Origin of the sequence: Paractinoplanes hotanensis, assembly GCF_023717965.1 — a bacterium.
Classification (GTDB): Bacteria; Actinomycetota; Actinomycetes; order Mycobacteriales; family Micromonosporaceae; genus Actinoplanes; species Actinoplanes polyasparticus.
On sequence record NZ_JAMQOL010000062.1, the window covers coordinates 1 to 57,671 of the forward strand.

Below are 57,671 nucleotides of genomic sequence, written 5' to 3' on the forward strand. Positions count from 1 at the left end.
GCACCCGGCGTACTGACACCCGGAACACCGCCCGGCAGACCCGGAAGGTTGGCACCCGGCGTACTGACACCCGGAACACCGCCCGGCAGACCCGGAAGGTTGGCACCCGGCGTACTGACACCCGGAACGCCTCCGGGCAGACCCGGGACGTTGACGCCGGTACCGATGGAACCCGCACCCGGCCCGGTCGGCAGCGCCGGCGGCCGCGGAGCGGGGAGCGGCCCGCCCGCCACCGGACGATCAAGTCCGGCCGGCGGGGTAAGGCCGGTTCCCGGCCGGTTCGGGAGGTCAACCGGGGGTGGCGCCGGAGGGCGGACGGGTGAAGGCACGGCCGAATTGCCACCGGTGCCGGTTCGGGGCGGACCGCCTGCGGGCGCGGGAACGAGCGGCACGCCACCCGGGACACCACCGGGGAATCCGCCCGGCGGCGGCGGCGCAGGCAGATCAGCCGGGGACAGCCCGTTGCCGTCCGGGATGTCGAGGTTCGGCACGCCACCGGGCGGAGGCACACGGCCCAGGTTGAGCGGGCCGTTGCCACCCGGACCGCCGAGATTCGGCACTCCACCCGGCGGCGGAAGGTTGCCTCCCCCGCCGGTGCCACCTCCGCCCAGGCCGGGCACGCCACCGGGTGGCGGTGGAGCCGCCCCGGACGGGGGCGGCACAGGTGACGGAGGAGGCACCTCGGACGGAGGCGGCACAGATGACGGAGGAGGCACCTCGGACGGAGGCGGCACAGATGACGGAGGAGGCACCTCGGACGGAGGCGGCGGGGGCGGCACAGATGGCGGAGGGGGCGAGGGGACGTTGCTCGGATCCGCTCCGGGAGGCTGCTGGAACTCGGCGACCTTGATCTCGTCGTAGACCTTGACCAACTGGTCGATCTCGTAGGCCATCATCCGGGCCATCGGCTTCTCGTAGGCGCCACCGGTGATCGCTACCAAGCCGTCTTTACCGACCGGGGCGCCGGACATGCGGGCCAATGTCGCGTAGGCGCTGTCCCAGTACTTGACGTTGCGCTGTGCGTAGGCCAGAGCGTTGCCCGCCCGGTACATCTGCTCCGGGACGTTGTAGGAGATGCCCGTGGCCGGACTACCCTTGATGGCCTCGGCATGACTGCGCACGTTGTCGGCGATATCTGTCATCTTCTGGAGGAAAGCCTCGGCCGCCGGACCTTGCCAGGGTTTGCCCTCTCCCGCGACGGCTTGGGAGTGCTCCCGGAGGACTCGCTCGATCCAGGTCAGAGCCTGCTGCGCACGGTCGAAGGCCGCGCCGGTGTCGGCCAGAGACTGCGGGCTGACAAGACTGGCGGCGTAAGCCTTGCCGGCGTCCGTCGCCAGAGCTGCCCCGCCCACCACAGCGGACCGGAGGAGCCGCCATCCGCCCGGTTGATCTACGTAGGCCTGATAGTCCAGCCGATTGTCGATGGGCACTTTCCGAGGAGCGAAAGTGGCGTTCGGATCTTTGTCGCCGTTGGGAGCGTCAGCCGCGTCCGACATTGCCTGACCTTGGTGAGAGTATGAACGGGAAGCAGAGAAGGCGGGCCGGGCTCAGTTGCCGGCGACAGCCTCACTGTTGGTGCCGCTGTCGCCGAGGACGCCCAGCCGGGCATCGCTGCGCCCGGTCAGCTCCTTGAATGTCTGAACGCTCAGGCTGTTCAGTTCCTCGGCGGTGTCGTAGTCCTTGGCGATCTTGCTGACCTCCTCGGCCACCTCGTACAGCAGCTCCTGGAGTCGGTCCAGCACCACCTTCACGTCCTCTTTCAAGCCGCCACCGGCATCGTCGACGATGAGGTTGCGAGTGACCTGAGCGACGGCGAAACCGCCCGGGCGCGGATCGACCGCGTCCACGGCGGTCTTCGACTCCATCAGGATCCCGCCGCCAGCCGGCACGATGGCCTTCAATGTGTTGGCGAAATGCTGAAGAGCCTCCGTGCTGACCGTGACCCCGCCCTTGCCGCCGGACTTGGCGTCGTACGGCTTCACCGGCAGCTCATTGAAGCCGGAAGATGGCCGATCGATGTAGGACTCGTTCGGGTCGAACGGTGGCGGCGGGTCCGTCATCCCCTCCCGCTTGTCTTCGACGTACCCTTTCCAGGTTTCCGGCTTCGTCTGATCCTGGAACCACATCCAGGCCTCCCACTGGTCCGGTGGGTAATTGCTGGCCAGGAGCCGGTTGGTCTGGGCACTTCCGCCCTGATCCATGTTGTCTTTCCACATCTTGGCCAGGACGGACATCGACCAGCTCTCCCCGGATTCAGGAAGGTGGTGGTCCTTGTCGTACTTGTCGAACAGGCCGAGATAGGCGGCGCCCTCGATGCTCGGACTGGTCAGATCCGCTGCCATGGTCGGCGATCCCCTCGTGAATCAGTGCGGTCACGGAGTCGATGAGCCGGCCGCCCGATTGTTCGGGCGGCCGCGACGGCGTGCGTTATTCGAAGCGGGCCCGGTTGGTGGTCTCGGCGTGGCTGTAGGTCTCGACCACGCCGGTCAGGGTGTGGCGAGCGTTGTCCAGGAAACCGCTCATCTCGATCGCGGACTGGTCCCAGCGGGCCTTCGCCACCTGATAGGCGGTGCGGACCTGCTCGCTCTTCCAGGAGTCGAGGCTGCTCTCGACGTTGCGCTCGAGTTCGTCCAGGGCCAGCTTGATCTGCTGGTTGATGCGCTCGACGTCGTCGAGAAACGCCTCGGCCTGCCCGAAATTGATGCTGAAGTCGCTCAAGGTGATGCCCTTTCCGTGGGGTGAGGAGAATCAGGAGAAGCCAGGAAGATCTGATTGCAGCCTGCTCGTGGACGAGGTCGTCTCGTCCTCGGCGGCGAGGTAGGTCGCGCTGGCCCCCTGCAGCTGTCCCCGCAGCTCATCCAAGGCTGAGATGACCTGGTTGAAGGACTGTCCCCACTGCTCCATCGCCGTGCGGAAACCCTGCGAGGCCTGCCCCTTCCAGAAGATGGTCAGGTCCTCGACCCGGCCGGCGACGCTCTCATTGGAAGTGCGGAACTCGCCGGACTTCGCCTCGAACTCCTGGGCTGCTGCACGCATGCCCGCTTCAGTAGTGGAGACAGTACTCACGGTGGTCGAACTCCTTTGTGCGGAAGTCATTGGCGTCACCGATTCATCGGCGACCGCTGCGCAAGCTTGGGATGTCCTACCTTGGTCGCCAACGGCATGGGCGATACCTGCACGGGCGTTCCGGAAGATTGCACGCGGAAGCGGCAGGAGCGCGCTCGAGACCGCACCAATGTGCTGACATGCTGCACCACGGTGACGACCGGTGAACCTTCTCTTCCGGCCGACCCGTGCGCTCTGGTGAACTTTTCGACTCGACCTACGTCGTACCAGGCATGATGTTTCCCGTCTGCGCCCCTTCGTCATGAGATTGTTCAGCAAGAAGGCGCCGCCCCAGAATGAGACCATCGCCGAGTTCTGGCAGTGGTGGAACACCGCGCGGGACGACGTGGCGAAAGCCGTCAACGACGGCACACTCGTCGGGCTCGGCAAGGAGATCGAGCGCCGGGTGCACGCTGTCGATCCCGGCCTGAGCTGGGAGGTCAGGCGGAGCAGCACCTCCGCGCACGTGCTGGCCGTCACTCCCCGCTACCCGGCGAACGTCCGGGCGGCGGCCGAGCGGTGGCTGGCCGCCGCTCCGCCGGCCGACGAGACCTGGTCCTATCGATCCGTACTGGTCGTGGCCGATCCCGAAGCGCTCGAGTCCACCAGGGAACACGGCGGGCATGTGGTCGATCTGGCCGAGACCCGGTACTGCATCACGGTGCGGGAACAGGACCGGCAGATCGATGTCGTCTGCTGGCACCCCGCCTTCGAAGGCCTCCCGGAGGACGCCCGAGAGCATTTCGCTTACCACGCCATCGACTGGGCTCTCGGCGAGGACGACGCGGTGGTCTGGACCGATGAGATCACCTGGACCGCGGCCGAGCCCGCGAAATCCTGCTCCCCGGCCGAGTTCCGGGAGGCTGTCAGCGCGTTGGCCGGCCGCGCCGACCACTGGAAGTTGTGGTCCGGCAACTGGAACGGGTCAACGTTCCGCACCGTGGTCGCGGCTCCGTTGCATCCCGAGCGCTGGCCCCGGTTCGACCAGCACGTGTTGATCCGGCTGCCGTATCGGCGGTTCGACGACGAGCAACTCCCGGTCGACGAGTCACTCACGGCGCTGCGCCGGTTCGAGGAGAAGCTGAGCGAGGCAGCCGGCGCCGACGGTGCGCTGGTCGCCCACGAGACGGTCGATGGCCGGCGGACGCTCCACTTCTACGTCGATTCGCAGACCGGCGCATTGGCCGAACTCGAGTCGCGCCTCCCCCAGTGGCGCGAGGGCCAAGCCTCGGTCGACACGCTGCTCGATCCGATGTTCCAGCGTGTCGAGTATCTCCAGTAGAGCCGCGACCACCGGCGTCACCGCGCCCTCCGGATGCGCGCGAATGAACGCCCGCGGCGGCGGTCGATGCTGCACTGACGAACGATCGTGACGACCTGCTGCACGGACGTTCCGTAGTCGGACGCGCTGCACGCGAACCGGGACGGGGCGACATTCACTTGTGAGTTCGAGGAGAGGGGCCGGAGATGGATCTGCAGGGGCGTATGGAAGGCGTGCTCGCCGAATTCGAGCGTCAGCGCAGCAACTTGGCGGAGGTGCAGCGCAAGATGCGGGACCTTTCGGAGACGGCGACATCACCGCGGCGCGAGGTCTCGGTCACGGTCGGACAGAATGGCGTGCTGACTGCCATCCAGTTCCCGTCCACCGCCTTCCGGCGGATGACGCCCGGCGAGCTCAGTTCCGTGCTGATGGCCACCTACGCCGACGCCAAGGAGAAGGTGCTGGCGCGATCGGCCGAGATGCTGCAGCCGCACCTGTCGGAAGGGGCGGACGCGGGCGCGCTCGTGCGAGGCACCGCCAAGTCTGACGTCTACATGCCGGATCCCTCGTCGTTGCCGGCCGAGATCCGCGAAATGTTCGGGTTCGGATCGTCGCCGCGATAAGCGGGACGCCTCACGTCACAAGTATCGGTCGGACTATGAATTGCTGGTGTCTCTGTGGTTGACATGCACATCGAGGACCCGAACTACCAGTGGGTCTACGACTTGCTTTTCTATACCACCGGCGAGCGGCCCCCCGAGGCTGACATCGCTGCTCTACGCGCGATGAGGGACGACCTGCTTCGTACCTCGGCCGCCGTAACGGGTCAGGTCGGCGTCACCGCGGCCCTGATCCACCGGGTGCCCGATCACTTGGAGGGCCCGGCGGCCGACGCGTTCATGCTGTACGCGTCCGACATCCCCAAGAACCTCCCGGCCGTGAGCGCGATCTCCAACACACTGGCGGTCTCGGCTGACGACTTCGCGCGCGAGGCGGAGGCCGCCCAGTACGTAGTCGCCATGATCGCATTCTGGACGGTCTGGGAGATTTACAAGGCCCTCATGACCGGCTTCGGCGCCGCTGCGACGGGCGCCATCATCGCGGTGGGTCGGCAGTTGGTCAAAGAGACACTTCAGGGACTTCGGAACTCGCTGACCGCCACCCTGCGGAACACCGTCGACGACATCGCCCGCGCGACCTCGAACCTGAGCATCACCAAGACCCCGGGCGGCACGAAATTCTCCGACATGACCAAGCTTCAGAAGACCGAATTCTTGACCAAGGGCGCAGTGCTCGAGATGGCCGACGAAGCCGGTGAAGAAGCCTCACTGACCGCGGCTGCACAGGGGATGCAGGGCATCCAGGGAAACCGTGACGGTTTCGATGTCAGGGACATCGCGACATCCGCCGGCATGGGTGCCGCCGCCGCAGGCGTGATCGACGCCTACGCGAAAGCCGGCAAGGTCGCGCTCCGCGGAGTCACGAACAAGAAGGTCGCCGACTACCTCGTCGATCAGAAACACACCTCGAGCATCAGGCAGATGGGGCTGAGAAGCCTCTATCACGGTGCCAATGAAGCCGCAGGCGAAGCCACAGTCGTGACGGCCATGGGTGGCAGCTTCGGGGGCCTGCAGGGCGTGGCCACCATTTCGTCCTCGATGTTCCACAGTCTGGCCACCGGCCTTCCCGTGATCGGTGTCGTGCCCACGCACGTGCCCAAACCCGACAAGGGCACGGACACGCCGTCGATGCCCGACCTCGACAACAACGGCACACCGAGCACCGGGACCCCACCCGCCGGCGGCGGCCCGCAGGGCAACGTGGCTGCCCCGGCCGGCACGCCCGCACCCGTCAACTCCGGCACCGGGCCATCACCGACCGGCTCCGGCGCGGAGAACCGGCCGGCTCCGGGCGGCGCGGCTGACCCGGACGACCGGGGAACGACGCCGGGCGGGTCCGCCGACGACGGCCGCCCCGACGCGGCCGGCCACAGCAATGCCGCGAACCCGTCCACCACAGTCGACGGCCCAGCGACCGGCAACCAACCGGCAACCAACAGCACCCCCAGCGCGAACGGCACCCCGGCGGCAAGCGGCACCCCGGTGCCGAGCGGCATGTCCGACGCGACCGGCGCGCCCCTGGCGAGCAGCACCCCGGTTCCGAGTGGCGCGCCCAGTTCCAGCGGCACCCCGATGACAGGCGATACCCCCGTGTCCGTCGGCGCTCCCCCCGCTGGCGGTAATGCGGCCGTGGGCGGAACCCCCGCTGCGGGCGGCTCCAGCTTGACGGGCGGCAGCACCACTCCGAGCGCCTCGCCCACCGGCGGGGCCCTCTCCTCCCCCAGCGCCTCACCCACAGGCGGCAGCACCACCCCCAGCGCCTCACCCACGGGCGGCACCTCCTCTCCGAGCGGTACCGGCGCTGCGGCGAGCCCGTCGGCCGACGGCGGGAAGGCCGTGGACAGCCCAAGCTCCGCGACGCCTGCGCCTGCGCCTGCGCCTGCCAGTGTCAGCGCGGCCGGCAACGCCTCGCTGGCGACAGACGTGTCCGCACCGCCGGCTCAGCCTCAAGGCCTGGCCGGCCTGGACGGTCCGATCAGCAGTGCGCCCGACGCCCTTGCCGCAGAACCCATCGGGGTCTCAGCACCGTCCACCACTGGCACGCCGACAGCCGGCCCGGCCCCGACCGGCACATCCAGCCCGAGCCCGACCAGCACGCCCGCACCTAGCCCGGCCACAACCGGCACGGCCTCATCAAGCCCGACCCCGACAAGCACGACCTCATCAAGCCCGGCCACCTCCAGCACCACCAAAAGCGAGGGCACCACCAAAAGCGAGGGCACCGGCACCAGCGAGGTGAACCGCCCAGCGCCCGAGCGCCCCGTACAGCCCGCCGATGTCACCGTCGCGACGGGATCGCTGACGGCGACCGGTCTGCCCGGGCTGGAGTCCACCCTCGTCTCCACGGTCGTACCCGCGCCGACATCCGGCGTCTCCGACGCGGTCGTCGGCTCGGAAGACGGAGCCCCGGCCGACACGCCCGCCGAGCAGGGTCAGCAGGCCACCTCCGGGATGCAGCCGGATTCCGGCTCGAGGACCGTGATGGTCAATCGGCACCGGGTGCAGGTTCGCACCGTACGCAATGGCACCCGGCACCAGTTCGTCCTGGTCCCGGACGACCAGTGGGCACAGCTGGCCGATGCCACCCTCATGCCCGACGGAACCAACCCGGCCCTGATCGTGCATGGCGGCACATCCGGCACGGTCACGGTTCCGGTACGACGAGCCAACGGCAACCACGGGCAGGCCGTGCTCACCCCGGACGAGGTCGGCATCCTCATGCGAAAGCTGGCGCCGGAGGCCCCGTCCTGGTCGCTGGTCGCCTGCGGGACCGGCGCCGTCGACGGCGGCTTCGCCCAGCAGACCGCCGACGCCATCGGTGTCGACGTGCTGGCTCCGGTCGGCGCGGTCGCGGTCGGAGCCGATGTGGCAGGCGGCTTGTCAACCCGTGACAGCACGAGCTGGCAGCTGTTCGTGCCCGACGACTCTGTCGGGTCAGGCTGGGACGTCCTCAACGACGAGCGAGAGTTCGAGGGCGTTCTGGCCATGGACGACCCGGCCCGCACCGGGCTCGAGATGTCCGTGGACGCCCCGTGGGAGGAAGACGTCCACGACGTGGACGCCGCCGCGACGCTGGCGGCGAGACTTGCGCCGTTGAGGCAGTTCTCTGAGACGGACCCGGCCGGCAACGCGAAAGCCGACCTGATCCTGATGGCCTCACCGACTCTGGACCGCGTGTGGCTGGCGGTCCGTCTCCCCAACCGGGACGAGCTGGTGAACCTGGGCTCCTCCCAACTGGAAGATCCTGTTCTCGACGAGTCGCTGACCGTGCTGGCCGCCACCACCATGGGCGCGGAAGGACTGGCCGAGGCTGTCCGGTTCAGCGAGGAGAGTCCCCAGCTCTGGGCCCAATCACTGCGCGTGGGGAACGCGGAGTTCACCCGCCGGTTCTGGTCGAGGGCTGCCGGTAAGCGCATCACCGACGCCCCGCAGACGGCCGGCGTGCCAGAGTTCATCCAAGCGATGCGGCCGTGGTCGAACCGAACGTGGTCAGACGCGGACACGCCCGTGGCCCCCCTGGAGGGAGAACATCTCCTGGCCTTGGAGCGTGCTCACCAGATGCTGGACAGCCAGGACGAGCAGGCTCGGCTTTCGGCCATCAGGTGGGCACGTCACCAGGTCGCCCTGGACCATCAGCGTCCCGCGGTCATCGGCCCGCCCACGGCCGCTCAGAGGCATCAGCTAGGGCTTTTGGAGGACTTCGCCACGCTGGTCGCGGCGGAGAGCGTCGAGAATTCGCGGGAGGACGCCATCGAATTCTCGCAAAGCCTGGGCCGTTCCTACGGCACACTGCGAGACTTCACGCCTTTCATGCCGCCCACCACACTGCAGGCAATCGGCTCCAACGGCTGGCAGAGAAAATACGACGAGCTCACCGAGCCGCTTCGCCGGTTCGTCATTCAGTCGCGGGACGGCCGGTTGCAGGATATCGAACTCATCCTTGTCGCCGCGCCGCCACGAGTCCGGTCCGGTGACATCAGCCCGGGTCACGCGGTTGTTGCTTTTCGCCTGCCCAACGGCGAACAGGTCGCCCTCGGGTTCTACCCGGACCGCGGCCTGTTCGGCGCGCAAGGCGCCATCAAGGACGACAACACTTACATCACGGCCCCCAAGACACGGGTGCTCGCACGATTCGCCATCAGCGGGGGCCACCTGACCGAGGCGTTGGAGTTCATCGATGAACACAAGGGCGACGACTACCATCTCTTGACACAGAACTGTGTGGTCTTCGCCATTGGGCTGGTGTCGGCGACGATCGGCAAGGATGTCGTCGGCAAGCCGGTCACCAGCCCCCGCCAGCTCATCGACGCTCTTTATCAGAACGGAGCCTGGGCCGACGAGGGTGCCGGCCGCCTCGACCTGACCGACCGGGCCAAGCAGAGGCTTGTCTCAGCCAATCATTACCTCGAGCTGGTCGGCACCCGGACACGGGGACACGCCGCGGCGATTTCGTGGGCGAAGTTCCAGATCGCGATCGACCACCAAAGGCCGTTGGTCGTCGCCACCCCGGACGGGCGGCAACAGCAGCAGCTCGACATGCTGGACGCGTTCGCCACGCTGGTAGCGGCCGAATACCACGCCAAGGGCAAGAGGGCCGCCGTCGCGCTGTCCCAGGATCTCGGCCAAGACCATGGAACACTCCGCACCCCCGGGAACGTCGAGCCGCAGTACCTCGAATCCGAGCCCGCCACCATCTCCCTGCCCACCGAAGGCCCCTCGTCAGTCGGACAGACCTACGAAGTGTTGTCCGAATCGGAGATCAGCCGGGCCACCTCCGTGGAGACGGTATTCGACGCCGGCGACGCGTTCGACTCGCCTCCGGCCTCAGCCGGCGTGCGTGCTGTTGACGACCGCTCACCCGGGGATCGCGCCCGCCAGGCGCTGGGCCTATCGGCCACCCTCCGGGAGCCGGGCCGGTTGGACGATGCGGCACTGCGCGAAGTCGTAGCACAGGTGATGACCTCCGTCCGGGGCGAGTCCACCGTGAAGCAGCAACTGCCGGACGAGTTGTCCATGACTGACTGTGTCGAGCTGGCGAACACCTACGTCGCCCTCGTACACCCACGCGTCAGAACCCTCGAGTCGATCGACGACCTCGCCCTCGACCGCGGCGGCGTGACCGGCGTGCGCGCCGGACTCGTCGCGGGCCCCGGTTGGGCAACCGTCGACGACGCGAACGCCTTGCACCGCCTCGTCGACGACCTCGGCCCCGGCGCCACCGCCATCCTGGTGGAAAGCCGCGGGAACGGCCGCATGGGGCACGTCCGCGCCTGGCAGAACACCCGGGACGGCCTCCGCGGAGTCGACCCGCAGAACACTCAGAAACAGGTCTACCCCCTCGACCGGCCCGACCCGATCGGTAGCAGGACGGAGGGGCCGGACAGCCGCGCGGGCATCAGACAAACCTGGGCCGTGGTCATCGACAGCAATGGCCGAGTTGTCGACCCCACCACCCGACGCGAAGAACACACTTGGGCCGACCCGTGGTCGACCTCGGCCCTACCCGCACTCATCGACGCCCCGACCAGCCACGAATTCGGCGCCCACGCCGAAGAGGTCGAACTGCACAACGTCTGGTTGTCACAAGGCGGCAAGAAGTTGCCGGGAAAGACTGTGCTGGCGACGTCGAGAGACGGCTCCGTCACCATCGTCGCCGACAACAAGACTGTCTGGGTCGGCGAGAACACCCAGCTGTTCGAGAGCGAGCAGGCCAGGAGTTCGGCGGGAGTGCGACGCCACCCCGACCTTGACCGACTGACAATCTCGGTACCGGAGATCGTCAGTGTGCCGGGCCAAGTGCTCATGAACGAGACAGGGGCGGAGCTCAACAACGTTCAGAGGTGGCGCAACGACGCCGTGACACGGCTGTGGCGAGCCAAACCACCCACGGAAGTCACGGATCACCACACTCTGGGCTCTCTTCTTTCCTCAGAGTGGTACGACGTCACGCCGGAACACCGTGACGCTACGGTCTACCTTCTGCCCGGCATGCACGCGGATGCGCCGCTGTATGTCCAGTTCACCGAAGACGTGCCCATGGCCGGCGTCTACCACTTCCTCGAGCGTGTCGCGGCCGACGCCCGGCCGATCGAGCCGAACAAGGGTCTGCTGGAGGCCTCACTTAGGTTCGGGCGCGACGTCGGGGCGCTCTTCGTAGCGCAAAAGTACGGTGTCCGGCCGCGGAACGAGGACATCGCGTTGCTGGCCCCGATGTGGCCCGTCGCCTCGTTGAGCGGGACCATGGCTCTCACCTTCGTCGTGACCGCCGGCGTGACGGAATGGCAGGTCGAGCGCCTGGCATCGCTGAAGGGCCGGATGGCGGTGGCGTCGCGACACTCCCTCCGAACGCTCCGGGACGCCCTCGGACCGGAGATCCAGCAGTTCCTGTCGGACCATGTCGCCGATATTCACTCGCTTTTCGCGTCTCACTTCCTCCGCCAGTTGCCCGGATTCCCTGCGGCTTACAACGACCGGCTCGGCCTGCCGCGGAGGACCCCGGTAGATATCTCTTCGATTACGCTGACCGATGAGGACAATGCCCTCATCGGCACCGTCGAGCAGGTCCTGAGCGAGGTCCTTGCTCCCTCACCCCAGGATCCACCCATCCGTCCCGGCCATTTCTATATCGCGGAATCCAGATCCGGCGGCACCCTGAACCAGCGTGGCCACGGAATGCAGGCTCTGCCGCCCACCGTCGCCATCGAGGTTCGCTACTACGGCCGGCCGAAGGCCACCCACTCCGACCTCGCCAAGAATTTCAGCGACTTCGAGATGCTCGACCGGGACTCGCACGCCTTGAGGAACGCCGCTCAGACCGCGGACTACAGCGCCATTGCCTCGGGCTGGCTCGCGAGTCCTCCAGGACAGACAATCATCGGTGAACTGTTGCGGGCGGTCGGCGCCGAAGGAAGACCAAGCCAATCGGGTATCGCGCGGCTACGTCGCTCGATCTCCGAATACGTGCAGGCACAACCAGGAACATACTGGTACGTGAAGGCTGCGTTCGGCCCCGCCGAGTCCCGGTTCGGCCAAGAACTGGTCACACCCCCCGTTGCTCCGCCCGTCCAGGGTCAGTGGGTGGGGCGCCATGGCCTCGGTGCCCCACCCCGACCAGCCCACGACGACATCTCCGGCCTACGGTGGTGGGCGCCGGACATCCCACCGGAATCCGACCTCGAAGGCGAATTCCATCGTCGTTACGACTGGCTATCAGAGATCAACAGTCCGAACCGCGACCCCGGCGACGAGTTCACCAACTGCCTCTACACCGCGATCTCCCTGCACCAGTCCTGGAACAACGACCAGGTCTGGCAGACCCCGGAACTCAACGAAACAGCACCCTGGACCTACGCGGTCAACTACGCCCGAACCTCCACCGACCAAGACGACGACGCCACCCGCTCCCTTATTCAAGTAGCCGACTACCAAACCATCACCGACGCCTACAACCACCGCACCGACCGCACCGACCAGGCCCACGCATTCCTGATCGTCCAGGAACAAGACCGGCCGGCCCACGTCCACAACATCGTCGACTCGGCCGATGGCCTGCTCATCATCGATAGCCAAACCGGCAAGCCCGCTTCATTGCCGAACGACCCCCAGGCCCTATATCACATCTCTGTCGGGCCCGTCGCCGTGACTGTTCCCGGCGCCGCGGTGGACGCCGCCACCCTGAACAGCCTCGACCGGGCCGTCGACGGCGAGATGACCCACGACAGCTCACCGGCCGCACCGCCCGAGACCGAACCAACCGCAGGAAACCTCACTCGAGACGACTCGGACGCGCAACAGCCCACACACCAGAACCTCCGCGAGGGGGCCCCCTCGGTGGCGGACCGGGCCCGCGCCCGGTTGGGACTCGACACGCAGGCCGGGCCGGCGCCCGAACCCAGAACGAGGACCCGGGCCGAACTGAACGACATCAGCCGCACCGTGCGCCTCGCCGTCACCGACCCCACAGACCCGGACAACTGCCTGGAACTGCTCCAAGCTCTGCGAGACGAGTTGTACCCCGCCGGCGTCCGGCCCGCAGAGACGCTGGACGACACGGTGATCGGGCCTCGCCGCGCCGGCGAACAATTCGCATCACGCCACGGATGGCCGCGCAGGTCCTCCTGGGCCGAGATCGAATCAGCGGTCAAGGACGCAGGCCCCGGAAGCACGGGATTCGTCCTCATGGGACGCCCGTTGAACGGCGCCACGGTTGCGCCGAACCCCGCGAAGGACCGCACCGGTTCGTACCTGGGTCATGCCTTCGCCGTCTACCACGCCCAAGACAACAAGCTGTACTGGGTCGATTTGCAGCCGGACCGCGTCGTCGCGGCCACCGACCGGCCGCTCACCGAGCAGGAGTGGAGCGAGCGGGGCGGCGACCTGCTGGAGTCGGCCATCGACGTGCGGTCGCTGATCGTTGGCCCGGCCGGCCAGGTCGTATCAGAACCGGCATCCGACATGGAATCCGCTTCGACCGCACGCGCACTCGTCGACTCGCCAATGCCCTGGTACGGACGGGGCGGCACTGAAGCGGAAGTCAATAACGGCTACCTCGTGGTGCCGGGCAGAGAGCTCGGCGATATCCCGGACACCATCGGAACGATTGCATCCAACAGCAACGCCGGACTGGCTGTCGCCATCGACACCGGATTCTTTTATGAGGATGAGGGTCTCATCAAGGCCGGCACGATGCCGACCACTACTAGTCCGGTCCGGCGGCACTTGCCGATTATCGAGGTCGTCATGACGGAGCCTGATCCCGTCATGGCTCAAGAAGGCAGCCAAGAGCGGGTTGAGATCGCAAAACGTTCGAAACAGGAGCGCAGCCGCGTCTTTGACAGAATCAAAGCGGCACCGCAAGCGATAAGAACCTACCACAATCTGCGTAACGGAATTCCGCTTCCCTTACTCTTACCGCCACAAGATGGATGGGTATTCAAATCCTTTCCGCTGGACCAGTTGGAGGCCAGCGAAATCCTGTACATCCCAGCCGTCGCGCCGACCGCGCACCTCCTCCTCCACGCGCAATACACTTTGGCGGTGCCGATCGGCGGGATTCACGGATTCCTTAACCAGGTGCTGCCGAAGACACGAGATGTCGGCACCTCGGCAGTGAGGAATAACTGGGCCAAGGAAATTCTTGCCGACGGCCTGCAGGTATCCATGATGGTCGCCAATAAAATCGCCACGGACAATCCGGGTCTCAGCACGCGGAATTTCAACGAAATCCGTGACGTTATCCTTCTTATCTATACCCACAGCATCGGTCATGCCGCCGGCCTGATCAACCCAGGCCTGATCAAGGGCCAGCTGGCTGCCATGATGCGGATCAATTTCGCCGAGCTCCGAAAAAACATCACGGCGAGAGCAGGAAACCTGCTCCGCCAGAATCGGGAACACGTTCGGAATACGATTCATCTGAACGTAATGAGAATGTTCCCGAACTATGCCTCCAGATATTCCTCGACGCGGGGCCGACCGCTTATCGGCGGGGTCCTCAATGCATCCGATTCAGTGACCGATCCTACGGTCGGCTCTTACCTCGACGAGGTCTTGACATACGGGAGACAGACCCCCATCACGCAGCCCGAAATGTTCGGCGCAATGACGGTGCTGCCCGCGCTGGACCAGTCTCGCCCAGCAGGCCTTCTTCCGCTCGTGCCGCTGGAGCTTCGCGGTATCGGCGAATACCTGACCATCGAACCGGACGAGCTGGAGGAAACCTTCGACCAACTCAGCCAACTTGCCCGGGTGGCCACCGCGCAGGCGGATTACAGCGCGTTCTCGGCGGCCGGCTACCTCCGCGTGGTCCGCTCCTGGATGCCTAACTCGCCATGGACGGCCATACATCAGCGCGCGGAACAGTCCTGGATCGACGATCGCTCCAGCGCCCATATCTATCCGGATCACCCGTCTCATCTCAGCCAGCTGGCCAGCCACGCCCAGCTATTCGAGACGATAACCAGCCCACTCGGCCCCCCGAGATGGTTTCTCCGGCCGGATGTAGCCGTTCAACTGATGCTCGCATATTACGAGCAGCACGACATCGTGCAGGCTTTGAACAGTTTGCGCGGAATCCGCGCCTCCTTCGCGCGATACATCTCCCACCAGATGGGCGGAGCGACACCTCAGCAAGACCCGTTGAGCAACTTCGCACAAACCGCCGTCGACGTAACCGATCGAATCATCGCCAACTTGAATGGACGGGCGACCAACTGGGGACAGATACCGGCCCCGCACCCTTGGCAAACAGTCGGGATGGCATTCACGGAAGACTCCAAGCAAGACGGCTTGGAGGAAAGCTATGCCCAGGCCCTGGAAGCCCAGGACACGAAGCTGATCGGTCTACTCGAATCAGCCCTGAACTCTCGCGCTGCCGCCCCGAACAACCGGCCCGCAAAGGCAGCCGAGTCGTCGACCGAGGAGAACACAACAGCTCGCCTCGACGTGTCGCCCGCGGGTGACTCTGGTAAAGCGGGACGTCCGTCGGGTCCTCGGCCCATGCACGGCACCACGGCAGCCCAGGCGTCTCCGCCTGTACCAGGGTTGCCGACGGCCGCAGAGAGACCGGCCAAGATCGACGCCTCGCGGACGAGCGGCATCAGGCACCGCCCGGCTGGACCTCGCCGCCCGGCGCCCACATCGGCGACTGCCGCCCCCAGTGGCCGGCAACCCTCCACCGATGCCAGGTCCACGGAGCTGAACCCTGCGCCGCCCGCGTGGGGTGACGACTTGATCAGGGAGGTCCTCGAGGATCCCGTGATCGGAGCCTTCGTCGAGGACTTGGGGATCGCTTCAGCTGACCCGGACCGACCAGGGCAGGCCCAGAACGACGTCACGGCCGGTCTCCACCCGGGCTACTCCGACCTGTTCAGGCTCGGGCTCGGGCTCACGCCGAAGTCGCCGACTGCGCCTGAACGTACTCCCGAGGATCGCTTCGTGGGGTTTCATGGCCTCTTGGTCAGCGCCGGGCAGGAGGCCGGCGACGGGCATCCTCTGGCTGACCGGTTGGCCTCCGTGACGAATGCGGTTGCGGCACACAACCCGCTCCTCATCGACACCAGCCGGCTGGACCCGGTGGTTCATGATCCCGCCATCGACGAGCTCGCCCAGGTGCTCGGCGACACCATCGACCGCCGTTCCGCAACGCCGCCCGAAAGCTTTGACAGTCCGTCACCCGTCACCGACGAGAGCAACGACTCCAACCGCGCCCTGGAGAACGTCATGACCGCGGTGGCCGAGTTGCACATTCCCTCCCACTCCGATGCAACCCGAGCTGCGCAACGCGACGAGCTGGATCGGGCCTTGACCCGGACGGCAGATCTGCTCGGAGTTGACGCCGCGCCTGACCTTCGTCCACTACGCCGACCCGTCAGCCGGGCCCGGTCACTCCTGTCACAGCGACCGCATGTGTCAGGCACCAGAGGGCCGGAGGTCACACCCTGGGACTACCAGGACCCACCGGTTACCCCGTCCAACAGCGGACGTGATTCAACGACAACGCGGAGCGATGCTGGATCCTCGTGGCGCTTCTCCGGTGGAGCGGCCCGCGTCGCCAAGGCGCTCGCCCGGCTCCGCGACGTGTTCCGCCGACCGGTCACACCACCGGCCGCGGTGCCGACGGCCGGGGTCCACATCAATACAACGAACGGTGTAATCGTCACACAGCCGCCCCGCCTTTCCGTCACCATCCCGCTCAGCGACATCCTCGCCGACGGACCCGGGTATCACGAGCGGCTGCAGAGTTTCGCCGCCAACGTCGCCCAGCGCACTGAATCCGGACAGGCGGTGGAAATTCACGTAGAGACCGCGGACGCCTCAACGCCCAGCCCGCTGATCGGCGACAACCATTCTCAGACCGTCGTCAATGCACTACTCGGGCAGCTCCAGGAGCTTTCCTCGTCCGGCAGGATCAGCACCGTCCTCAGCGAGGCACCGAGCGCCGGGACACCCGGCGAGCCCACTGTCACGTTGTGGGCTCGTGTCACAACCGAGTTGTCCGCCGCCGATCGCGAGATGCTCGATTCCTTCCGGACGTGGGCCGCAGAACACCTGGAGGACATCTCCGGGCTCGACACGGAGACTTCTCCCCGCTCCCTGCTGGGCAAGACCGCCACCATCGTCCGCGAGCACGGAGTCAGCACGCCGGCGACGGCCGACGACCTCAGCAGCGACCTGCACGGATGGCGTATGGCCGCAGTCATCGCCGAGCACCTGCGCCGCCACCCCGACGACACGGACGGCGCCCACGCCGTCGCTGCCCGGCTTGCCGAAGGCCACCGTCGTACCGGCCACCTCGGCCGCCCTCAGCCAGAAAGCGTCTCGGAAGCCCCCAGCCCAGATGGCGGCAAGCGCGGGGCGCATTCAGGTGTCGTCCACGACAGGCTCCGCGAGTCCCCTCGAGGACCTCGGTCGATGTCGGCCGACAAGCGGGCCGGATCCGAAGCCGCCGATACTCGCGCGACGGTCACTGACGACTCCCAGCGCCTTGCGACTCAGGACAAGAGCAGCCGAGGTGACGGTGGCATCACGCCGGCGCCGGCCGGACTCACCGGCCCGGACCGGACGGACGTGTTCGTAGACCGAGGACCGATATCGACGTCTCGGGCCGCGCCGGCGCCGGCGCCGGCGAACAAGGTCTCGTGGCTGCAGGACGGGGGCCCCATACTGCCCGGCCTTGAGGAGATGGCCACCGCTCTTCGAGCCGACCGGGAACGCGACTTCGAGGAGTCACTCGCCAACGCTCGGCGCTTCTACAGCGATGCGACCTTCATCGCCGAAGACGACCTCATTGCCACCGCATACGTCGCCCGCCACCACGGAACGGGCGAAGCCCGGAAGGTAGCGGATTGGCAGACCGACCCGGACACACCCACGGGTGCGCTGCGGTGGACCGGGAGCTGGGGCCCGATCCTGCCGTCCCGGACCGTGATGAACCGAGAATTGAGCGAGCTCTACGCGGCTGACCGCGAGGGCTACGACCAATTGATCGCCGACGCGATCGGCCACTTGCCCGACGGGGCCGCGGACGGCAGTTCACACCGGACGCTGACGACAGAGGTAGCCGTCACGGCGTACGTCCTGCACCGCTATCAGGAGCCCGCCGGCACCGACGTGGCGAACTGGCTGTCCGAACGCGCTCTGCCGCCCTTGAATGGGCCTGTCCGAGTACCGGCCGACGGATACTGTCAGCTCTACAGCGTGGTCGGCGCGGCCCCGGGACACGTGCTCAGGTTGCTCCAGGACAACGACCTGGGAAGCCCGGAGCTACACGACTGGCTGGGTGACCCGGCCCGGGTGCGCTCCGATCTCGACTACTACGCCACCACATGGCGTCGCGACGAGCAGCGCCTGCTGCCACGGGACGCATTCCCCCGGCAAACCGCCGAGGCCCTCCGCGTACTGGCGGTCGCCTACCTCGACTCACACCACGACGATCCCGCCGGGATACCCCATTGGGTGGTCCTCGGATACCGAACGCACCAGGCCCTGACCATGACCCCGCCGACGATGAGGCACGAGCTCCGATCGCGCGGGATGACACACGTCTCGGACGATGCCGGAAGTATCTATGAGCTCGACCAAGCACCCGACGATGCCATCGAGAACACCTTCTCCGAACATATTCGCACCACACCGGTGGATGCGAGTGAACTCGAAACGATCCGGAACGCGGCAGCGGCCTGGACCGACAACTGGCTAGGAGACGTGGGTGAGGCGTTCCCTCCCCTGCTCGCCGCTGCCCTCGGCCTGCGCATCGGGATCAAGCTGAAGCTCGATACGCCGGCAGGGGCCGCGCAAAGATACTCGGAGCCCGGCTTCTATGGCGTCGAGGGCAACCCCAGTATCGAAGTGGCGCGGAGCGACGATCATTACGAAATCCCCGCCACCGTCCCGGCACAAATTCCACCGGTAGCTGACGAGGCTCCGCCGAAGATCGACGATAGCCGACTCACCGCCGACCACGGAAAGGCCGCCGACCACAATGCGGTGGAAAAGGTCGAGGAACTGCTGAAGTCCATCAGCTCCCCCGGCCACGCCGGCATGACAGTGGCCACGGCCCAGGCCATACCGACCGCGGCAGCTCCTTCCACCCTCGACGTCGCAACTGTCCACGCCATCTTCCCCTGGTTGGACCAGGTCAACTCCGGACACGACGGCGACTTCACCACCAACTGCGTCACGGCCGTCCAAGCCGCGGACATGGCCCTTCGGGACCAGGACCAGGACCAAGCCACATTTCTCGCCCCACCCGACAAACCCCAGCCCGGGTCGCACCTGATCCGCATGCAACAACAACAGCTCGGCCTCGACGACGGCGACAGCCGTATCTGGGCTGCCGGCTCCATTTACGACATCCAAGAGGCCCTGCTCAACGCCCCGTCCGGAGCTCGGGGCATTGTCCTGGTACGTCACGAGAGCACCGGCACCGCTCACGCCTTCAACGCCGTCCGGCACGTCTACGGCGGCAAGCGTGTCGTCAGTTTCCTGGACGCCCAGACCGGCACCGTCGCCCGCCTGCCCGAGAACGCCACCCTCTACTTCCTCCCGCTGACCGATACCATCGCCGCCACTCCCGGCCTCACCGTCGTCCCCTTCGCCACGATCCCTCAAGAGTTCGCAGGCTCGGGCATCGAGGCCGAATTCACCGAACCTCTGACGCTGCTGAGGCCAACAGAGGATTCCCAAGCATCCTCAGGGTCCGCTGAGATCACCGACGTCAAACGTCTTCGGGGCGAGGACCTGGTCATTTGGAGGACCGCGGACAGCAAGGTCGGCTTCCGCCTCACCGTCGAGACCAAAGGTTTCTACCTCGGTCCCGAAGACCAGCTGTACCGCAGTCAGGAGGACGCGATCGCCGATGGTGGCAGCGGCCAGAAAGTTGTCAAAGCCATTCCGGAGTTCATCACCGAGGTGCTGGCCGACCTTCCGGTCGAAAGCGGGAACCGGATCGACCCCGACCCGGTCTGGGACGCGCTGCAGGAAGTGGAGCAGGCTTTCGCTGACCTGCCCGGCATGGAGGGCGAAGCGCCCGCGGTCGATCTCGGAAGGGTCTTCCAGGGCGACGCTTTCGAAATCACTGAGCTCGGTCAACGGGCGAAGATCGGCCGACGGCCTCTCGGTGACTGGCTGGGCGCGCACTTCCACACTACGATCGGCGTGGTCCAGAGCGGGCTCTACCATTTCCTCGATCACGTCGCGGAACACACCTGGCGAACCACCGACCGCGGATACAACACCCAAAGCCATCTGCTCGACGGCCTAGCGCTCGGCCGAGAAGTCGCCGCCCGATACCACTACGCCAAACAGCACGGGCCCACCAGCCTGTCGGCCCTCTCGGACGAGCACAGTGCGTCCTTGCCCGTCCCGCTCGAAGATCGAGACGTATCCATCATCGCCGGTCACGTCGCCCTACTGGCCTCGAACGCGGCTGCTTACGCCGAAATGGCGGTGCACAAAGGGCTGTCAAAAGAACTTGTCGCGGTCGGCTCGCGGGTCTCGTTCAAGGCAGCGCTAAACAACCTCGAGCCCGACCTGCAGAGTTTCCTGGCGGCTGATCGCGAGTTCATCTGGCGCCGCTTCGAGCAGCACTTCCGCGGCCGGGTTCCCGACTTCGCCGATCGATGGAAAGAGGAGAACCCTCGCCCGGACGACTGGGTGTTCAATCTGGGAGACGTCGTCGGAACCTCGACGGAACGGCTCGACGTCTACTTCGAGGGTGGCCTCGATCCGGAAGGCGAGGACATCGACCAAAGCATCTTGGACATCGAGACGACCTTGCCCGATCTCGACCGAAGCCCCGACCCCCTGGTGGTCGTGGAAGTCCGCTCCTACGGCCAACGACACGCCTCAGTGAGTACCGCTCGAGAGGACCACAGGCGCCTTGTCGAGATCGTCGCCGAAGCCCACGAGCGGGATCGGAACTGGCCCACAGAAGCCGGCGAATCGTCGCCCCAGGAGGACACGACAACTCGGCTCGGCGTGCTTGCGCCTACGTCGGCGCCGACGGCCATGGAAGGGCCGATCGAGACGCGTACGGATGAACCGGTCTCTCAGCCGCCCGTGACGACCGGCTTCAGCCTGCTTGCAGCACCATCCCGTCCTCGCGGCCCCAGGCCGAACCCGGCCGGCAGGGGGGCGAGTGCCGACGCCGCTCCACCGCACCTCGACCAACTGGTCACCGCGGTGAACGACCACCTGAACGACTCGGAGACCGTGGCCATGGTGTCACCGGCGCTCGTTCTGGAGACGTACCGGGCGCTCGCTCCAAGAATTGCCTCCATCCCGCTCAGCTATCAAGCGCGGAGAGTCGCGCAGAAACTACGGCCCAGCGATCCGCCGGTTCCGGCCGACCTGACGAGCGCCGACCGGGAGATGCTCAACCGTTTCCGCAGGTGGACCGGAAGGCAGACCGACGGCGCTCCCTGGCTCGGCACGGGTGAGTCCCCCGCCGACCTGCTGGAAATGGGCATCGACATCGTCCGGAGCCACGGAATCAGCGTGCCGTTCCCGATCGACGGTGCCGACGTCGCACTCGACAGCGACTCTCACGGCTGGCAGATGGCAGGAGTCATCGCCGAACACCTACGCCACCATCCCGGCGACTTCGACACCGCCCTCGCCATCGCCGCCATCCTCGCCGACGGCCACGAGCGCACCGGCCACCTCCCCGGCGGCAACAGGCCTAGGCCCGACCGCGTCATGGCAGAAACTGACGAGGCCGGCTCGGCCGGAGCCGACATCGGCGTTCTGAATGCCGGCCAGATGTCTGACAGCAGGCGCCAAGATTCCTCCAGCGGCGTCGCCGTTCCTGATGATCCCGGCGACACGATCTCCGCCACCACATCCTCACCAGCGGTCGCCGCAGCCATAGACACCCTCCAGCCCTGGGACGGCACCACTCCCGACTGCATCACCCGCGTCGAAACCGTGCTCACCCACCTCGGCGACAGCCCACAAACCCACCACGAACCCACCACCACCGACACCACCCTCATCACCACCGCCCTCGGCGCGGAACGATTCCAGAACGCCGGACTCGATGCGCTGGCGAATCTGCGACCCGGCGCTATCACCGCCATCCGCATCCACCGGCCTAACCGACCCATGCACATCGTCCTCGCCGAACGCCTCACCAACGGCACCCTCGTCCTCATCGAAACCCAGACCACCGGGGACAGCCCCTACACCCCCATCAACCCATCACATCCCCTTCCCGGCACCCTGACCGGCATCACCCTCATGCCGATCACCGCCGACGGCCAACTTGCTCAGCTCACCCCCTACCACGGACCCACCCCCCACGGCACCGTCACCACCGACCGCACCCTCGATGCCCTCCTCGACCCCTCCACCACCCACCACCCCGGCATGCGCCGGTCGGACGCGGCGAGAGCACGATGGAGACAAGCGCAGACTCACTCGAACCGGCGGTTCGCCGGACACGACGAGGCCGGGCAGCCCGCCGAGTTCTCCCTGGGATCCGTCGAGCTCGAGCCGCTCCATGACCGGTCGGGACGGTGCTACGGCGTCTCTTTCACTCCCGGCATGTCGACCGAGTACCTCGCGCCGTGGTTCCGGCGAGATTCTCCCCGCGATATGACGATGTGGGAGGACACCGCTCAGAACGACAATTCGGCGGCACGGTCGATGACGGTGACGCCACCCTGGGCCGGGGACAGCGAGACAATCGTGATCGCCGTCCATGGCAATCCGACGAACGCCGAAATGCAGCGGACGGACGGCGACACAGTCGAGATCGACGGTCGGACGCTCGCTGATGTGGTGATCGAAGAAGGCTTCTTTGCCGGCCGTTACGCCGCTGGGATCCGATCGATCACCCTGATCTCCTGCGAGATCGGCGCGTTGACCCGGGATGGTGGTGTCGCCCACGACTTCTGGTCCCGTCTGCGCGAACTGAACTACGACGTCCGCGTCTATGCCACCTCGACAGCGTCGTATGTGACCTTCGACCAGGTCGACAACGGTCTGCCGGCGGCGATCGACCCGCCCAGCCTAGGCGTACACCACGGCGGTCACTGGAACGTCTTCGGCGATACGCGCCCCGCGCATGAGGACGCGATCGTCGCCGAGCTGATCGCGGCGTATTGGAAGGGCTGGGGATACGCCACCACGGCACAGATCTCGCAGTCGATCCCGTTGTCCGACCGCCGCCGGACTCTCGCCCTGATCGCCGGGGTGGCCGACACGCTCGGCCAGGAGGTTGCTCGCACCGGTGTCCTCGATCTGACGGCCGTCAAGCCGATGGTCGATGGACACGCCCGTCCCGACCTGGTGTGGCGGGCGGCACTGGAAGTGCTCAGCGATCAGCAGGTGTGGAGCGAGATCCGATCCATCCGTGATCTCTACGCCGTATCGAACCAATGGCACGCCGTCCACTTGCCGGCGCAGGCTCGGAGTCTGTTCACGATCGTCGGGCCCGCCGATCCCCACGGTCACAGACCCACCCGGCTGGTCAGCGACACCGCCCTCGACGAAACCCCGCAGCTGCGTGACGGCTTGGCTCGCCGGGAACCAGCCCCCGTGGTCGTGCCGTTCGAGCGGAAGCGCTCCGATGTCGACGATGTGTCGCGGTCGCGGGAACTTGTGGCGCTGGGACAGTGGATGGCCGAGGCGGGCGCCGAAGCGCGGGCCTCGAACGAGCTTCCGCCGGTCGCTGCGATCACTGGGTACGGCAACGGCCAGTTCGGACTCCGGCGGGAGGAGACCGCAGTGAACCGCGCGGAGCTTCGCGCCGCGGCGGTCCACACCTTCCTTACCAGGGAACTGCTGGAGGCGGGCCTCGATCGCGTGACCGTGTCGAGGTTGCTGCCGGCTGCGTTCATCTCGGGCGAGCGGTCAGTCCGCAGTGGGCAGGCCGGCCGCTATGCCGAGGTAATCGTCTTGCCGGCCTCAAGCATGGCCGGCCAGCAGGGACTCGGTGCCCGCCGCACAGCCGCCGAAGATGACATCTCCGGCCTGCACTGGTGGCAGCCGGACACCGCAGGACACGCCGGCCCCGAGGACCTCTTCCGGGAACACTTCACCTGGCTGGCCGACCTGAACGAGCACAATCCCGGCTCGGACGACGAATTCCTCAACTGCCTCTACACCGCCATCGCCCTGCACCAGTCATGGTCGAGCGACCACGTCTGGCAAGCCCCCCAACTCAACCACACCGCACCCTGGACCTACGCGCTCAACTACGCCAACACCACCACCAACGACAACACCCGCACCCTGACACAGGTCACCGACTACCAAACCGTGGCCGACACCTACCACCAACGCAACAACGACGCCCCGGACGCTCACGCATTCCTGATCGTCCAAGAAGAAAACCACCCAGCACACATCCACAACATCGTGCACACCACCGACGGCCTACTCATCATCGACAGCCAAACCGGCACGCCCTCCTCACTCCCCGCCAACCCCCAAGCCATCTACCACCTCCCCATCGGAACAGCCGCAGTCAACGTCCCCGGCACTCCCGTAGATGCCGACACCCTCGACCACCCCAACCCCGACTACACCTACAAGGGGACGTTAGAAGACGCCGACCCCGATCGCGAAGACACGACCGTCACCGAAGACTTCATGCGAAGTGGCCTGGAGCGGGCACTGTCCGATGCCCGGGCGGCGAAGCCAAGGGACCCGGAGTTGATCGCCCGGCTGGAGACAGCGTTGGCGTCGTGGTCGCCGGCCACCGACGCTACAACGGACGCCGCCGACAGGACGGACCCACCTCGAACGTCGCGGGGGCCCTCCAGAACGATCCAGCGACGCAATGCTTCGGCCCGCCGCCAAGCGCCGTTCACGCAGACTGTCGACTCATCGAGAAACGGCGGAACGCGGGACGGCCAAAAATCGCCGTCACGTCACCGGAGGAATCAGCTCAGCGCTTCGGAAGCGCGGGCGCACCGCGCAGTTCGCTCCGGATGGCAACGAGACGACACCCGGCAACTGCACGGACCGGTGCCCCGCTGGCAGCGAGACACCACCGTTCTGATGTTCCACCCGTCGACAGGCATGCCCTCGGTCCCGGAGCGAGCGGCCGCCATCGTCAACCGACTGGAGGCGGCGCGGAGGGGAGCGGATCAAGCACGCGCCCAGAACCCGGCCCTGAAACTGACACACCCCATGTTCGGTTGGGATGTCTTCCTTACTCGTCGCGTTCCCCCACTGCCTCCAGGGATACCGCCGATCAATATCAACCGTGTGCACACCTGGCAGATGCGAGCCTTCTTCGAGCACTTCGATCTGCGCAGGCCGCATCGCCCGCCCACCGGCCTGAGGATCGACCAGCTTGAGAGCCGTGCCGACAGTGTCTGGAGTGTCGCGGCACAACCTGGCCGCCGGTACCCCTCGTTGCCGCCCCGATTAGCGCAATGGCGACAGGGCCTGGATCATGCGAATCAGCCGATGGAGTTGTCGCGAACCATTTTCGCGGTCTGGCTGGGAAGCTCTTTCGGAGGCCCGAACAATGCTTCTCGCCGGCAGAACCTCGCCGCTGCGGCTCAACTGGTCCGGGCGGCAGGCTGGCGAGTCGTGCTGGTCACGGACACACCCCGGTCGAGTTTCGAGCAGGCTCGCTGGGCGCCTCAGGAAAGGCCGGACGAAGCGCTTCTGCTGAATTGGGCTTCAGATCAGGCGGCCGGCATTGGCATTGTCAACGTTTACGAAATCCTTGGCGGTGAGCCGTCCGCCTGGGAGTCAGAAGCATTTATGCTGGAGATGAATAAGCAGACAATTCGGGGCTACGTGGCGGCCAGCGACATCCTGCGCATTCAGCTACTGTCGGCCGCCGGCGGCATTTACATGGATGCGGACGACCGTCTGAATTATTTCCAGCCGTTCGAGGTCGAATTCGGGAGTGCCGGCTTCGCTACACGGACAGGCAACGATTTCATCATGGCTGCCCGAGATCACCCTTTCGTCAGGGAATACCAAAAAAGCGTCGCGGAACGATACTACATGCGACAACCGGACCTTTACCGTTTGGAGGCCGAGAACTACAACGGCGACCTCTGGAATCGGGTTTCCGAACAACAGAGCCGCGACCTGGTAGCTGGAAGCGTGGCGCGTCGCCGGTACTCGGTGCACAGTCGGACCGGACCGCAGAATCTGCTGCCCGCGTTGCTAGCGCTCGGTTACGGCGATGCCAACCAAGACCGCGGCGGTGCCGAACAAGTCCGGGTGAAGGTAATTCCGGCCGCCGTGGTCACGGCGGGTACCGATAACTCCTGGCTGACTCCCGGCACCTCACCGTTGAGCCCGCACAGGAGGTACCGGCAGGACGAGGTCGATGTCGTCGTCCAGCGGGCCATCGCCACACTCCTGCGGGAGTTGATCAATCGCCCCGGCGACCTGCATCTGACCTTGGTAGCCCCGGCTCTCGGAGGTCTGCCGGATCCCGCTGCGGCTTGGGACGCCGTACTCACCTTCATCACCACCCGGATCCCACCCACGCCGCCTCCGACAACGGTCACCCACCGCAGCATGTATTACTCCGGCCCTGGTCAGACGAGTGTGGCCAGAGTGCCGGACGCGGTCCTGAGGAAGCTCGGCGTCAACCCGAACACGGAAGACGGAGAATGGCGGCTGGGCGAGTTCACCACGCCGCTGCCGCCGCGTCCGCCCATAGCCGGACCCTCGCACGGCCGCGGGGCCACGGGTCGCTACTACGTCCTCCGGGGCGGACCACACCTGGTCGGTATGGCATCGGTTGACGACTCCCTGGACCGGGGCCTGCGGGCGGTCTTCGGCGGCCGCGCGCGAACCTCTGACGCAGAGGGTGCGAGGCCGGCTGCGGCGGGGGGCGGGCCGGCGACACACGGCGACAGCCGGCATCCCCGTGCTGCTCGCCTCACAGCCGAGGAACTGATCGCGGTGCTGGACACCATGACGGTGCCCACCCCGCAACGACACCCGGTTCTGGGTGGCGACTTGTTCAGACTGCGACAGCCTCTCGACGGCCCCGAGTTCCTCGAGCCCATCGACATCGCGCAATTGTCGCCCGATCAGGTGCACAGCTTTCTCAGCCAGATCGACCTCACTCGCGACGATGCCGCAGTCCCATCGCTCGTCTCCCCCCATGTGCTCACCTCGAATGCCGAATCGCTGTGGGTATTCGCCCCAGAAGCGACATACAAGCCGGATGCCACTGGGTTCCCGCAGCCCTACACCCCGCCTGTGGTCCGGGTTCCGCGACTGGTGCACACCATCTGGCTCGGATCACGGCTGACCCCCGACACCTCGGCGAAGAGCAGCTTCCGGGACAACATCGAGAAGCTCGCCAAACGGGTCGCCGCCGACCAGGTGCGCGTCGTGTTGTGGACCGATATCCCGCGGTCGGAGCTGAACAGCCCCACCGAGGACACCGCTTCCGTACTCGATTGGGCGCGGACGTCGAACATCATCGTAGTGAGCGCCGACGAAGTGTTCCACGCAGGCCAGCCGATGACACTGGACTCCTACTACCGCGCGGAACTCAACCGGCTCACCGGGGCCGGCTATGCGGCCGCCAGCGACATCCTGCGCCTGGAGATCCTCGACAGATTCGGCGGCGTCTACACCGACGGCGACAACACTCTGCCGGACAACGCGGATCTCCCGGCCAACGTACTCAACGTTGCTAAACAGGGCGGGTTCGCCATCGATTCCGCCGACGGACGGCGGAACAACGCGGCGATGATCTCAATGGCCGGACACCAGGTCTTCGACGCTTTCCGCGCCGTCATCGTCGAACGCTATGCCCGCCCGGTTGACGAGCTCATTCCGGACGATTCGAGGAACCGTCAAGAGAGCCGCCGATGGATATCCAACCGGAACATGGCCGTTCACCGCAATCCGATCATGCACCGCACCGGCCCGGACATTCTTTCCGCGGTCGATCAGCGGTTTGGTTCCACCATCAACGCGATGGGTTTCTTCGCCCTCGGTTCCGCCCAGACGTGGAATCCCAGGCCGACCTTCACACCGGCCCGTCACTACACCGAAGACGAGACGCCCCGGGTGGTGGCGATGGTCGTCGACACCCTGGGATACCAGCTGATCGACCGCCAGGGCGACCTCTATCTGACCGGCGTGGCCCCGGTCATCAACGGCCTGCCCCATCCCGCCGACGGATGGCACGCGGCGATCTCCTACATCCTCACCCACCCTGGCATCTTCCCGGAGATCACCTCCATCACCGACCGCATCATCGACGACACCAACCAGGACCTCCTGGTCGGACTGCCCGCCGAACTCTACGAATGGTTCGGCCTGACCGAGACACCCGAGCCGGACACCGACCGATGGGTCCGCGGGGAACTGGTCCGCCCCATCAAACGACGCTCCACCACCGCGTCCCGGCAGGCCCTGAGGACAGAACAACACGATCCCGGTCAGCAGAGCGGGCCCGATTCCTTGCTGTACGAGCTCGTCGCGAGCGGCCCAGGACGGGTGCACAGAGTGCTCTGGCCGGACGGCCGGCCACCGGCTGCCGACGTCGATCTGGCTGAATGGCTGTCCCATGAGGAGGCGGTCCACGACGAACTCGAGACTTTGCAGCAGGCAAGCACGACCACCTCGCCGCCCGGGACCTACCTGGCCCGCGCAGCGCACGCCCTGCGTGCCAAGGCTGTTGCCAACCTGGGCGGCCTCCCCGACGACGAGGTTTTGCGCCTGGCTGAAGTGGCCGAGCCACTGCCTGCCAACAGCGTCGATCACTTGTCGTTCCACTACATCTTGATGCGCGTCGACCAGCTCAAAGTTCAGAACCCGGCGCTAACCACCGAAGACGCCGTCCGCCAGATGACGGCCGAGGACCAGCCCGGCCCCGACGACACCGCGATGCGCGAAGCGCTCGTCGCGCATTACCGCACCGAGTACGCGGGACACCTCACGCAGCCCAGCGACGACGACATCCTGCGCCTTGCCGGGATAGCCGAGCCTCACACCCTGTCCGCCGAAACCATCAACTATTTGTCCTTCATGCGGATACGCACGGACGAGCTCATGGCCCGGACGCCGGGACTCACCACCGTGGACGCGGCTCGCCAGGTGACCGGGCGCTACCAGCAGCTGCTCGACGACCCGGCTGCCCTCCGCACCGCCCTCGCCGCACACCACCGCGCCAAGTACACCGAACTGCTGGAGACTCCGCCCGCCGACAACACGACCCTGACCGTGCTCACCGAAGTCCTGGGCATGCCGATCAGTGAACCGGGCGGCACGACCGGGCGCACCCACGGCCAATCACCGTCGGTGCCCTCCGCGATGATCCGCGAGACCACAAACCAGTTCGCGGGCGCGCCGCCGGTCGTTCCGGCCGCACCGACCGCCCAGGCATCGCGCACGGAGCGCCCGCGGATGGACGACGTCGTTGACGTCAAGGCACCTGAGAACGAAGGATTGGAGTTCGAGGGTCGCCAGTACTGGCGGGTGGCGGTCCCGCCGGGGCCGGACGAGGCACTGAACGCGCTCGTCGCAGCCGACCCGCCGCTGATGGCGAAGCTACTGCGGCCCGAACCTGACCTCGTTCAGTGGCTGGACGACGAAGAGAAGGTTCGCAAGGCCGTCGGCAAGAACGAAGCCGCCGAACAGTTGGCCCGGCTGAGCAAATCGATCCGGCAGAAGCTACCGGCCGACGAGGGCGAGCGGCCCCTTCTGGAGCAGGCGGCAGACGCGCTCGACATGCGGATCGTGGTCCTCGACGACGCCTCCGGCCGAGTGTTGGAGGTAGTCGGCTCCGGCCGGGCCACACCAGTGATACTGCTGCGCGGCGCCGACGGCCGATACAGCGGCGCGCCGGCCCGTGCGGTCACTGCGCCCCACTCCGGACAGACCGAGTTGGACCGGCAGTTCGGCGAGGTGGCCGGACCCAAGCGGGTCAAGAGTGGCGAACGTGACGACCTCGGCGACGTGCGCCTCAATCCGCTGTGGCATCGGCTCTCTGACTTCCCCGCGTCGCTGTTCGACCGCCACCAGGCGCGGTTCCACTACACCGTGGATGAGCTCGGCGAGATCTACATCGGAAGTGAGGAGATCAGCACCGCTGTCAAGGACGTCGAGTGGCAGCAACTGGCCGAGTGGACCGCAACGTCCGTCGAGGATCTCAAGGAACGCCTGAACGCCCAGGGCCACCCCACCGTCGCCCCCCGGTTCGAAACCGACGGCCGGACCACCCGTCAGCCCAACCGGGTCAGCGGAGAACTGTCCTACAACAAGACGACCGGCAACTGGGAGGTGAATGACAAATCCGGCCGTTACATGAGCAAGAAGATCCGCCCCGAGGTCACGCCCGGCCAGATGAAGGTCTGGGTCGAATCGGTAACCCACCAACTACGTGAACGGTTCGACGGTGTCAACTTCGAAGCGGTCCTCACCAAGCATGCTGCGCCCCCGACCGGTCTCGCGGCGGGATCAGACCAGGTCGTCACCCTGCCGATCGACCCGGCCACCCTCGGCCTGGGCTGGCTGACCGAAGTCAACCCGCACCGTGACAACGGCGACGAGTTCCTCACCAACTGCGTCCTGGCCGCCATAGGCACCGACATGACCCTGGAATCCCAGGGCGAGATCCGCCACCAGGTACCACCAGCACAACCATTGAGCTTCCTCGACCTCGTCAACTACGCCAACGACACGGAACGCCGGGTCACCATCCCGGACGGCGGCTTCCAGCCTGTACACACCACCGTCGACGCCGTACGCGAAGCCCTCGCCGACGCCGAACAAGGCGAACGCGGCGTCGTGATGATCCCCGGCAGCCCAGGCCACGTCATCAACGCCGTCCAACTACAAGACAGCCCCGCCTTCCTCGACGGGCAACTCGGCCATCTCGTCGACCTGCCCGACAACACCCCGATCTACTTCCTGCCGTTCACCACCGGCATCACCCTCACCGGACCACCCGTCGACGCATCACTGCTCACCGACCACCAAGCCGGCGCCGCCGGATCCGAAATCGAGACCTCGACAGAGCCGGCCGAACGAGACCCGCTGTCACATCCCGAACCCGCGCCGCAGCATCGCCAAGACTCCTCCGGCAATGCCGCAACAGCCGTTCGCGACCCGGAGCAACCCCTTGAGTCCGGAATCCAGACCGTTGACGATGTCTCCCGCTTGGCCGACGAGATCGCGGGCGAGACGCGGATCGTTCCGGCTGACGATCCGGTCACCGATCCGGCGTCTTGTGTGGTCCTGCTCGGCAAGGCGTTTCACCGACTCCACCCCGAGCGGATCGCCCCGATCCCGGCGGCCACCGGAACGGTCGACGATGCGGTCCTGGACGGCCGGCAGACCAGCCGGCTCATCGGCGGCACCGAGCCGGTGGCCTTCGGCGACTGGGACGATCTGGAGGTCCGGCTGACCGAAGCGTCCGCCATCAGCGGACGGGCCACCGCGCTTGTTCTTGTTGAGCGTGGTGAGGGGGTCGGCCATGCGATCATGGCTCACCTGCTGCCGACCCGCGAGATCGTGTACGTCGACCTGCACCGTGACCCGGGCGACCGGGTCCTCCACGACGGGCGTCAACCGGACCTGATCCCGGCCCGCGCGTCGGCGGTCGTGCTGGACGGCAACGGCCTCGAGGTAGCCCAGGCCGAGCGCTCCGGGAACCGTACCGTCGATGCTCTGATCGACCCGGCGGCGGACCACCGATACGGCCGGGGCGGCACCGAGGCCGAATATCACGGCGCCTACCTGGTGTTCCCAGAAAGCTGGAGCGAAAACGGCTATGCCGATCGGATGGAGTACCTGGCCATCAATGACCGGATCGGCATCCGGGCCGTAACTGATTTCGGGACGTTTCTGACGTTGCCCGACGACACCATCAGCATGCTCGCGGCTGATGCGCCGCCGACCGTACCTCGCACCGTCGAGCCGATCATCGAACTCGTCACTGACCGCCCACTGCACGAACTCCCGGGCGACCCGTCGACCAACGACACCCGGGCGATCCAGGCCAAGGTCGAGATGGCCGACCTCTTCGATCACCTAGGCCGGAAAGCATTGAGGCCGACCTATAGCGGGATGTCCTACACCCTCGACCAGATTTTTGACGAGAATGCTGGCTGGAGGTTGGATCCGCAGGCTCATCTGGTGCGTTTCGTGCCGGTGATCACTCACGGCGCGCCGGCGTTGTCCATGCATCACACCAAGGGAGTGCCGATCAGGGCGGTCAAGGAGGTGCTCAACCAGCTCACGTCACGGATCTGGGATCCGGCACTGCGGCGCAGCCATCGTTCGGGGCACGCCTTCGCGGTGGCGGTCGGAGAGATGTACCGCAACTGGTACAGCCCACGGTTCAACAACGGTCTTCCACGCCCGATCGGTCGGCCGGCTGAGCACGAGGTGACGGAGCTGGAAGGAGCCATGTGGGTCACCTACGACCACGTGGCCGGCCTGGCAATGGCGGCCCTGACCGAAAGCATCGGCGGCAAACAGTTCAGCCCGATCGCGATGCGGCAGAGCCTGCGTGCGATGCGCGACGAGTTGACCCCTGAGACCCGGCGCTTCCTGGCGGAGCACGAGCGGCTGATCCGGGTGACCTTCGAAGCGACGATCATGACCGATGTCCTCAACTACAGTGACCGCTACGTAGCCGGCCGCAACGTCGCGGCGCACAAGCACAGCCAGTCGCCGCGCTACCACCAAGCGCCAACCCACCTGCCTCCTGGGACGGTGGTCCGGCCGTTGGACGCCGTACGGTACGCACGGCTACCCGAGACGCATGGGCGACCCACGCTGACCGCTGGCGAGTATCTGAGTACGGTCCTACGCGACGACGTGCCACCGCTGAACCAGTACGAGGCGTTCGGAGTCCGTACTTTCCACGACGACCTGGACCGGGCGCGGTCGTCCGGCGGTGGGCTGCTCTTGTTCGAGATCCGCAATGACACGGCTCCGTTGATCCGCTCCGATCAGATGCTCGAGCAGTATCGCGAGCTACGGGCGATCGTGCAGAACGCCGTCGCCCGTGTCGAGCCATGGAACAGACATTTCACGGCCAGCATCAGCCGGATGTCCACGGCCGGCTGGGCTTTCGCCACCAGCGGGTTTCGCGGCGTGTCATCGGACGCGGAACTGGTGCCGATGCCCTCGGTGTACCCGCCGAAGCAGGCCCGCGATCGATTCCCCTTCCTCGAAGGGATCAACCCCAGCCTCGGCAGCAGCGCCGGGACCGGCGAGAACTGCGTCATCGCGGCGATCTCGTACGTGCTGTCCGAGGACGAGGGCGCAGTCGTCGAGGCCTCCGGAGCATCGGAACTGCCCGGCGCCGACCTGATCAACTTTCAACGGCAGCGCCTCGGCCTACGCGACGACGAGCACCAGGTATGGCTCACGCCGAGCGTCGAGGCACTCACCGATGCACTGAGCGCGGGCGGCGAAGGCACCATGGCACTGATCGCCGACCAAGGCATCGACGGTCACGTCAACCATGTATTCGTGGCGGTAGTCGACCACCTCGGCGTCACCTACCTGAACCCTCAGGCCGGCGAACTGGCTGCTCTACCAGTCACCACGACCACCCTGGCCGTGCTGCCGCTCACCCCTGGCATCCCGATGCCGGCGGGCGGGCGGATGCTCACCCCTGAGGAGGCCGGCATCCACGAAACCGGCGACGACATGCCGGCCGTCCGCGCCGTTCCCGACAATCCGGCCTTAAATGCCACGCCCTCCCCCGCGGTCACCACCACCATCGACACCCTTCCGCCCTGGGACGGCAGGCAGCACGGTCCCGATTCGCTGGAGGTGGCGCCGGAACAGATGAAGGTCTGGGTCGAATCGGTGACCCACCAACTGCATGAACGATTCGACGGTGTCAGCTTCGAAGCGGTCCTCAGCAAGCACGCTACGCCGCCTACCGGCCTCGCGGCGGGAGCCGACCAGGTCGTCGCCCTGCCGATCGACCCGGCCACGCTCGGCCTGGGCTGGCTGACTGAAGTCAACCCGCACCGCGATAACGGCGACCAATTCGTCACCAACTGCGTCCTGGCCGCGATGGGCACCGACATGACCCTGGAGTCCCAGGGCCAGATCCGCCACCAAGTACCACCGACTGAACCATTGAGCTTGATCGACCTCGTCAACTACGCCAACGACCCCAAACGCCAGGTGACCAAGCCCGACGGCGGCTTTCGCCCGGTACACACCAGCGTCGGCGTCGTACGCGAAACCCTCGCCGGATCCGCTCCCGGCGAACGCGGCGTTGTCATGATCCCCGGCCGTCCGGGCCACGTCGTCAACGCAGTTCAGTTCCAGGACAGCCCTGCCTTCCTCGACGGACAACTCGGCCAGCTCGTCGAACTACCTGACGACACCCCGATCTACTTCCTGCCGTTCACCACCGGCATCACCGTCACCGGACCATTCGTCCACGCATCACTACTCGCCGACCACCAGGCCGGCGCCGCCGGATTCGAGATCGAGACCCCGGTACAACTCGGCCCGTCGAACATGGCGTGGGACGAGATGCTGAGCCTCGGACCTCTGGCGACCAGCCCGCACGCCGACATCGTGGTCGACGGCGGTCCGAACAACCGGATCTTCGAGATCGTCACCAAGCCCGCCCGCGTCTCACCGCTGGAAACCGACCGGGCGAACGTCGACGAGATCGTCGGAGGCGCCCGGCAAGCGCTGGAGGCCCTCAACGACGGCGCCGGCAAGACGCTGGCCGAGGCCCTGGCCGACACCGAGTTCACCGTCACCGCGGCCGGCGCCGACATCACCGTCGGAGGTCGCACAACGGCAATGCCCGCTGGAACGGTGTACCCGCACTACACCGTCGGCATTCCGATGACCGAGGTCTACAGCCACTTCGTGGACTTCAACGACAGAATGAAGCAACCTGGAATCGACAGCATCGATGCAATCATGAAATACCACAACGATGGAATCGAGTTCGCGGCGTACGCCGCTAAAGGCTTCCTGAGACTGCCGCCCGAGTCCGCTACTGATGCTCGTTTCCTGGCCATCAGTTCCGACCTGCCCGGCAAGGCGCTGCTGGGTTTCCTGGCCGTGGCCTACACACAGGCCGCCGCCGTGATCGACGGCGAGCAACTGGGTGGGATCCTTCCGAAGAACCGCGCCGTCTTCGCCAGCCGCATCTCCCTGCATGACTACCGCGAGAATCTGCCCTACGAGGCCGGTGATTGGGTCGAGGAACATTGGTCAGTTCTGACGGACCTGCTTATCGGTTACAAGCTGGTCGCCGAGAAGCGGGACCGTCGCGACCGCCTCTCGGCTGATGAGCTGCGTAACTTGAGCATTGAACTGAAAGACGGCAGCGACGACGAATTCACTGTTCAGGAACTCCTGGAGAGCATGTTCCGGCCGGACGCCGCCCGGCTCTTCGACCCGTACAAAACCCTGGAGATCCGTACAACTCTGCCGGACGTGGACGACGCCGACGGCAACCTGTGGACCACACCACTGATCGTCCTGGAACGGCGGTTCAACCCGGAGCGCAGACCTACCTTCGAGGCCGTGGAAACCGAATTCCGCGCCATCGTAGACGACATGAGTGCCCGGATCGAGCATGCCAGGGACCAGGTCGACCCCCCTCCCCCGGCCCCGGCAGTGCCGGCCGCTCTCACCCACAACGCGGAGCCGGCCACGCCACGCAAGACCACCGACGGGCGCTGGGTCTCCCGCATCGGAAGCACCTCTGCCCCAGCCCCAGCCGTGCTCGATACCAACGCCAATCCCGTGGGCCATGAGGTGGCCGGGCCGTCGCCCGCCGGGGATGTGGCTTCCAGCGACGACGCCTCGGTCAATCCGGCGGGCGCTCAGGCCGACAAGACGATATCGGCAACCTCCTATACCGCGGGGCTCGAAAACGGCACCGACACCGCTCCACCGCACCTCGACCAACTGGTCACCGCGGTGCACGACCACCTGACCGGCTCCGGGATCGCGGGACTCGCCTCACCGGCACTCATCGATGCGACATACCGCAGGCTAGCCACGCGAATCGCCACTGTCCCGCTCAGCTACCAAGCACGCAGAGTCGCACAAGAACTCCGACTCGCTACCACGCCGACTCCAGCCGGCCTGACCGACGCCGACCGGGAGATGCTCAACAACTTCCGCAGATGGGCCGGGAAACAAACTGACGACGATCGCACGACCGGCACGGGGGAGTCCCTCGCCGACCTTCTCGATACGAGCACCGACATCGTCCGCAGCCACGGAATCAAAGTGTCCATCCCGAGCAACGGCGCCCTTGCCGCACTTAGCAGCGATTCCCATGGCTGGCAGATGACCGCGGTCATCGCCGAACACCTACGCCACAACCCCGACGACTTCGACACTGCCCGGGCGATCGCCGCCGTCCTCGCCGACGGCCACGAACGCACCGGCCACCTCCCCGGCGGCGCACCGCCCACAGCCGGCGGCTTCTCGAGCGGTGTGGGTTTCGTCGATGCAGCCGCGTCGCCCTCCTCAAGAGGTGCAGGTTTTAGCAGCGCGCAAGCCGCACTCGCGACAGATGGACCCACTCCTCCTACCGGAGTGGCGCACCAGCCCGGCCACCGAATCTCGACCAACCCGCTCGGAACCGCCGAAGGCCAGGGATCCCGCGTCTATTTCTATAGACGCGGCACCACGACCTATGCAGGCTTCATGGAGAGAGAAACCGAACTCCCTCAGGGCGCCTTTTTTCCGATGCCAATCGAGCAATACAGAGAACTCGGGCCCGAAATAGCACTCATGGCAGCAAGAGTTGCAAACATACTCAAGTCAAACGGAGACGGAACACTCACGCTTTCGAATTTGAAGAACCGATCTGCAACTAGAACTACAAGAAAAAGCCCAGAATATGTCTATCATTTGCTGCGAATAATCGCTGAAAATCCCAGCACCTTCGGCGAATTCAGAGCCATCCCGCCCCAATCCCCGACGACACCCCGAGGCCGAATAACTCAGTGGCACTTCGGGCGTGCGCCAACCGCAACGGAAAAACGGCGCGACGGAGAGATGTCACTCGCACAACATTTTGCTCTGGCGGATTCCCTCGAGCTACCACCGCCCGTGCCTCCTGACTCGCTGATGGAGCAGGAAAATACTGCTGTAGGCGGCCCAGTAGATTCCGTCGATACGCCCTCAATACCGCCGAACAGCATGGTCTACGGTCCGCAGCTCGGCCCGTACGCCGCCGACTTCGACCCCGCCACTATCGGCACCAACCCCCTCACCGGCGACGCAATGCCCGCAGCCGGCGCCTTCTCGAACGATACCGATTCCAACGATGCAGCAGGCCACCGAATCTCGACCGACCCGTCCAGAACCGCCGAAGGCTGGGGAACCGGCGTATACTTTCTCCAAGGGCGAGGACGGAATGTATTGAAGGCGTTCTTCCATGCAGACACCGAACCTCCTGAAGGCGCTTATTTCCCGATGTCAATCGAGCAATACAGAGCAATCGGGTCCGACAAAGCCGCTCTAGCCGCAAAAGTTGCGAACACGATTACGACAGCCAAGGCTGGAACATTCACTCTGGCGGAACTTACGAACCGATTCAGAAAGTCAGGAGTCAGATCAGAAGATGTAAATTCTTCGCTGCGAATAATTGCTGAAAATCCCAGCATCTTCGGCGAATTCATAGCCATTCCGCCACATTCCCCGACGACGCCCCGGGGCCAAACAACTCAGTGGAACTTTGGGCATGCGTCAACTGCAACTGACAAACGGCGCAAGGGAGAGATGCCACTCGCACAATATTTTACTCTGAAGAATCCCTTCGGACCGCTACCACCCGCCGCCTCAGCCACCGGACGAGCGTCAACTGCAAGGAGAAATCGGCGCATGGGAATGGTGTCACTCGCAGAACGTTCTGGTCTGGAGAACCGCCTCGGTCCACCACCAACCATCGCCTCGGCCAGTAGTGGCGATGCTGCGCCCGGCGCGCCCGGCGTCGCCGGCCCGCGAGGATCGCGTGTTGAGGTGCCTCCGGACGGCTGGTGCCTCCTCACGGCTGCTGTGCTGACAGCGCCTGACCGGCTGGCGGAACTCATCGCCGAGCGCAGCCCGCAATCCGCGGAGTGGCTGCGCGGCAGCGTCGGCCCGGAAGTGCGCAGGAGAGACGGACTACAGAATCTTGCGAACCGCCTGTTCCCAAGGAGCCCGAGGAACAGGGATCAAGTCATGCTGCGTGAAACCGTCAGCGCAATCGCTGCCGAAATTGCCGACCTCATCGAAACGGATCCAGGGATCGGCCTGGAGGGACTCAACCAGAATCGCGTGCATATGGGATACGAAACCGCTGCCGTCAACGATGACGCCAGAGAGGTGTTCACCCAGGACGAGCGTCACACGCTGCAGGAACAGATCAGAAATTGGAGCCAGAACTGGTCTGAGAACATCGGTGACGTCTTTTCACAAATGCTCGCCAACGCACTTGGCGTGCGATTGCACGTAATTCAGCCGGAGGGCGACGGGTTACTGCTGAACCGCATCGAATCCGCGAGAACCCTTGCCGACGCCCCGGTTCTGCAATTGTATTACAACGGGTATGATCATTACGACGTCTGGCTCCCATCACCGGAGGACAACCAACTGACCGCTCAACTCGAACGACGAAATGTCCGGATCGGGCCCGGTGCGTCAGCGCAAGTAGCCCCCGTGGACTCACCGCCCGGCTCACCGATGAATGTGGATGCAGTTTTCGTCCCGGAAGGACCTCAGCGTCCCGCCGGCACAGGACGCAGGACTGGTCGTGTTTCACGCAATAGACCTGAGGTGGCTTTCCTGGGTGAAAAGTTGTCAGCAGTTCTCCGAGCCCTTCGGGAGTCTCCGGGCACAGTTGTTTCATGGCGTGAAATACGACGGCGCGCCGTCCCTCACCTTGGTTTCGCAGCATCCGAGGCCGAGGTGGTGGCAGCGGTGGCCGACCTTTCCACCCAGTTGGCGGACCACCCGTCCGGCGTGCTCATGGGCTGGATTGAGAACGAGGAGGGCGGCTGGCGTTTTCGACCTTCCGCCCCGTCGCCGGAACCGACAGGAACGACGGCCCCGGTTGTCGCTCTTCCTTTCGAGACACATACCGAACTGGACCTAGTCCTGCAGCGAGAGAACTTCGACGCCAGCTCAGATCGGTCCATGTCTGATCACGATATGGAGTCACTTTTTGGTGACGGGCAATTGGAGCGGGACGGTTTTGCTGTAGACGCAAGTACAGATTCCGTCGATACGCCATCGGCACCGCAAGGCGACATGGTCCACGATCAGAATCGTACTCCGAACCTCGGCCTGGCCGATCACACCATCAACTCTGCTCTGAACGTCGGCCCCTACACCGCCGACTTCGAGCCCGCGACTCTCGGCACCGGCCCCGCAGGAGAATCCGGGCCGCATATCTTCGACTTCGACATCGGGTCCTCAGGAGCGCTGTCCCGGGCTGAGATCGACGCATACTTCGGCCCCAACGCCGGTGCCGACCCCGCACAAGAAGCCGAGCCGTATTCCTTCGACTTCGACATCGGGTCCTCACAACTGCTGTCCCAGAATGATCTAGACGAATATATGGAATTTCTCGCCAATTCAGAAGGAACCATGGCGTGGAATATTCCTAGTGTTGCGCCGGACGCCGACCGTGACCCGTTGATTGCTGACGGCGGAACCCATGACCAGCCTGCGCCGGATCTGTGGTCCAGTTCGTGGGAATCTTTCGTTGAACCAGCGGACCGGACATACGACGCTGACGGCATGTTCGAGTTCTCGACAGATGCGTCGGCACGCGATTCGGCCATCACAGCAGAACCACCTACCGGCTGGACGGAAGGCTGGACGGAAGATTCGCACCCCGACTCCTAGTAGGGCTTTGTTAGGTCTTTGTGGTGTGTCGCTTGTGGCAGGCGCCCAGATCGACCGGCCGGGCCTGGTCGGCGGGCAGTGAGCTGGTCAGATACGCCGTCTCGCGGCTGGTCTTTCCCTTGATCGTGCGGGTCCGGGTGATCCGGACAGCCTGCTGCGCGTGGGCGAAACCCAGCCCGCCCGGGGTCGCGACAGTGAGTGCCTTGGCTGTACGGGTCTCCTTACGGCCGTGACCGGTCTCGCGGGTTTGCGCCCGACCGGGACCTGCGCCCAGGGCAAGGCCTTGAGCTGGGTGAACAGCGTCGGCTGGTTGGCCTTCGCGGTGACCATCAGATGCGCGCCGTGCTCGGCGAGCAGGTCGGCGTGCCCGACCTGGGCGTGCAGTGCGTCCGCGACGATCAGGACGCCGTCCAGCGAGCCCAGCACGGTTTTGACCAGGCGCAGCAGCGGCGTGAACGCCGGGATTTCGTTCGACTTCACCGCGATCTGGACCTGAGCGAGCACGATGCCGGTGCTGGTGTCGTACGCGCTGAGCAGGTGGACCTGGCGGCCGTCAGCGAGCCGGGCGCCGCGGGCGACCTTGCCGTCGACGGCGATGACCCGGCGCCACCAGTGGCCGGCGGCCGCGACCGGTGCCGCCCGGCTGCGCAGCCAGCGGGCCAGGACCTGCGAGAGTTCCTCGGCGTCGATCCGGATCAGCAGCCGCCACACCGTCGTCGCGGCGGGTACCCGGCCATCGGAACGATCACCAGCAGGCCGCACCCGTCCTACATGGACCCCCAGATTCCACCAGTTTCCGGCCAAAAACCCCAGCTCAAGCACCCCTCAACTGACTACGCAACCGCCCTGGGTGGCCATGACGGCGGTCCGGTGCCGGGCCGGGCTTGATGCAGATCTTCACGGAACATGCACTGCCAGTGCCCTCTGGCATAGGCGTCGAGGTGCTGCGGGCCTGCTTGCTCGGTGTCGAGGCTGACGATGCCGTAGATGATCTGTTTGCTGGTGCGTACGCCGTCGAGTCCGCCGGTGTCGCGGCGGAGCCGAAACACTTGCCGGGCCCGGGGAACCAATCGTCGTCGCAGGCAGCGATGCGGATCGTGCGGCGTTCGGTGCGCCCATGTCCACGATCGGAGTCGATGTCGGTCTGGTCGGCGAAGTCGATGTCGCTGCCGGACAACAACGCCTGGGCGGCCTGCAGGGCGAGCGGCTGATTGCGTTTGAGGATCAGCAGGTGGTGGGCGTTCAGGGGACCGGTGATCAGCCGGGCGGTCTTCTTCGTGGTGTGGAGGGCATCCAGGGGTGAGCAGGATCCCGGCCGCGTCCAACGGTGCGAGCAGATCTTCGGTGACGGTGGTCTCGCCGCGCTTGTCGGCGACCTGCCGCTGGCCCAGGATCACTGCCTTATTGTGGGTGACCGCGGCGACTAGGAGCACCTGCTCGATGGAAGTGCGGGTGCCGTGCAGCAGTTTCCCGTCGGCCGCGGCGGCGGGCAGAAGCCCGGCCGGCGCGGGGTGGGTGACCGCCCTGGTCACGGCGCGGCGTTGTTCTCGTTCGGCGGGCTTCGAGGCCAGTCACCCAGAGATCATCAGGAGTCGCGCTCATCCTGCAACTCGCCCTCGTCCGGTTCTCAACACGGACAGAACCTCTCAAGCCGGAGCAACGTCGGGACCGTGGGTGCCGACCGGCTGTGCAAAAGCCCTGATCACACTACGGCTGCGGTGAGATCACTTCGCAGAGCCCGACTGGTCGGCGCTCCGGTCTACGTCGTCCTGACGATCTGCCGGCCAACAAGACTCCGAGGATCCGGGCTGGGCGGCCCGCAACAAGGTCGCGCAACGCCGCGAACGTGGCCGTGTCCGCCGAACGAGGAGATGGATCGGCCCGGAATGACGCTCGTGCCGACATGCTGCACGAACGTTCCGTCGTGCGGCTCAATCGTTCCTGCTCGGCCGCGCGCGGCATTCACTTGGGCGCGCGCGGCCGAAGGGAGCCACATCATGAGTCCGATCGAGGGCAAGGTCTACGTCGACCCGGAAGGGCTGAAGAGGACGGGTGAAGCCTACGACGAGCACGCCGTACGCTATTCCGGCCTCCTCGCCGAGGTTCAGGGCTTGCGTGTTTCGTACCATGGCGCCTGGGGCGACGACGACATGGGGCGGGAGTTCGGGCAGACCTTCCTCGCCGGCCTGGACAACGTCGAGGCCGTCCTCAAGGGCAGCCATGCTCAGGTGCGGTATGCGTCTGAGAGCCTCGTGGAAAGCAGCGACGGCTACGCCAAGGCGGACGACGATGCGTACGACGCGGGAGTCCGGCTGTCGCTCAGCGCCCAGTCCGAGCTGCCGGCACAGGCCACGATGCGTACGGGGTCGGCGCCCGACTCGGTGACCTCGGCCGCGACCCCTTCCCTCCACTTCGTGGAGCCCTCTACACCGGCACGGCCGCTCATCGGCGATGCGCCCAAGTCCGGCGACAGCACTGATACCGTCGCACCCAGCAGCCACTACGAGGATCCGAGGCCAGCCGCGATGCCCCTCGCCAGCGGTGCGATCAGCCCGGATCTCAGCACCGAGGCCACACCGGCCGGGACCTTCACCGCCGCCGGACCGAGCAGCCACTCCGGGGTACCGGAGGTCGCGGGAGCCCGGGTCAACGGCAGGCCGGTGGCCGAGGGACATCGAGTAGTGGCGTTCGCCGCGGATCCTGACGGCTCTGTCACCTACGACGCCAACCGGTACGACTCCGTTCTGCCGGTCCCGTGCTCCGCGGTGACCTCGCACGGCGAGCCGGTGCCCGGGGAGGGTCTGCGGTTCTTCGTGGTGCGGGACAACCCCCACGCGGACCCCTCAGCCGCCGGCTACCACAGCCTCCCTGTCGCGGTTCCGGCCGCCCGGAAGTAGTGGGCACTGGAACCGCGCCAGGCGATTCGGTTGTCGGCGGGCGCCGACAAGGGTGGGGCGGGCCGCGAACCGCGACCCGCCCCTGGTGCCGGTCAGGTGAGGATGGTCAGGTCTTCCACGGTGTACGACAGCGAGCCGCGGAAGCCGACGCCGAGGCGCTGGATGGCCAGATCGGCGATCTCTTCCCGGGGTGACGGCAGGAACCGTAGGTCGCCGGAGCCGATCCAGGCGTTGTCGACCTTGAGACTGGTCAGCACCGACTGGGTCAGCTCGTGGACCGCGGGGTGATCGTGCTGCCCGGCGGTGAGCCGGGGGAAATGCCGTAGGTTCACCAGCGGCCGGGTCAGCGCCGGCAGCCCGGTAGTCCGCTCCTTGAGCGTGACGTCCATCTCCGCGATCCGCCGGCCACCGGCCGACAGGCTGCCTCCGAACCGGCCGCCGGGCCCGAGCGTCGGCGCGGCCTGACTGGCCACCGCGTACGCCCGGGTCTGGCGGATCTGGCCGAGCTTCTTCGGAAAACCCTGAGCCCAGCCGCGGGCCAGCGAATTGTCGTTGTCCACGTAGATGAAGGGACACCAGGTGACCGGCCTGCCCCGGTAGCTGGCGTCCAGGAAGATCAGGAACTCCGAGTACTGGCTGTAGGTCGGGTCGAGCCAGTCCGCCGGCGTCGCGGCGAACTGCCACTCGACGCACATAGCGAAACCGTGACCGGGCTGAGCCGGATCCGGGTCGAGGCCGGTCGGCAGGGCGGCCGCCGCAGCGGCCGGCGTGGTCCAGAACTCGACCCCGAGAGCGTCAGCGACGTAATGCCACGGGGGCTTCGGGGCCAGGTTCGCCACTCCCCGGGCGCTGAGCGGAACGGTGTAACCCTTCAGCCTCTCCGGCGTGGTTCTCGCGGAGGGCACGGCCTGCGCCGGTTGCGCAGCGCCGACCGCTCCGGCCGCGGCCACGGTGGTCGCCGCGAGCCCGCCCAGGACGGTGCGTCGATCGACGTCCCTGTTCTTCATATGTCTCCTCGATGTGACGTGGCAGCGACCGAACGGTCGCGCCCGCACCCCTGGAGACGAACGCGATCGGCTCGTGTTCATCGGACGGAGTCATCGATGTCCCCGAACGGCGTCACGGATATTGAGGGCCCGAATTCATCTGCTGGGGCCCCGGGCTCCGACCTGGGGTGACGGCCGAGATCGAATGAACTCCGACTGCCCGGCCGCGTAGTACAGAGCGTGATGTCATCCGGTGAATGCTTCCCCGTCGTGCCGGCTCACCACACCCCGCACGCGCGTTAAGGCCTGGACGTGGGCTGCCTCGGAAAGGACAGCACATGCGACAAGGCCGGATCGTTCGCCGGGTGCGGGTCATCGTCGAACGCGAGGCGCAGGTCCTCCTGCGCGGCGGAGAGCCCACCGCCGAGTTGCTACGGCACATCGGGCCGGACGTGCCGACCGATGCCCAGGTCCTCGAGGTCTTGGACCTCTGCATCCAGGTCGGCGAGGTGTTGCTCTCGACCGGTGAACCGGTGGGTGAGACCTCGACGACGATGATGCGGCTGGCTGCCGCCTGTGGGTTGCCCACGGTTGACGTCGACATCACGTTCAACTCCATCACGATGTGTTTCCACCGGGGTAACGCGGCGGCCCCGGTGACCACCATGCGGCTGGCCAACTATCGAGCGACCGACCTGACGCGCATCGCGCTGATCACCGGGATCGTCGATCAGGTGATGCGTTCGAGGATGACCGTTCCGGCCGCGGTCGCCGCGGTGAGCGAGGCGGTGAACGCTCGGCACCCGTACCCGCGCTGGGTGGCCTCCGCGGGTCTGGCCGGGCTGGCCGCCGCGGTGGCGGTGCTGCTCGGCGGCTCGGCGGTGATCGCTCTCACCGCGTTCGTGGTGACCGCACTCATCGACCGCCTCGCGTTCGTTCTGCGCCGCCGGGACGTCGCACCGTTCTTCCTGCAAGTCATCGGGGCCCTGATGGCGACCGCGGCCACGCTCGGTCTGCTGGCCGCCGGCGCGCTTCCCACCGACACCCAGCCGTCGCTGGTCATCGCGGCCGGCCTGACCGCTCTGCTGTCAGGGTTGACGGTGGTGGGAACCGTCCAGGACGCCATCTCAGGTTTCTACGTCACGGCGGCCGGCCGTGCGGCGGAGATCGCGTTGCTGTCGGCCGGGCTGTTGGCCGGGGTCATCCTCGGCCTCAAGATCGGACTCGTGTTCGACCTCGACCTCAACCCGGCCGAGCCGCTGTCGGCCGACATGGCCGGCTTCGGCCTGGCCACGGGGGCCGCGGCCATGTCGGCGGCCATGTTCGCGCTGGCCACCTATGCGCCGCTGCGTTCGCTACCGGCCGCTTTCGTCATCGGGGGAACGGCCTGGGCCTCCTACGCCGCCGTCACGATGGTGACGGACTTCGGTTCCGTGGCGGCCAGCGGTGTCGCGGCTGTCGTCGTCGGCCTGGCGACGGGTCTGTCCCGGCGCGGCTCCGGCCGGCTCACGCCGGTCATCCTGTTGTCCGGGATCATTCCGCTCCTCCCGGGGCTGACCGCCTACCGGGGCTTCTATCAGCTGGCCATCCAGGACGTGGTGGGCGGCCTGGTCACCCTCATCCTCGCGGTCGCCATAGGGCTGGCCGTCGCCGCGGGTGTGGCATGCGGCGACCTCATCGCCCGCCCGGCCGCCACCCGCCGATCCGTGAAGCGGCACTGACGAAAAGGTCCGCTGAAAAGCGCGGCCGCAGCCGGGCGGGGAAAGGCCGTGAACATGGCGACACGACGGACGTCGTCATGGTTGCCAGACCCGGCAACGATGCTCGACCCGCGGGAGTCCACCATGTTCGAACTGCTCAGCCGCCGCCGTCGCCGACTACCCGATGCGACCGGTCATGAGGACGTAGTGGCCCCGGAAGCGCCGGCCGCTTCCTCACAGTCACTCATTGAAGACGCCCTCTGCGAGATCGATCGGCATCTCGCCCGCGGCGGACCGGCCCGCGATGCGCTCCTGGACGTGCGGCTGAAGCTGAGTCCGCCGTCGCCGTCAGCTGAACGGCTCGCCCTCACCTTGATGAAGCAGGCGGAATACGGCCCTTTCGGACTGCTCGGACTGCTGTTCTTCGACAGCTACCCGGCGATGTTCCCGGACGGCAAGGACCGGCCGGCACGGTAGCGCAGGAAAGGTGGCCGCGCCGGTGCGCGGCTGCCAGACCTTCGACGATGTCTCCACCTATGCGCTATGCGCGCGGTACCGACGCCTCCGCCGGGGCACCACCCCGGACCAGAACACCGCCACGGAAGACAGCTCGCACCTCGAGCAAGGCCGACGGATCGCTCAGCGGGTCGCCCGCGACAACCAGCAGATCGGCATCCATGCCGGGGCGCAGGGAGCCTTTACGGCCGGCCAGCCCACAGGCCTCGGCTGCCCGCGCGGTGACCGCGGTGAGCGCCGCCGCCGGGCTGGTGCCCAGATCGGCGATCAGCTCACCGACAGCGTAGGGCAGCACGCCGTGCGGTTTGAGCGGGCCGATGCCGGCGTCGCTGCCGACCACCACCCTGGCCCCGCGCCGGTAGAGCTCCCCGTTGAGCTGGTACCACCGGCTGATCATGTCCCGAACCGGGCCGGGAAGGGCGGACCACTCATCGGGTCGGCGGCCGAGCGTGGCGCTCACCAGCACACCGCTCGCGGCGACCTCGTCGAGCAGGGTGTCCTCCGGTGGCGACCCGTCCGGGGTGACGAAGGTGACGTGCTCGATGCTGAAGACCCCGGCACGAACGGCGTCACCGATGGACCGCGCACCGTGAGTGTGCGCCGCGACGGTCATGCCGAGCGCCCGCGCCTCCTCGACGGCGACCCTGATCTCGTCCGGCGTGAACTGTGACACGGCCGGATCGGAGCCGGGAGTCATGGCGCCTCCGCTGACCATGATCTTGACGACGTCACAGCCACGCGCAGCGCGTTCGCGAACGGCTGCCCGGATGCCGTCGAGCCCGTCGACCGCTCCGCCGAGAAAATGGCAGTGCCCGCCCGGGGTGGTGATGGGTGGCCCGGCGGCCACGATGTGGGGCCCGGCGGCCATATCGGCCCGGGTCTGCGACGCCAGCCGGGTCGACAGGAAGCCACGGTCGCCGAGATCCCGCACGCTCGTGACGCCGGCGTCCAACTGAGCGGCGGCGGCCTGACGCATGCGGCCCAGCAGTTCGTCGTCGTCGAGCCCGTCCAGTGCGGCCACCGGGTCCACGCTGCCGTCGAACACCAGATGGACGTGCGTGTCGATCAGCCCGGGCAATAGCCAAGCATCAGGGCCGAAGTCGAGGACAGCGAGGTCGTCGACGGGCGCCGAAGGGCCGACCTCCTTGATCGCCCCATCACCGACCACGACCACAACGGCGCCGCCGCGGCCGGACCGGCCGTCGAACATTCCACCAGCACGAATGGCGAACCGCTGAGCGGCATCCTTCAGTGCATCTTCAGTCACGTTTGCTACGACGCTTCGATCCGGTCTCGGTTCAACTGAACCGGACGCTCGTTCATCCGTTGTGGAGGTGTCCACACCGTGTCCTGGAAGGGATGAGATGAGCGGCAGCAGCGCACCTTCTGACCGGGGCGGTCCTCGCCGACCCGACCCGCCGGCCGGCTTGGTCGCCGACCGCTACCGGCTGCTGGATCTGCTGGGTGAGGGCGGCATGGGCCGGGTGTGGGAGGCGCGCGACGAGTTGCTCGGCCGGGCCGTGGCCGTCAAGGAGATCTCACCCGAAGGCCTGAGCACGACCGAGCTGGGCGACCTGCGCGAGCGGGCGATCCGGGAAGCCAGGGCCATCGCCCAGATCGATCATCCCCATGTGGTACGGATCTTCGACGTCGTCGAGCACGACGGCACACTCTGGATCGTCATGGAGCTGGTGCGCGCGATCTCCTTGTACGACGAGGTCAGCCGAAACGGTCCGCTCGATCCCCGGCGGGCCGCCCAATTGGGCCTCGACCTGGTAGGCGCACTCCAGGCCGCCCACCGTGCCGGCGTGCTGCATCGAGACGTGAAACCGGCCAACGTGTTGCTCGGCCGGGACGAGCGGGTGGTCCTCACCGACTTCGGGCTCGCGACGTCGGCCAGTGATTCGGCGATGACCCGGGCTGGCGTGATGCTCGGGTCACCTTCGTACCTGGCACCGGAGCGGGCCCACGACGAACCCGCAACGGCCGCAGCCGACCTCTGGTCGCTGGGTGCGACTCTGTTCACGGCGGTCGAGGGGCATCCACCGTACGAGCGGTCCTCGCCCATGGCCACCTTGGCCGCGTTGATGGTGGACCCGCCGGCCGCACCGACCAGAGCCGGCATCCTGGAGCCTGTCCTGGAAGCGTTGCTCGAGAGGGATCCGAGTGCGCGAGCCACCGCGGAAGAGGCCGCCGAGCTGCTCCGCTACGTGCTGTCGGCGCCGTTGCCGCACCACCCCGTAACGACAGCGGCGGTGGTGGTGCCCGAAACACCGGCCCGTAACAGACGCCGGCGGCGCGGTCCGGTCCTGGCACTTGTCGCGGGCGCCACCGCCGTCACGGCAGCAGTGGGCGTTACGATCGTCGCCGGCCGGGATCCGCAGGACGCGCAGGCGCGTCCGGTGCCCAGCCTCACACCGGATGTGGTCCGGATTCCCAGCGCTGCGCCATCGAGAACGGAAGCGTCGGCGCGGCCGTCGGCTACGCCGAGTCCGACACCCTCCCGGACGGTCAGCCCGACGAAACAACCCTCACCGAGCCGGACCGCTCCGGCCACCCGGACCCCCACGAGCAGACCTCCGGTCGCAGCCCCCGTCCGGGTGACCTTCGAAGCAGAGTCGTTCACGGACAACTTCGGGACAGAGGCCTCTTTCCCTGACGGCGCCAGCGGCGGCCGGGTGGTGGGCAAGACGAACAACGGAGACTGGGTCGGCTACCGCAATCGATCGCTGGCCGGCGTACGCAAGGTGACGCTGCGCTACACCGCCGGCAGCGGTGACACCGTTGTCGAGATCCGGAGCGACTCCGCGAGCGGCGAGCTGCTGGCGAGAGTCACGCTCAGCGGTACGACGGACTTCAGTGCCTTCGCAACTGTGACGGCCGGACTGAGCGGTAGATCGTCCGGTCCTTTGTTCATCGCTTTTCCCGGCCCGAGGGCCTCGGACATCGACACCGTCACGTTGTCGTCCTAGAGATCGTCGCGGGTCGGTGTGTGTCTGGACGATGGGAACACAGGTGTTGGACGGTCGACGCACCAACCGGCTCAGGCACAGGATTGATGCGTCGACCACATTGATCTGAACGTATCCAGCGGTTGTTGGTTCAGGCGGCCACGGCCCGGATTCCTTCGGGGCTCACGGTGCGGGTGCGACGCACGTTCTCACCACGCGACGACGCCCTGGCGGGACGGTTGCAGCGTCCCGATCTGAAGTGCTGCCATCGTGATGCCGCTCGCCTCAGCATCCGTGAAGCCGGAAAGTGACGCCACCGGGCCGTCTCCGCTGGACTGCAGACTGAAGCGAAGCGTGTTGCCCACGCCACAGGAATCGGCGGCCTTGTCACAGGGGCTCCATCTGATGCCCTGGAAGGCCGACGTGCCCGGCGGCAGAGTCACAGCCACCGAAGGGCCGGGCTGATCGACGTACTTTGTGGGCACGTCGACCACTTCGTCAGCCGCGTTGACGAGAGAGACAGCGACGTGGCCCTGGATCCGGCAGGAAGTCTCCGACCGGTTCGACAAACTGACCAGTCCCCACAGGTGTCCGTCGGCCCGGTCCGGTTGCAGTGTCACGGTGGCCGAAACGTCATCGTTGCCACACGCGCGCACGCCGCCAGAAGGCCTCGGCCCGGGCTGTGAAGCGACTTGGTTCGGTTGACTGGTCGTCGCGGGCACCCCCGGCGAAGTGTCCGGACGATTGTCGTCGGTGGCACACGCCTGCAGCGTGAGCACGACCGCCAGGACGGCAGCCGTGCCGATCGCATGCCTGATTCTCAGTGTCACGAGACTCCATGTTCCTGGTCGGCGGGCGAGTATCCGTGCCCTGAGAAGACGGGTAAGACGCTTCGTGGCTGTCGCACGCGGATGCTCGTGCACAGGCGCCGTACGGCCGGCGGGCCCCGGGTGAGGTGCGACCCGGGGCCCGCCGACTTTCACGTGGTCACGGCAGACGCGCGTCGATCTGCAGGAGCCGGGTCTTCTGGTTGGCGCTGAAGTTGTCGTCGCTGATCAGCACAAGACGGCGCTGGGCACCGCGGGACGGCTCCACGGCGAGTCCTTCGAAGTTGTCCAGCAGCGGGTTCAGCTGCGGCTGGGGACTCGTCGCGCCCAGGGTCGGGCAGTTGGCGAGATCGGCGATGGGCTGCTTCTCGACGAGACTGCGATGAGTAACGGTCGAGAGGTTCCGCACCGCACTGACGTCCGGAGCACGATTGGCGCCGGTCACCGCATAGACCCGGACGGTGTTGCCGACCCCCGAGGTGAAGGCCCCCTCGAGGAACACCAGCCGCCCGTCGGCGTAGGCCGCCACCTCGGCGATCCGGTTGCCGCGGTCGGCCTGGTAGCCGAACTGACGGACGAGACGATAGCCGCCACGCCCGTCACCCTTGTAGACCAGCACACGGTGCCGGGGCACCTCACCGTTGGACGGCGCGTCGCCGGCGAGGGAACCCTCCATGGCCGCGTAGACGTACCTTCCATCCGGCGAGATCGTGAGACCTTCAAGGGTCGCGTTCTCCGGCGCCTCGCCGGTCGGAGTGACCCGGAAACGGTCCGGCACGGCGAGTTCGCCACGCTGCACGCCGTCGCGACCGAAGATGCGGATCGACGGTTCGGCCTCGGAGCTGACCAGGAACGTGCCGTTCGGCAGGACCGCGAGTCCTTCGCCGTCGAAATTCGTGCCGTCGAACGCAGTGCCGTCGGCTCGCTTCAGCGGAATCGTCCTGGTCGCCTGCGGGGCGCGGCCGTTGCTGAGGAAGACCAGGCGGGCCGGCTGCGTGCCGCTACGGTCGACCACCGTGGCGTACGACCGGCTGAACTTGTCGTACGTGATGGCGGACAGCCCGCCGACGGCAACGCCGTCCTTGGTCGTCGTCTTGTCCAGGCTGTCGCTGTACGAGACCGCCTCGGCCCGCGGAGCGCAATTGCCTCGGTGCGGTGTCGAGGACGCCTGGGCCGCTGGAGCAACGAGCAGCGGCGCCAGAACACCAGCAGCTACCGCGGGAGCCATCAGGCGACCGCGGAGAGGGAAGGCCATTTTCATGAACCGCTCCTGTGGTGAGGGTCCTGTTCAAAGGACTCGGGGATGGGTGGACGGCGGCCGAGGGGAGACAAGGCCACCGTCCGACTGTTCCGACGCGGCTCCGTGCGCATTGTTCACCACATAGAATCTCACCATTGTGATCAATATCATCACATTCCAGCGCGCGTAACCCGCCAGCCATTCAGCTGCAAGTGCTCAGCGCACCGGATCGGCCGAAAAGAAAGAATGAACGTCTTTGGTGAGCGTCCGTCATGAGCGATGGGCGCTCCTCCGCTCGCGGTCCCGCAGCGGCAGTTGTGGCCTGACCTTATTCAGATCCGGAAGGTTTTACATTAGAATGACGACCGTCAGAGGTCTCGCGCTGGCCGCCATCGTGGCCGGCGGAACGCTCGCGGCCGCGCCGACCGCCGCCTCCGCCATGCCTGACGCTCTTGGCCTGCAGGTGTGGAGCGATTCCCACCAGCGCGGGATTTATCGAAACCTGTTCGGCCCGCAAATCATGGACCTGGGCAAGGCAGGCATGGACGACAAGATTTCCAGCTTCAAAGCGAACGGCAGCAAGTGGTGCCTTTACGCGGACACCAATCTGCGCCAGCTCGTCAAGACGGCTGACGCCGGCGAGTACGTGGCCGACCTGGACGGCACCGGATTCAACGACCGCATTTCCTCGGTTGCACGCTGCTGACGCCGCGTGGCACGGCCCGGCAATCTGCCGGGCCGCGCCACGCTCGTTCCATTTCACAACCGCCGGGACGCAGATGTTCGAGCGCGAGGACCTCGCGTCGCGTCATGCGCGTAAAAATAGAACCGGCCGCCTACAATGGCAGGACGTCGAAGAGCTCCCAGGGGCCGATGCTGTCACGGTTGGCGATCAGCGGCTGGGCGCCGCCGTCCTCCGCGGCGACGTACCGGCCGCTGGCTACGGACTGCAGGCTGACGCTGCCGTCGGCGTTGGCCACGAACCTGAACCGCTGTTCGATGCCGGCCGTGGTGGACGACGCGATGAGCGGCTGAGTCGCGGAGGCGGTGACGTACTTGCCGTTGGCGTGCCCCCGCAGCACGTAGGTGCCGTCCACCTGAGGGACCCGGTCGAACTCCTCCCACGGGCCGACGGCGTCACGGTTGGCGATGAGCGGTTGCTCCCCGGCGGCGTCCGCGGAGACGATCTTGCTGTTGTGCCGCGACCGCAGGGCGATGCCCGTGGTGGGGTTGACGATCGGACCGGTGGGCGCCCCGAAGATGCTCAGGTCGACAGCGTCGGCGATGGCCTGCAGGCCCGCGTTGTTGGGGTGCAGGTGGTCACCGATGTCGAAGGCGGGCAGGAAACGCCGGGGGTCGGCCGGATCGTGCGTTGCCTGGTCGGAGTCGAGCACGGCGTCACAGTCGCTGCCGGGCCCGCGGACGAACGCGTTGTACTGTGCCCGGGCCGTCTCGGCGGCCTCGGTCCAGCGCTCGTGACCGGCGAACGGGGTCAGGGTGGCACAGAGAACCCGTACGCCCCGGGCGTGCGCGGCGCCGATCATTCCGGTGAGCGCCGCGGTCAGCTGCGTGCCAGTGGGCGGGTTGCCGCCGAGCAGGTCGTTGAGGGGGGCGTCGGCGATGGCGGCCCAGGTGACACCGGGCTGGTCGAGAACGTCCCGGGTGAATCGGTTCACCATACTTTGCCCGCCGCCGTTGTCCAGCACGGCATTACCGCTGACACCTTGGTTCAGCACTCCGATCACGCGACCGGTGGCGGCCAGCCGTACCGCGAGATCGTTGGGCCAGCGGCGATTCTGGTCGAACGACGACACGTACTCGTCGGTGATCGATGCGCCGAGCGTCACCACGGCACCGGCGGCCGCGCTGTTACGGACGTCGAGGTTGGCGAGCAATGTGTAGCTCGCGTTGGTGGCGAAGTTGGTCAGCGTGACGTCGCCGGCGACGTTCCCGGCCGCGACGTAGTTGGTCTGGAAGGAGTCCAGGTGTGCGGTGGGGTCAGTGATCCGGTCCGGAACATGGAAGCTGACCGCCACGTCGGTGAGTGGCTTGACCTCGAAGACGGTCTCGTCGCTTATCGCCTTCCCGCCGGCGGGAATCGTGACGGAGGTCCGGCCGCCGAAGGTGACGCTCCGGTCGGTGGACGGGTCCACAGCCGGGCCGCTGACGCGGTCGGCGACATGCACGTCCGAAATGGTTACGGCATCGGTCCCGAACGCGTTGGACAGCTGAATGCGCGCCGCCGACCCACCGATGCTGGTCCGCACGATCTGACGCAATGTCTGGTCCTCGAACGACTTCCCCTGCCCTTTGGTGCTCCACGGCGAGGCCGCCCACGTGCCCGTCCAGCCGTCACCGGCGGCGCTGGACGCCGATGCCGGGCCCCGTGGAACGCCCACGGCCATCGCAGCCAGAAGGACAACCGCTGCCGCCGCCCAGAGTTTCTTGTGCACGCGCATACCTTTCGCTCACATCACCAGGAACCAGTCCGTTGTCATGGACGGTCCACGCTTGATTCGATCCGCTGGTGCAGCTCCCGATACGGCGACGGCGTATCCGGCTCAGATGACGCCGGCGCGCACCGCGTAGGCCACCACATGGGAACGGTTGCGCAGTTGGTACCGGTCCATCACGCCGTAGATGATCGTCTTGACGGTGCGCACGGAGTACCGCATGTTTTCGGCGATCTGGTTGGTGTCCATCCCGTCGGCCATCAGCCGGAGAACCTCGATCTCGCGAGAGGTCAGTCCGGAGGGAGTGAGACCGTTCGGCTCCAGGATCTCCCGTTGCATCCGGCGGATCTGCCCGAGAAGGTCCCCCATCACGCGGGCCGGCATCACGCTGCCGCCGCTGGCCGCAGCCAGAACACTGTGCACGATCCGCTCACGGTTCACTGTCACTCGCGGGAGGATGGCGACCACCCGATTCTCCACCAGCACCAGCAACTGCGATTCGTCGATCTCCGAGATGACCAGCACGGTCGGACGATCGACGGTCGCGGCCAGGTGCCGCATCTTCGCCATTACCTCGAAGCTCAGCCGGTCGGTCTCGAGGACCAGCACGTCGGCCACATCGTGGGAGTTCTCGCCGACCACAGTGATCTCAGGGTGTCCGCTGAGGTAGCTCGTCAGCCCCTCGGCCACGAGCGCATCGGACGCTCGTACCTGAACACGCACCATCGCCACGAAATGACCTTCCTCGAACCCGTCCGCGTTGCCTCTCCCCACCATCAACGCAGCCCCGCGCGCAGGGTTCAGATGCCTCTCGGAAGGTGCCGGAGCCGGTGAGCAACGGACGGCCGGCACACGGAACAACCGGCTCAAGCAGCGAACCCGCGGAATACACCCGCAGAGTCCTGCGCGGCCGCCTCGGCGTAGTCCGCGAGTTCGACGGCGCCGATCGCCAGGCTGTCCTCGAGGACCGTAACCCATGCCGGCACGATGCGGAACGCTCGCTCCGTCGCCGCCTCCGGCCGGGCACCGGCCCGCCGTCCGCCGGCAACCGCGACTACGAGCAGCGCGTGCTCAGGATCGGCCAGCGCCGCCCGGTCGGCGACGAAGACCACGTCCAAGCCGTTCCGGCCACCTCCGACGGCCAGCACCTCGTCGACCGTCGCGTCAGCCCAGGCACTGTCGTCGACAAGAAGAGGAGACCGGGCCGCGTCGTTTCCGAAGCGCACCATCTCGCGGAACGCGCGCCAGGCGGCCTCATCGGAGTAGTCGGTACGCACCACGACGGCTCCGAAGTTCTTCCGCTCGTTCAGGCCGGGTAAGAGTCTCACGCTGTCACTGACGATCGCCGGAGCCAGGGAGTTCAGGCAAATTCGCGAGAAGGTGAACTCTTCCCTGACGACTCCGTCTTCCGTTCTGATGGCAGCGGAGGGCGTCCCCCGCTTGATCGCCACCCGGGGGTTCGGGCAGGTGTCACGGGTCCGCACCACCACGACGGCGGTCCCGTCGACCAGAGATGGTCGCCGGGACCGCCCGTCCGGAGCTGCTGCTCAGGCGGCGAAGCCCTTCTTCAGAGCGGCCGCCACCCGAACGACGCGCTCGGCCTGGTGACGGGCCGCGTTGCGGGTGTCGTCGTCGATCGTGCCGAGGGCGTCGCCGAACTCGGCGTGGTGCGAGGTCCCGTACGGGTTGCCGTCGACGTACTTGACGGGGTCGGTGTAGCCCGGCGGCACGATGATGCCACCGAAGTGGTAAATGCTGTTGTAGAGGGCGAGCAGGGTGGACTCGTGTCCGCCGTGCCGGGTGCCGGTCGAGGTGTAACCGCTGTAGACCTTGTCGGCCAGGCCGCCCGACATCCACAGCGGCGACAGAGTGTCGAGGAACTGCTTGAGCTGAGCCGCGATGTTGCCGAAGCGGGTCGGCGAGCCGAAGATCACGGCGTCCGCCCACGCGACGTCGTCGAGCGTCGGAGCTTGGCGCTCGACCGTGGACGCGTGGTGGCTGGCCCAGCGCTGGTTGGCATCGATGACGGCCTGCGGCGCCAGTTCGGCGGCTTTCCGGACGCGAACCTCGGCGCCGGCGGTCTCGGCCGCCTTCACCATCACGTCGGCGATCGCCGTGCCGGTTCCGGTCGACGAGTAGTAGATCAGGGCGAGCTTGACGGGGTCGGACATGGCGGGTGTTCCTCTCGAGGGTGATCGGCTCGGCGACGCACCGAATCGGCCGGGATCTGTTGCAGTGCCCACCGTAGAGAACTTTCGGTGATACATCACCTAACAGTGGTGGGTGACACATCACCAATTTGTGAAGTCGCCTCTCGCGGTCGTCGCGGGAGCGTCACTCCTCGAAAGACTCGCTCTGAAGGTTCTCGAGCACCGCCTCGGACATGACGGCCAGCGTGTCCAGCTGCTGCGGCGCGAGCACGTCGAAGAAGAGCCGGCGCACGTGAAGCACATGCAACGGCAGCGCCTCGTCGATCACGGCGCGCCCCTCGACCGTCAGCGCAATGTTCGTGCCGCGGCCGTCTTCGGGACTGGCCTGCCGTTCGACCAGGCCGCGGCGGACCATCCGCGAGATCTGATGAATGATCCGCGTTTTCTCCCAGCGCAGAGTATCGATCAGCTCGTAGACCCGCATCGGCCGATCAGGGGTGACGCGCAGAGCGCTGAGGATCGAGAACTCGGCCAGCGAGATCCCGACCTCGCTCGTCAGATGGCGGTTCATGTGGCGGCGCACGTCCTCCTGCATGACCAGGAAACCGCGCCAGGCCCGGAGCTCGCGCTCACTCAACCTGTCCGGCCTGATCATCACTCCATGCTAGTCGGCACCGCCTCGAGCTCGCCGGACCGGCCACCGGCAGGCCGCCTCATGACGCCACCACCCGGTGCAGCGGGCCGATCAGAACGAGCGGCCACGGTGAGATCAGAGCTTCGACACGCAAGGGCGGCCGGCATCGCCTGGCCGCCCTTCCCACCATCGGCCGGCAGCCCGGACAGCGACGGCTGCCCTCACACTGCGGCCGTCACTTTCTGGCGATGGTTGCCTCGGCGGCGGATCACGAGGAACAGTATCAACGCGAAGACCGGCAGGCCGGCCAGAAGCCATGCGTTGGTCCCGGACCTGTCCTCGTCCGGAGGCTCGACCATCGTGCCGGCGATCCAGGACTGCAACGTGTCGGTGCGGGCGCTGAAGTCCGGCCCGCGGTGGGGACAAGGCGGCCCCGTGCTGACCACGGCCACCAGCTCCGGCGCCCCGCCGACCCGTTCACGGAAGTACGGGCCGCCCGAGTCGTGCGAGCACGGGCTGGTCTCCTGGCGGGGCGCACGCCCGGACGCCTCCATCAGCGTGTCCCCGATCGCGACAACAGTGAATCGGCCGGTCTGCAACCGTGTTGCCGCAACGGTAGGGCCCCCGTCGGTGGCGAGGCCGTAGCCGGTCAGGCGAAGGATCTCCCCCACCGCCGGAGGCGTTGTGCCGACCCGCAGCGGCGTCACGCCGGTGACCTCGGTGGCCAACCGGGCCAGTGCTACGTCGGTCTTGTCCGCTTGGTACACGGCGACAACGTCGACCTCCTGCCCCTCCCGCGTGCGGAGGTCGGTACGCCCGACCGTCGCCGTGGTACGGCGAGCCACGGTACGGCTGACGCGTTGCCCGCTGATGTCCCGGAAGCAGTGCCCGGCCGTGATCACCCACCGCGGCGCGATCAACGCACCGGAGCACCAGCTGTCCCGGGTGCCGCCGCCGGCTGTCGGCAGGCCGGTCGCAGTCAGCAGGACGGAGAACCCGTAGGCGCCGTCGGACGCGTCCTCGCCGTACGCGATCGCCGATGCGCCCGGAGCCCTCAGGCCCAGGACGGCTGCGACGACCAGCAGGACGAGCAGGCTGTCAGCCAGGAATCTACGCACCAGATCATCGGGCACAGCGAGAAGGCGCGGCAGGGACATCGTCACGGCCAGCCACGGAAGACCCCGTCCGACGAGGCGGCAGCTGCCTTGGAGAACTCCTGGAAATCCATGTTCCCGACGCCGAGGTTGGCAATGATCGAATGAGCCTCACTCGGGAGACACCGGAACTCCCGGCCGAATCGCACGACGTCGTCGTACATCTCGTCCTGCGGGTCGTAGGCGGTGACCACCAGCAACAGGTGTTCCTCGCCGGCCACCGCCTGCTTGTCGGCCACCAGAAAGACGTCCAAGTACTCCGCCAGGTATTGGTCCCGACGGACAACTTCGAGGATCTCGTCCGGCGTGGCCTCGGCCCAGGACGGGTCGTCGATGACGAAGTTGTCGACCTCGAATTCGTCGTCCTCCCAATCCTC

General features: G+C 66.6%; 25 protein-coding genes (1 of these 25 running past the window's edge). 9 read left to right on the plus strand and 16 right to left on the minus strand.

Translation table 11 applies throughout. From position 1 onward, the window contains the following. The 4 genes from LXN57_RS39155 to LXN57_RS48250 all read right to left on the minus strand — a co-directional run. A partial coding sequence (locus tag LXN57_RS39155; protein ID WP_251803283.1) for a WXG100 family type VII secretion target occupies positions 1 to 1,430 on the minus strand: 1,430 nt, incomplete at its 3' end. A 117-nt stretch (positions 1,431 to 1,547) separates the two neighbouring features. Next, on the minus strand, positions 1,548 to 2,342 hold the full coding sequence (locus LXN57_RS39160; protein ID WP_251803284.1) for a hypothetical protein: 795 nt from the start codon (positions 2,340 to 2,342) through the stop codon (positions 1,548 to 1,550). Between the two features lie 85 nt (positions 2,343 to 2,427). After that, on the minus strand, positions 2,428 to 2,718 hold the full coding sequence (locus LXN57_RS39165) for a WXG100 family type VII secretion target (RefSeq protein ID WP_251803285.1): 291 nt from the start codon (positions 2,716 to 2,718) through the stop codon (positions 2,428 to 2,430). Positions 2,719 to 2,748: 30 nt separating this feature from the next. Continuing rightward, entirely contained in the window at positions 2,749 to 3,411 is a 663-nt protein-coding gene (locus LXN57_RS48250; RefSeq protein WP_308206693.1) for a WXG100 family type VII secretion target, read from the minus strand. Here LXN57_RS48250 and LXN57_RS39175 point away from each other — a divergent pair. The 3 genes from LXN57_RS39175 to LXN57_RS39185 all read left to right on the plus strand — a co-directional run bounded on the left by LXN57_RS39175 (position 3,368) and on the right by LXN57_RS39185 (position 39,786). Next, positions 3,368 to 4,387 carry a DUF695 domain-containing protein gene (locus tag LXN57_RS39175; protein WP_251803287.1) on the plus strand — a complete coding sequence of 340 codons (1,020 nt, stop codon included), beginning with the start codon at positions 3,368 to 3,370 and terminating at the stop codon, positions 4,385 to 4,387. The genes LXN57_RS48250 and LXN57_RS39175 overlap by 44 nt on opposite strands. A 185-nt stretch (positions 4,388 to 4,572) precedes the next feature. After that, a complete protein-coding gene (locus tag LXN57_RS39180) occupies positions 4,573 to 4,989 on the plus strand; it encodes a YbaB/EbfC family nucleoid-associated protein (RefSeq protein WP_251803288.1) in 417 nt (138 codons plus the stop codon). 63 nt (positions 4,990 to 5,052) lie between these two features. Further along, positions 5,053 to 39,786, plus strand: a complete 34,734-nt coding sequence (locus LXN57_RS39185; protein WP_251803289.1) for a toxin glutamine deamidase domain-containing protein — start codon at positions 5,053 to 5,055, stop codon at positions 39,784 to 39,786. 87 nt (positions 39,787 to 39,873) lie between these two features. On the opposite strand, the gene LXN57_RS39190 is transcribed toward LXN57_RS39185, so the two are convergent. Beyond that, positions 39,874 to 40,548 carry an ISAs1 family transposase gene (locus LXN57_RS39190; protein ID WP_251803290.1) on the minus strand — a complete coding sequence of 225 codons (675 nt, stop codon included), beginning with the start codon at positions 40,546 to 40,548 and terminating at the stop codon, positions 39,874 to 39,876. 355 nt (positions 40,549 to 40,903) lie between these two features. Between LXN57_RS39190 and LXN57_RS39195 the strand changes: the two genes are divergently transcribed. Together LXN57_RS39195 and LXN57_RS39200 are read left to right on the plus strand one after the other, a co-directional pair. Then, positions 40,904 to 41,089, plus strand: coding sequence for a hypothetical protein (locus tag LXN57_RS39195; protein ID WP_251803291.1), 186 nt, complete (start codon positions 40,904 to 40,906; stop codon positions 41,087 to 41,089). A gap of 694 nt (positions 41,090 to 41,783) precedes the next feature. After that, positions 41,784 to 42,683, plus strand: a complete 900-nt coding sequence (locus LXN57_RS39200) for a hypothetical protein (protein WP_251803292.1) — start codon at positions 41,784 to 41,786, stop codon at positions 42,681 to 42,683. Positions 42,684 to 42,775: 92 nt separating this feature from the next. Here the strand turns inward: LXN57_RS39200 and LXN57_RS39205 are convergent, their stop codons facing one another. Beyond that, the gene (locus tag LXN57_RS39205) at positions 42,776 to 43,690 is read right to left on the minus strand and encodes an acetoacetate decarboxylase family protein (RefSeq protein ID WP_251803293.1); all 915 of its coding nucleotides are present in this window, start codon (positions 43,688 to 43,690) and stop codon (positions 42,776 to 42,778) included. A 317-nt stretch (positions 43,691 to 44,007) separates the two neighbouring features. Here LXN57_RS39205 and LXN57_RS39210 point away from each other — a divergent pair, with 317 nt between their 5' ends. Both LXN57_RS39210 and LXN57_RS39215 read left to right on the plus strand, forming a co-directional pair. Beyond that, positions 44,008 to 45,390 (plus strand): threonine/serine exporter family protein, encoded by a 1,383-nt coding sequence (locus LXN57_RS39210; protein WP_251803294.1) that lies wholly within the window; start codon positions 44,008 to 44,010, stop codon positions 45,388 to 45,390. Positions 45,391 to 45,513: 123 nt separating this feature from the next. After that, entirely contained in the window at positions 45,514 to 45,846 is a 333-nt protein-coding gene (locus tag LXN57_RS39215) for a hypothetical protein (protein ID WP_251803295.1), read from the plus strand. 64 nt (positions 45,847 to 45,910) lie between these two features. On the opposite strand, the gene LXN57_RS39220 is transcribed toward LXN57_RS39215, so the two are convergent. After that, entirely contained in the window at positions 45,911 to 47,152 is a 1,242-nt protein-coding gene (locus LXN57_RS39220) for an amidohydrolase family protein (protein ID WP_251803296.1), read from the minus strand. Positions 47,153 to 47,249: 97 nt separating this feature from the next. Between LXN57_RS39220 and LXN57_RS39225 the strand changes: the two genes are divergently transcribed. Next, positions 47,250 to 48,857, plus strand: coding sequence for a protein kinase domain-containing protein (locus LXN57_RS39225; protein WP_251803297.1), 1,608 nt, complete (start codon positions 47,250 to 47,252; stop codon positions 48,855 to 48,857). Between the two features lie 188 nt (positions 48,858 to 49,045). Here the strand turns inward: LXN57_RS39225 and LXN57_RS39230 are convergent, their stop codons facing one another. Both LXN57_RS39230 and LXN57_RS39235 read right to left on the minus strand, forming a co-directional pair. Further along, complete coding sequence (locus LXN57_RS39230; RefSeq protein ID WP_251803298.1) at positions 49,046 to 49,666, minus strand: DUF4232 domain-containing protein; 621 nt, start codon at positions 49,664 to 49,666, stop codon at positions 49,046 to 49,048. A 157-nt stretch (positions 49,667 to 49,823) separates the two neighbouring features. Further along, positions 49,824 to 50,891 carry an esterase-like activity of phytase family protein gene (locus LXN57_RS39235; protein WP_251803299.1) on the minus strand — a complete coding sequence of 356 codons (1,068 nt, stop codon included), beginning with the start codon at positions 50,889 to 50,891 and terminating at the stop codon, positions 49,824 to 49,826. A 370-nt stretch (positions 50,892 to 51,261) separates the two neighbouring features. Between LXN57_RS39235 and LXN57_RS39240 the strand changes: the two genes are divergently transcribed. Continuing rightward, positions 51,262 to 51,609: a beta/gamma crystallin family protein gene (locus LXN57_RS39240; protein WP_251803300.1), complete on the plus strand. Its 348-nt coding sequence runs from the start codon at positions 51,262 to 51,264 to the stop codon at positions 51,607 to 51,609. Positions 51,610 to 51,739: 130 nt separating this feature from the next. Here LXN57_RS39240 and LXN57_RS39245 read toward each other — a convergent pair whose 3' ends face one another. The 7 genes from LXN57_RS39245 to LXN57_RS39275 form a co-directional block, all read right to left on the minus strand. Continuing rightward, positions 51,740 to 53,356: a GDSL-type esterase/lipase family protein gene (locus tag LXN57_RS39245; RefSeq protein ID WP_251803301.1), complete on the minus strand. Its 1,617-nt coding sequence runs from the start codon at positions 53,354 to 53,356 to the stop codon at positions 51,740 to 51,742. A 108-nt stretch (positions 53,357 to 53,464) separates the two neighbouring features. Further along, a complete protein-coding gene (locus LXN57_RS39250) occupies positions 53,465 to 54,088 on the minus strand; it encodes a helix-turn-helix transcriptional regulator (RefSeq protein WP_251803302.1) in 624 nt (207 codons plus the stop codon). A gap of 134 nt (positions 54,089 to 54,222) precedes the next feature. Next, positions 54,223 to 54,846, minus strand: coding sequence for a DUF6924 domain-containing protein (locus tag LXN57_RS39255; protein WP_251803304.1), 624 nt, complete (start codon positions 54,844 to 54,846; stop codon positions 54,223 to 54,225). A 57-nt stretch (positions 54,847 to 54,903) separates the two neighbouring features. Beyond that, positions 54,904 to 55,527 carry a flavodoxin family protein gene (locus tag LXN57_RS39260; RefSeq protein ID WP_251803305.1) on the minus strand — a complete coding sequence of 208 codons (624 nt, stop codon included), beginning with the start codon at positions 55,525 to 55,527 and terminating at the stop codon, positions 54,904 to 54,906. A gap of 163 nt (positions 55,528 to 55,690) precedes the next feature. After that, positions 55,691 to 56,101, minus strand: a complete 411-nt coding sequence (locus LXN57_RS39265) for a MarR family winged helix-turn-helix transcriptional regulator (RefSeq protein WP_251803306.1) — start codon at positions 56,099 to 56,101, stop codon at positions 55,691 to 55,693. Positions 56,102 to 56,361: 260 nt separating this feature from the next. Continuing rightward, a complete protein-coding gene (locus tag LXN57_RS39270; protein ID WP_251803324.1) occupies positions 56,362 to 57,297 on the minus strand; it encodes a S1 family peptidase in 936 nt (311 codons plus the stop codon). Between the two features lie 2 nt (positions 57,298 to 57,299). Further along, a protein-coding gene (locus LXN57_RS39275; protein WP_251803307.1) for a DUF6924 domain-containing protein crosses the window boundary here: on the minus strand, positions 57,300 to 57,671 show its 3' portion. Its footprint extends 123 nt past the window's final position; the window shows 372 of its 495 coding nt (coding positions 124–495); its start codon lies off the right edge, out of view — the gene reads right to left on this strand; it ends in the stop codon at positions 57,300 to 57,302.

Excerpts from the sequence above, each read along its gene's own strand:
- LXN57_RS48250 (WP_308206693.1), bottom strand. The coding sequence starts at position 3,411 with ATGGTCTCATTCTGGGGCGGCGCCTTCTTGCTGAACAATCTCATGACG.
- LXN57_RS39225 (WP_251803297.1), top strand. The coding sequence starts at position 47,250 with ATGAGCGGCAGCAGCGCACCTTCTGACCGGGGCGGTCCTCGCCGACCC.
- LXN57_RS39200 (WP_251803292.1), top strand. The coding sequence starts at position 41,784 with ATGAGTCCGATCGAGGGCAAGGTCTACGTCGACCCGGAAGGGCTGAAG.
- LXN57_RS39270 (WP_251803324.1), bottom strand. The coding sequence starts at position 57,297 with ATGTCCCTGCCGCGCCTTCTCGCTGTGCCCGATGATCTGGTGCGTAGA.
- LXN57_RS39215 (WP_251803295.1), top strand. The coding sequence starts at position 45,514 with ATGTTCGAACTGCTCAGCCGCCGCCGTCGCCGACTACCCGATGCGACC.
- LXN57_RS39185 (WP_251803289.1), top strand. The coding sequence starts at position 5,053 with ATGCACATCGAGGACCCGAACTACCAGTGGGTCTACGACTTGCTTTTC.
- LXN57_RS39195 (WP_251803291.1), top strand. The coding sequence starts at position 40,904 with ATGTCCACGATCGGAGTCGATGTCGGTCTGGTCGGCGAAGTCGATGTC.
- LXN57_RS39205 (WP_251803293.1), bottom strand. The coding sequence starts at position 43,690 with ATGAAGAACAGGGACGTCGATCGACGCACCGTCCTGGGCGGGCTCGCG.
- LXN57_RS39265 (WP_251803306.1), bottom strand. The coding sequence starts at position 56,101 with ATGCAGGAGGACGTGCGCCGCCACATGAACCGCCATCTGACGAGCGAG.
- LXN57_RS39260 (WP_251803305.1), bottom strand. The coding sequence starts at position 55,527 with ATGTCCGACCCCGTCAAGCTCGCCCTGATCTACTACTCGTCGACCGGA.
- LXN57_RS39235 (WP_251803299.1), bottom strand. The coding sequence starts at position 50,891 with ATGGCTCCCGCGGTAGCTGCTGGTGTTCTGGCGCCGCTGCTCGTTGCT.
- LXN57_RS39160 (WP_251803284.1), bottom strand. The coding sequence starts at position 2,342 with ATGGCAGCGGATCTGACCAGTCCGAGCATCGAGGGCGCCGCCTATCTC.
- LXN57_RS39180 (WP_251803288.1), top strand. The coding sequence starts at position 4,573 with ATGGATCTGCAGGGGCGTATGGAAGGCGTGCTCGCCGAATTCGAGCGT.
- LXN57_RS39240 (WP_251803300.1), top strand. The coding sequence starts at position 51,262 with ATGACGACCGTCAGAGGTCTCGCGCTGGCCGCCATCGTGGCCGGCGGA.
- LXN57_RS39210 (WP_251803294.1), top strand. The coding sequence starts at position 44,008 with ATGCGACAAGGCCGGATCGTTCGCCGGGTGCGGGTCATCGTCGAACGC.
- LXN57_RS39175 (WP_251803287.1), top strand. The coding sequence starts at position 3,368 with ATGAGATTGTTCAGCAAGAAGGCGCCGCCCCAGAATGAGACCATCGCC.